Consider the following 57,671-nt stretch of genomic DNA (forward strand, 5'->3'; position numbering starts at 1 on the left):
CTACCGGGTCCTGCTGGACGACGCCCAGTTCTGGAACGCCGCCTACAACACCTTCGGCATGTTCGTGCTCAGCACCGTGCCGCAGCTCGTCGTGGCGCTGATGATCGCCAACCTGCTGAACCGGCAGATGCGGGCCCGCACGCTGTTCCGGATGGGAATCCTGATCCCCAACATCACCTCGGTGGCCGCGGTCGGCATCATCTTCGCGCTGATCTTCGCCGACCGGTACGGCCTGGTGAACTGGCTGCTCGGCACCGTCGGCATCGACCCGGTCGCCTGGCGGGACAACCGGTACGCCTCCTGGTTCGCGATCGCCTTCATGGTCGACTGGCGGTGGACCGGCTACAACGCGCTGATCTACCTGGGTGCGATGCAGGCGATTCCCCGGGACCTCTACGAGTCGGCGTCGCTGGACGGCGCCTCCACCTGGCGGCAGTTTTGGAAGATCACGGTTCCGCTGATCCGGCCGACCATCCTCTTCACGATCATCATCTCGACCATCGGTGGCCTACAGATCTTCACCGAGCCCCTGATGTACGGCTTCGGGCTGATCCGCGGCGGCGCCTCGAACGAGTTCCAGACGCTGGCGATGTACATCTACGAACGGACCTTCACCGGCAACTTCGAGTACGGGTCCGGCGCCGCGATGTCCTGGCTGCTCTTCCTGATGATCGTCGTCTTCGCCCTGATCAACTTCGCGATGGTCCGCCGCTCGGTCAAGGGGGAGCAGAAGTGACCACCATGCAGACCCTGCCCCGTACGGTGACCCCGGCGCCACAGCCGCCCCGCCGACGCCGCCGGGCCGCGCCCGGAGCCCGGCTCTGGGAGGCCAGCCCGCTGACCTACCTCGCGCTGGTGATCGGTTCCATCCTGTCGGTCTTCCCGATCGTCTGGTCGTTCATCATCGCCTCCCGGGACAACAGCGCGGTCTACGAGATGCCGCCCACCCCGGGTGGAAAGCTCTTCGAGAACATCGACCGGATGCTGGCCAACGAGGACGCCGCGTTCCTCTACGGCCTGGTCAACTCGGCCGTGGTCTCCTCCGTGGTGACCATCTCGGTGATCTTCTTCTCCACCCTGGCCGGCTTCGCCTTCGCCAAGCTCAGGTTCCGGGGCAGCAACGCCCTGCTGCTGGTGATCATCCTGACCATGATGGTCCCGACCCAGCTCGGCATCATCCCGCTCTACCTGATGATGGTGGAGCTGGGCTGGACCGGCACCCTCCAGGCGGTCATCGTGCCGTTCCTGGTGCAGGGCTTCGGGGTCTTCATGATGCGCCAGTACGCCATGTCCGCGGTCAGCGACGAGCTGATCGAGGCGGCCCGGCTCGACGGCTGCTCCACCTGGCGGGTCTACTGGAACGTGGTGCTGCCGGCACTGCGCCCGGCGGCGGCCGTACTCGGGCTGCTGACGTTCATGCAGACCTGGAACGAGTTCCTCTGGCCGTTCGTCGTGCTCACTCCCGACACGCCGACCGTGCAGTACTCGTTGAAGATCCTTTCGTCCGGCCTCTACCAGACGGATTATGTAGCTCTGTTCGCCGGCACCGCGCTGGCGACCCTGCCGCTGCTGATCGTGTTCATCATCTTCGGCCGCCAGATCATCGGCGGCATCATGGAAGGCGCCGTCAAGTCGTGAGCAACTCCACGAGCCCACAATCCATCCAACTGCTCGAGGAGGGTGAAGGCGCGACCTTTCCCCCCGGCTTCGTCTGGGGCGCGGCCACCGCGGCCTACCAGATCGAGGGGGCGGTGCACGAGGGCGGTCGAAGCGCATCGATCTGGGACACCTTCAGCCACACCCCGGGGCGGGTCCTGCACGGGCACACCGGGGACGTCGCCTGCGACCACTACCACCGGTACCGGGACGACGTGAAGCTGATGGCCGAGCTGGGGCTGAAGGCGTACCGGCTGTCGGTGGCCTGGCCCCGGATCCAGCCGGACGGGCACGGGCCGGGCAACCAGGCCGGGCTGGACTTCTACCGGCGGCTCGCCGACGAGCTGCTGGAACACGGCATCGAGCCGTGGGTCACCCTCTACCACTGGGACCTGCCGCAGGCGATCGAGGACGCCGGCGGCTGGCCCAACCGGGACACCGCCGCCCGGTTCGCCGAGTACGCCGAGCTCACCCACGCCGCCCTCGGCGACCGGGTACAACACTGGATCACCCTGAACGAGCCGTGGTGCTCGGCCTTCCTCGGCTACGGCTCCGGCGTGCACGCGCCGGGGCGTACCAATCCGGGCGAGGCGGTGCGGGCGGCGCACCACCTGATGCTCGGGCACGGCCTGGCGACCCGGGCCATCCGGGCGGCCCGGCCGGACGCCGAGGTCGGCATCACCCTCAACCTGTACGCGGTCTCCCCGCAGACCTCCTCGGACGGCGACGCCGACGCGGCCCGCCGGATCGACGGGCTGGCCAACCGGATCTTCCTGGACCCGGTGCTGCGCGGCAGCTACCCGTCGGACGTCGTCGCCGACCTGGCGGCGGTGACCGATCTCGGTCACGTCCGGGACGGCGACCTGGAGACCATCTCCACCCCGATGTCGTTCCTCGGCATCAACTACTACAGCCGGCACGTGGTCGCCGCCCCGGTCGAGGGTGTCGAGCCGGAGCCGTACTGGCGGGCCCAGTCCTGCTGGCCCGGCAGCGAGCAGGTCCGGTTCGTCACCCGGGGTGTCCCGGTGACCGACATGAACTGGGAGATCGACGCGCCCGGGCTCACCGAGACCCTCCAGCGGGTGCACCGGGACTACCCGGAACTGCCGCTCTACATCACCGAGAACGGTTCCGCCTTCGTCGACGAACTGGTGGACGGCCGGGTCGACGACGCCGACCGGCTGGGCTACTTCGAGGCGCACCTGCGGGCCTGCCACACGGCGATCGGCTCCGGAGTGCCGCTGCGGGGCTACTTCGCCTGGTCACTGCTTGACAACTACGAGTGGGCGTGGGGCTACACCAAGCGCTTCGGCATGGTCTACGTCGACTACGAAAGCCAGCGCCGGATTCCCAAGTCAAGCGCCAGGTGGTATGCCGACGTGATCCGACGTAACGGTTTGGCCGCACAATAGGCGTGGTCAGCCAGTATTGGGGGTGCCCGGCACCGACCCGCACGGGATCGGTGCCGGACACCCGACGTCGGAGGGACAGACGATGACAACCCAGCGCACCCGCTCGCTCGGGCGGCCCACCCTGGACGCGGTCGCCGCCCGCGCCGGAGTGGGGCGGGGCACCGTGTCCCGCGTCGTCAACGGTTCACCCCAGGTCAGCCCGGAAGCCCGGGCGGCGGTGCAGCGGGCCATCGCCGAGCTGGGCTACGTGCCCAACCGGGCGGCCCGGGCCCTGGTGACCCAGCGGACCGACTCGGTGGCTCTGGTGGTCTCCGAGTCGGAGGAGCGGGTCTTCGGCGAGCCGTTCTTCGCCGGCATCGTCCGGGGGATCAGCTCCGCACTGCTGGAGACGCCGATGCAGCTCTGGCTGGCGATGGCGCAGTCGCCGGCCGAGCGGGAGCGGGTCGAGCACCACCTGACGAACCAGCACGTGGACGGGGTACTCCTGCTCTCGCTGCACGACGCCGACCCGCTGCCCACCCTGCTGGAGCAGCGCGGGCTGCCGACCGTGCTCGGCGGCCGGCCGGCCCGGATGCTGGGCGACCCGGCCGGGGCGTACTTCGTCGACGTGGACAACGCCGGCGGTGCCCGGCAGGCGGTCGAACACCTGGTCGGCCAGGGGCGCAAGCGGGTGGCGACCATCGCCGGCCCGCAGGACATGGGCGTCGGCGTGGCCCGGCTCACCGGCTACCAGGACGCGGTACGCGAGAGCGGCGGACACGTCAACGACGCCATGATCGCGTACGGCGACTTCAGCGAGACCAGCGGCGCGGCGGCGATGCGCCGGCTGCTGGACAGTTGCCCCGATCTCGACGCGGTCTTCGTCGCCTCGGACCTGATGGCCTGCGGCGCGTTGCGGGCGCTGCGCGACGCCGGTCGGCGGGTGCCCGAGGACGTGGCGGTGGTGGGCTTCGAGGACGCCCCGATCGCCCGGCAGACCGAGCCCCCGCTGACCACGGTCTTCCAGCCGATGGAGGAGATGGGCCGGCAGATGGCCCGGCTGCTCGTCGCGCGGATCCGGCGGGAGGAGCGCGAGGTGCCGTACGTGCTGCTCGACACCCACCTGGTGCACCGCCACTCCGGCTGAGCCGGTGGGGCGGCCGGGCTGCGGGCCCGGCCCTCCCGCCCCGCAGCGCCGTCCGTCGTCGCGCGGCGGAGGACGGCCGGATTCGGAGTCCCGCCCGCAGTGCGGGCCGGCCCGGCCGCATCTCGTCGGCTGGTGTCTCAGTCGCCGGTCCAGCGTCGCGTCTCGTCCGGCCGCATCTCGTTCCGCTGCATCTCGTCCGGCTGGAGTCTCAGTCGGCGGTCCAGCGCCGTAGTTCGCGGCGGGCCAGCGCGGCCCGGTGCACCTCGTCCGGACCGTCGGCCAGCCGCAGGGTACGGGCACCGGCCCAGAGCGCGGCCAGTGGCGTGTCCTGGCTGACCCCGGCCCCGCCGTGTGCCTGGATCGCCTTGTCGATCACCCACTCCGCCATTGCCGGAGTTACGATCTTGATCGCCTGGATCTCGGTGTGCGCCCCCTTGTTGCCGACCGTGTCCATCAACCAGGCCGTCTTGAGCACCAGAAGCCGGGCCTGCTCGATCCGGACCCGGGACTCGGCGATCCAGTCCTGCACCACGCCCTGCTCGGCCAGCGGCCGGCCGAACGCGACCCGCCCGGCCGTACGCCGGCAGAGCAGTTCGAGGGCGCGTTCGGCCATCCCGACCAGGCGCATGCAGTGGTGGATCCGGCCCGGCCCGAGCCGCGCCTGGGCGATCGCGAACCCGTCCCCGGGCCCGCCGATCAGATGGTCCGCCGGCACCCGTACGCCGTCGAAGCTCACCTCGGCGTGGCCGCCGTGCGCGCCGTCGGAGTAGCCGAAGACGGTCAGGCCCCGGTGCACCGTGACCCCCGGGGTGTCCCGGGGCACCAGCACCATGCTCTGCTGCCGGTGCCGGGGCGCGTCCGGATCGGTCTTGCCCATCACGATGAAGATCCCGCAGCGCGGGTCCATCGCCCCGGTCGACCACCATTTCCGGCCGGTGACGACGTACTCGTCGCCGTCCCGTTCGATCCGGGTGGCGATGTTGGTGGCGTCGGAGGAGGCGACCTCCGGCTCGGTCATGCAGAACGCCGAACGCAGTTCGCCGTCGAGCAGCGGGCGCAGCCAGCGGTCCTGCTGCGCCGGGCTGCCGAAGTCGACGAGCAGCTCCATGTTGCCGGTGTCCGGGGCGGCGCAGTTGAGCGCCTCCGGGGCCAGGTGCGGGCTGCGGCCGGTCAGCTCGGCCAGCGGCGCGTACTGGAGGTTGGTCAGGCCGGCGCCGTACTCGGGATGCGGCAGGAAGAGGTTCCACAGGCCGCGTTGCCGGGCCTCGGCCTTCAACTTGCCCACGACCGGCGGACGGTGCCACGGACCGGTACCGGTCGCCGGGTCGGCCGCGGCGGCGACCTGCTCGGCGTACACGGCCTCGGCCGGCAGGATCCGGTCGGTCAGGAAGTCGTGCAGCGCCTCGTGCAGCTCGGCGGTGCGCGCGTCGAACCCGAAGTCCATCGATGCTCCTCGGCGGTTCAGCTCGGCGGTGTCAGCGGTGTCTGCGCTATCTGCGGTGTCAGCGATGTCGGCGGTGGGCACGTCCGGTCGGCGCCGGTGCGGGGGACGGGCCGGGGTCAGACCCGGCGGAACGCGGCCAGCCCGTACGCGACCAGCGGGTCGACCAGGGCGCCGATCCGGTCGAAACCCTCGCCGACGGTCTGCCCGAGGGTGTGCCGGTAGTGGATCCCCTCGCAGATCACGGCGAGCTTGAAGCAGCCCAGCGCCACGTGCCAGTCCAGCGGACCGACGTCGACGTCGCTGCGGGCCGCGTACCGGTCGAGCAGTTCGGCGCCGGTGGGGAAGCCGGCGCGCGGCCCGAGCCCGTCGGCGACCGGGTTGTCGTCGGCCGCGTCGGAGTCGCCGAGCACGTCCCAGTACGTCAGCAGCAGGCCGAGGTCCGCGAGCGGATCACCGAGGGTGGCCATCTCCCAGTCGAGTACCGCCCGGATCGCCACCGTGCCGGTTGCCGACCCGTCGGCCCCGGTCGGCAGCCGGTCGCCCTGGTTCGCCGGCCCGACGCCGCCCAGGCTCACCGCCACGGTGCCAATCTCCGGCCCGCCGTCCCGGGTCGGCGGCTCGCAGACGGCGATCAGGTTGTCCAGCCGGTAGTCGCCGTGCACGATCCGCCCGGCGTTGCGGCCGTCCGGCGCGGACGCGGCCAGCCGTTCGCGCAACTCGTCGATCCGGGGCAGCGGTCGGCTGCGGGACCGGTCGAGCTGGCCGCCCCAGCGGCGTACCTGCCGGGCCAGGAAGCCCTCCGGCCGGCCGAAGTCGGCCAGCCCGACGGCGGCCGGGTCGACGGTGTGCAGGGTGGCCAGCACGTCCATCATGACCAGCGCCAGCTCCCGGCGCTGGGCCGGCGTCAGCGGGTCCGTCTGGCTCCGGTTCCGGTAGACCACCCCGGGCACCCGTTCCATCAGATAGAACGGCGCTCCGAGTACCGTCTCGTCGGCGCAGTGCAGCAGGGTCGCCGGCACCGGCACCCCGGTCGGGGCCAGCGCGGAGATCACTTGGAACTCCCGGCCCATGTCGTGCGCGGTGGCCAGCACGTGCCCGAGCGGCGGCCGGCGGAGCACGAACTCCCGCTCTCCGGCCTGCACCAGATAGGTGAGGTTGGACCTGCCGCCGGCGATCAACTCCGCCCGGAGCGGGCCGGTCAGCAGGTCGGGCCGGTGCGCCGCGAGGTGTCCGGCCAGCCGGTCGAGGTCGAGCCCGGACGGCGATCCGGAGGGTGGCTCAGGCCGGACGGCGGTGGCCGGCGGATCGGTCATCCGGACAGTTGATGGCATCTGGGTCGTCCAGTCAACCCCGGTCCGCGCCGGGCCGGTCCGGCCCCGAGCGAGTCAGGCGCACCCGGGCACAGGTCGGATCGGCTGGCGTTCGTGGTCCTGGCCGGTGCCCACGTCGCCGGGCAGGAGCGGATCGGGACTGACCGATCCGGGCAGGTCGAGGTAACGGTCGAGCGGCTGTCCTGCGGACGGCAACCGGGACAGCACGGTACGTCTTCCGGGTGAACACGGGTTGTTGCTGTCGGGACATGCTGCGGCAACAGGGGCGAAATGGTCATGCGGCAGCCTGGTTGACAGCTCGCCGGCGGAACGCGCGCCGGTCCGCCGACGGAGGGGACGGACATGTTGCTGAGGGTTCGGGTGACCCTGCCGGATCGACCCGGAACGCTCGGTCAGGTCGCCCGCACACTGGGCGTCGCAGGTGCCGACATCGTTCAGGTGGTGGTGTTGGAGCGGCTCGGCGGCCGGGCCGTGGACGACTTCACGGTGGTCTGGCCCGGCGCGTCCCGGGTCGACCGGCTCTGTGCCGGGCTCGGCGCCATCCCCGGGGTACGGGTGAACGGCATGTGGCGGGCGATCGGCGCGCCGAACGGTGGGGGACAGGACGCCGAACTGCTCGCCCAGATCGCCGCGAACCCGGCCGACGGGCTGGCCACGCTTGTCGACGCGGTACCCGGGCTGCTGGCCGCCGACTGGGCCGCCGCTGCGGTCGTACCGGCGGACTGGGCGGCCCGTACCGGGATGGGCGCGGGAACGGTCCGGGGCAGCGGCGCACCGGCGGTGGCGTACGCGAGCTGGCGGGCACCGAGCCCGCTCCAGCTTCCCGAGGTGACCCCGTTGCGGGCCCGGTCGCTGAACGGGCCGGCGGGCACCCACTACGCGGTCGCCCCGTTCGGCCGGGCCGGACTGGTGCTGATGCTGGCCCGGGTGGACGGCGACGGGCTGAGTGCGGCCGGGTTCCACGTCACCGAGGTGGACCGGATCGCCCAACTGGTCCGGGCCGCCGCGACCATTCTCGGCGACCGGCTCGACCTGGTCAGTGCGCCTCCGGTGCCGCTCGATCCGGCGGCGGACGAACCGGCCCCGGTGACCTCACCGGTGGCGGTACCGGCCACCACCGCCGCCACGGCGTCGACGTCCGGTCCGACGGCGGCGGCCCCGGCAACCGGCCCGGCCGGCGCGCCGGGGATGACCGTGGCGATGACCTCCGGAGCCGCCGTGGCTCCGGTACGTCCGTCGGCGCTCGGCCCGACGGCCGGGCGGCTGCCGGCGATCATGACCCGTCACGGCTGAGCAACCGGCGGGTAACAGCGGACGGGCAGGCTGGACCAGGGAAGGAGTTCAGATGACACTGTGGCGGATCAGGGCGACGGTGGCCGACCGGCCGGGATTCCTCTCCGTGCTCACCGCGAGCCTGGCGCTGCGCGGGGTGAACATCCTCACCGTCCAGGTGCACACCACCGAGGCGGGGGCGGTCGACGACTTCCTGGTCGACGCGCCGGCCGAGTTGACCGCAACGGACCTGGTCGAGGCGGTGGAGCGCGGGCGTGGCCGGAACTGCTGGGTGGCCCGTAGCGAGGCGCAGGGGCTGGCCGACCAGCCGACCCGGGCGCTCGGCCTGGCCAGTCGGCTGGTGCGCGACCCGGACGCCCTCGGCGAGTCGCTGCGCAGCCTGCTCAACGCGGACGCGGTCACCTGGCGGCCGGTCGGCGCTCCGGACGGTGCCGGGCACGCCGAAAAGACGATGCGGCTGCCCGACCCGTCCGGCGGGTGCTTCGAGGTGTTCCGGACGGCCCCGACCTTCACCCCGGCCGAGTACGCCCGCGCCCAGGCGCTGGTCGACCTGGCCGGCGCGGTGGCCCGGCAGGCCGCCGACCGGGTGACCCTGGTGCTGCCGGACGGCGCCGAGCTGACCGTACGGCCGGCGGTGCCGCACGACCTGCCGCTGGTGGTGGCGATGCACGGGCGCTGTTCGGCGCGGAGCCTGCACCGGCGCTATCCGGCACGCGGCGGCGCCACGCCGGAGCGGCTCGGCCGGCTGCTCGCCCCGGCCCACGGGGTCACCCTGCTGGCGCTGGCCGCCGGCCCGGACGGTGAGCCCGAGCGGGTGGTGGCGATGGCGAACCTGGCCGCCGAGGGAGTGCTGGCCGAGTTCGCCCTGCTGGTCGAGGACGGCTGGCAGCGCCGTGGCCTGGGCAGCGCGCTGGTGCGCCGCCTGGTGGGGTACGCCACCCGGGCCGGCCACGCCGCGCTGCTCGCGCACACCGGAGCCGACAACGTGGGGATGCTGCGCATCCTGGACCGGCTGTACCGGCCGGGTGCGGTCGACCGGGACGGCAGCCTGCTGACCGTGACGGTGCCACTGGCCGATCGGCTGGCTGCCCCGGTTCCGCTGGCCGATCGGCAGGCCGCCCAGGCGTCCGGCCACGAGACTCCCGCCGCCGTCTTCGAGGCGTAGCGGCGCGGCACAGACCCGGCGGTCCGGTCCTGGTTCGGGACCGGGCCCCGGAACCCGCCTGACTGGGGCGAGATGGGAGGGGTCCCTCCGGTAGGACGGCCGGAGGGGCCCCTTTCCCGTGCCGGTGCCGCCCGGTCGCCGATCCGGCCAGCCATCTGGTGGTCGGTCACCGGCCCGGCCATCGACCAGCAGTCCGGCGCCCGCTCAGCGAACCGGTGGCCGGCCGGCGGTCAGCGAACCGGCGGCCGGCCGATCGGCGGTCAGGTGGTCGGGTAGCTGTTGTAGTCCGGGAAGTTGCCGTACAGCCGGGGGGCGGCGGAGTTGACGGTGACCGCCTGCACCAGCAGGTCGCCGCCGACGAAGGCACCCTTCCAGGAGGCGCCCCGGCCACCGAACGGCTCGTCCCGGTCGCCCCGGGAGCGGGGCTTGTTGATGCCCACCTTGAACGCCTGGAGGTCGACCGCGAGCTTGGCCGCCTCGTCCTCGTCGTCGCAGGCGAGGCTGGCCACCAGGGCGCCGTTGCTGGCGTTCATCGCGGCCAGCAGTTCGTCTTCGGTGTCCACCACCACGATGGTGTCGACCGGCCCGAACGGCTCGGTGTGCATCAGCCGGGACCGGCCGGGCGGGGCGAGCAGCACCGACGGGGCCACGTACGCCGAGGTGTCCTGCCCGTCGAGGAACGGTGCGCCGTCCAGCCGACCCCGGTAGAGCGGCACCGCGCCGCCCCGGACCGCCTCGTCCACCTTGCGGCGCAGTTCGTCGGCCTTGACGCCGCTGATCAGCGGGCCGAAGTCGAGTTCGGGCAGCGGGTCGCCCGAGGTCCAGCTCTCGTCCACGGCCAGCGGGTGCCCGAACCGGATCGAGCGGACCACCGGCAGGTACATGTCGAGGAACTGGTCGACCAGATCCCGCTGCACCACGAAGCGCGGGTACGCGGTACAGCGCTGCTTGCCGTACTCGAAGCCCTTCCTGAGGTGCTTGGCGAGGTTGTCCCAGCCGGAGAAGTTCCAGATGCCCCAGGCGTTCAGCCCCTCCTGCTCGATCATGTGCCGCTTGTCGGTGTCGAGCAGTGCGGCGGCCACCTTGCCGCCGTTGGAGCGCCCGCCGACGAAGGCCACCGCGCCGATCTCGGGCGCCCGGACCAGCACCTCGGAGAGTTCCTCGCCGCTGCCGCTGAGCAGGGTGGCCGGCAGTCCGGCCCGGCGCATCAGCGCGTGCGCGACGGTGAGGCAGACGGCTCCGCCCTGGGACGGGGTCTTGGCGATCACCGCGTTGCCGGCGAGCAACTGCACCAGTTCGGCGTGCACCAGCACGCTCATCGGGTAGTTCCAGCTCGCGATGTTGCTGACCGGGCCGGGGAGTGGTCCCCGGCCGTCGGCCAACATCCGGTCGATCTCCTCGACGTACCACCGGACGCCGTCCAGGGCCCGGTCGACGTCCGCGCAGGCCAGTCGCCACGGCTTGCCGATCTCCCAGACCAGCAGTAGGGCCAGCAGGTCGCGGTGCACGGTCAGTTCGTCGAGGGCGTCGACGACCCGGGCCTTGCGGTCGGCCAGCGGGGTGTCGGCCCAGTCCCGGTGCTCGGCGAGGGCGCTGGCGACCGCGGCGCGGGCCGCGTCCGCGTCCAGCCGGGGCAGGTTGACCAGTACGGTGTTGTCGACCGGGGTACGCACCGGAGTGGGCGTACCGGCCGACTGCCAGGCACCCTGCACCAGGTTGCGCAGTGTGACGGTGCTGTCGGGGCGGCTGGCGTCGAGGTCGAAGGCTTCGGGAACGGCGTCCACCGCGCGGGTCAGGATCTCCCGCCAGGCGGTGCCGTCGGCAAGGCGCAGTGCCATCGCTGTCTCCTCGTGGTCTGCTGCCGGGGTGAGGCGTCGGCGTCGACGGCTCTTTCCCGGTCGGAACGAACAGCGTGCGGCGGCGTCGATGGCACCGCTGATCAGGGCTTATGTCTTCCCGATCTGGGCGTACTGTCTCCCGGGCCGCGTGGCGGCGGCAACCGTATGCTCGTATCCCAGGACGTGTGTTCCGCCTGGTGGCCCCGGTTTGTCGGCTGCTGACTCGCGGCTCAGCTCTGTGAGCTGGGGAAACGCCAACACCTGATTGACGTGACTGGATGATGTGAGGCTCGTCAACCAAGCGGAAAGGGCTTTCCCAAGGACCTCCCGTCCGCCCCGGGTCGCCCCGACGGCGGCCGTTGCCGCCGGTTTGGGTCCTTCACAAACCGGCAATGGCGCGGTTACATTGTTGGCTATCCATGGGAGCGCTCCCGGTCCCGACAGAACGAGATCCACACCCTCGCACCAGCGCCACCGCAGCACAGGTTTCCCAGCCCCAGCACCCGCGTCGTGCACCGCGCAGGGAGAGGGGCGGATGCGCCCACATCCGCCCCTCGTGTCCTCCGCTACGCGTCGCCGCGCGCGGCTCCACGGACAGGAGCAATTCTAGTGCGCGACCGCATCGCCCCGGCCCGGCCGAACGGGCAACGTCCCCGGCCCGGTCCCCGGCCCAAGCCAGGCGCCCGGCAACGCCTCGACGGCCGGCAGCGACCCGACGGCCGGCAGCGGCCCGACCGCGGCCAGCGGCCGGGCCGCTGGTACCTCCGGGCGGTGGCGGCCGGCGCGAGCGCACTCGCCACCGCCGCCGCGCTGGTGCTGACCGGCGTCACACCGGCCACCGCCGGGCCGCGCGCAACGGCCGGCGCCGAATCGGCCCCGGCCGCCGCACCGGCCTTCAACTACGCCGAGGCGTTGCAGAAGTCGCTGTACTTCTACGAGGCGCAGCAGTCCGGCGCGCTGCCCGACTGGAACCGGGTCTCCTGGCGCGGCGACTCGGCGCTGACCGACGGCTCCGACGTCCGGCTCGACCTCACCGGCGGCTGGTACGACGCCGGTGACCACGTCAAGTTCGGCTTCCCGATGGCGTTCAGCACCACCATGCTGGCCTGGGGCGCCGTCGAGTACCGCAGCGGCTACCAGGCGTCCGGGCAGCTCCCGCACCTGCTGAACAACCTGCGCTTCGTCAACGACTACTTCATCAGGGCGCACCCGTCGGCCAACGTGCTCTACGGGCAGGTCGGCAAGGGCGACGACGACCACAAGTGGTGGGGTCCGGCCGAGGTGCTGCCGATGGCGCGACCGGCGTACAAGATCGATGCGAGCTGTGGCGGCTCGGACCTGGCCGGCGAGACGGCGGCGGCGATGGCGGCCTCCTCGATGGTGTTCCGCCCCACCGACCCGACCTACGCCGACCGGCTGCTCACGCACGCCCGGCAGCTCTACACCTTCGCCGACACGGTGCGTCGGGCATACCACGAGTGCATCACCGACGTGACGAACTTCTACCGCTCCTGGAGCGGCTACCAGGACGAACTCGTCTGGGGCGCGATCTGGCTGCACCGGGCCACCGGCGAGGCCAGCTACCTGGCCAAGGCGGAGAGCGAGTACGACCGGCTCGGCACCGAGCCGCAGCAGGCCAACCGGCTCTACAAGTGGACGGTCGCCTGGGACAACAAGCAGTTCGGCGCGTACGTGCTGCTGGCCAACCTGACCGGCAGGCAGAAGTACGTCGACGACGCCAACCGGTGGCTCGACTACTGGACCGTCGGAGTCAACGGCGAGAAGGTGCGTACCTCCCCGGGCGGGATGGCCGTGCTGGACACCTGGGGCGCGCTGCGGTACGCCGCCAACACCGCGTTCGCGGCGCTGGTCTACAGCGACAGGACCACCGACGCGACCCGGAAGACCCGCTACCACGACTTCGCCGTCCGGCAGATCAACTACGCCCTCGGCGACAATCCGCGCAACTCCAGTTACCTGATCGGGTTCGGTGCCAATTCGCCGAAGAACCCGCACCACCGCACGGCGCACGGCTCCTGGTGGGACAGCATGCAGGTGCCGGAGGCGACGCGGCACACCCTCTACGGCGCCCTGGTCGGCGGCCCGTCCGCGCCGAACGACGCGTACACCGACAACCGCAGCGACTACGTGATGAACGAGGTCGCCACCGACTACAACGCCGGGCTGACCTCCGCGCTGGCCCGGCTGCACACCGAGTACGGCGGTACGCCGCTGGCGAACTTCCCGCCGACCGAGGCGCCGGACATCGACGAGGTGACCGTGGAGACCACGGTGATGCAGGCCGAGCCCCGGGCCACCGGCATCAAGGCGATCGTCTACAACAAGTCGGCGTACCCGGCACGGGCGCTGACCGACTCCTCGTTCCGCTACTACTTCCGGCCGGAGGGGACCAGTGCGATCCAGGTGACCAGCGGCTACACCCAGGGCTGCCCGGCGCCGACCACCGCCCGGCAGCTCTCCGGGGACATCTGGTTCGTCGAGGTCGACTGCGGTGGCCACACCATCGCCCCGGCCGGGCAGTCGGCGCACCGGATGGAGGTGCAGTTCAAGATCGGCGTACCGGAGGGTGGCACCTGGGACCCGACCAACGACCCGTCGTACCAGGCCGCCGCCGGGCCGAACCCGAAGGTGACCCTCTACGAGGGAAGCACCCTGCTCTGGGGCGCCGAACCGGCACCGTCGGCACCGGACACCACCGCGCCGGGTGCGCCGGGCACTCCGACCGCCAGCGCGGTGACCGCGACCGGGGCCACCCTGAGTTGGACCGCCGCCACCGACAACGTCGGGGTCACCGGCTACGACGTGTACCGGGAGGACGGCACCACCGACGTACTGCTCGGCTCGGCGGCCACGCCGACGTTCGCGGTGACCGGGCTGACCGCCGAGACCGCGTACCAGTTCTACGTGGTGGCCCGGGACGCCGCAGGGAACCGGTCGGCGGCGTCCGCCCCGGTCTCGGTGACCACCCGGCCGGCGGGCAGCGGTGACACCACCCCACCGGGTACGCCCACCGGACTGACCGCGTCGGCGGTGACCGCGACCGGGGCCACGCTGACCTGGACCGCGTCGACCGACAACGTCGGCGTCACCGGTTACCGGGTCTACCGGGAGGCCGGTACCACGGACGCGCTGCTCGGCTCGCCGAACACGCCCACCTTCGCGGTCACCGGGTTGACGGCCGGCACGGCGTACCAGTTCTACGTGGTCGCGGTGGACGCGGCCGGCAACGTCTCGGCGGCGTCGACGCCGGTCTCGGTGACCACCCCGGCCGCCCCGGCCGCCAGCTGCCGGATCGGCTGGAGCAGCAACGACTGGGGCACCGGGTTCAGCGGCACCGTCACGATCACCAACACCGGAACGAGCACGGTGAACGGCTGGACGCTGGCCTTCGCCTTCACCGCCGGACAGCGGATCACCCAGGCATGGTCGGCCACGGTGAGCCAGTCCGGTACGGCGGTGACCGCCACCAACCTCTCCTACAACGGCACCCTCGCCCCGGGCGCCTCGACCAGCTTCGGATTCAACGGGACGCACACCGGCAGCAATCCCCGGCCAACGTCGTTCACGCTCAACGGCGCGGCCTGCGCGATCGGCTGATCCGTCCCTCGGCCGGTCCCGCCGGGGCCGTCGGGCAGTTCCAGCAGGCTGCCCGACGGCCCCGGTCCGCGCCCGGCCGTCATCCGTGCCCGGCCGCTACCACTGTCCGGCCGTCACCAGTGTCGGGCTGTCACCCGCGCCCGGCGGTCACCGGTGTCCGGCCGTCACCCGTGCAGTGGCTCCCGGGCCTTGGTGGTCGCCTCGTCGAGCCAGTCCAGATACCAGCGGGCGAAGCCGATCCGCTCGCCATGCCCACCGGCCAGCGGGCTGAAGCCGTCGTCGTCGACGGTGTCGTCGGCCCACATGGTGCCGCGCTCCGGGCCGCTGACCACCAGCAGGTGCCGGTACGCACAGCCGAGGTGGCTCAGGTAGACGGTGCCGACGCTGTGCTTCGGGTCGTACGCCACCTTGTCGTGCAGCTCCCAGTAGGCATCCTCGGCCGCGTTGAACTCCTCGACCGTGGCGAACTCCTCCTCGTCCGGCGGCTCCGGCAGCTCGGCGGCCGGGTTGAACGGGCCGGTGTGCGGGAACGGCTCGGCGAGGGTGTCCAGCCCGGTCAGGTCGGCGCCGTCACCCTCCCACCGCCAGCGGCCGTCCACCACGCGCAGCGGAAAGAGTCCGTAGAACGGCCCCGCCCCGCCCCGGCCCACCTCCAGCAGGAAGCCGCGGTAGTCCTCCGGCAGCCGTACGCCGAGCTGCTCCTCCACCTCGGTCAGCTCGGCCGGAGTCAGTGGTGGTTCGAGTTGCCACGCGTGGGCGTTGGCGCCGAAGACCTTGCCGTCGGGGGTGCGGGAGAGTGCGGCCACCCGGTCGCGTACCCCGGACCAGTCGATGTTCGTCACGGGCCGGACCCTATCGGGCCGGTCCGACGGTCCGTGCGCGGTGACCGGGCCGAGCGGGTCAGAGCCCGCGCTGCTCCGCGAGCCGGTCGACCGCCTGCTTCGCCGCCAGCAGGCCATCGCCGGTCGCCTGCCGGTACGCCTTGACGGCCGCGACCTTCCGACCCTGCTCCAGGTGCGCCAGTATCTGCGGCAACGCCGGCTCGGAATCCGTCAGGCCGAGATGATCCAGCACGAGATCGAGCTTGCGTTCGACCCGCCGGATCCGGGCGGTGGACTCCCGGTGGCGTTGGGTGGCCGAGGCCGACTCGACCGTCAGCAGCACGAGCAGCAGGAGAACGACGACAGGGGCGACCCAAATGTCCATAACGGGACATTCAACCAGGAGGTCAGGCCGGGTCCCGGCGGCTCGCCGCGAGGTTGGCGAGCGCGGCGACGGTGTGCGGATGCTCGTCGCCCAGGGCGTGCCGCAGCCCGTCGACCGCCTCCTCGTGCAGCCGCCGGGCCAGCGCGCGGTCACCTCGGGCGTCGGCGATCACGCCGAGGTTGTCCACCGCGACAAGCGTGTCGGGATCACCCGCACCGCGTACCTCCCTTGACAGCCGGACCGCCTCGTCGGCCAGCGCGTACGCGGCGTCGACCTCGCCGAGCCGGAACAGGCACTGCGCCAGGTTGTCCATCGAGGTGAGCGTCTCCGGATGAGTCGTGCCGCGCAGTCGCCGGGCGGCGGCCAGTTCCCGTTCGTGCAGCTCGCGGGCCCGGGCCAGCTCGCCGGTGGCCTGGAGCACCAGGGCGAGGTTGTTGACCGCGTACCAGGTCATCGGGTGGTCGTCGCCGAGCACCCGGCCGGAGAGTTCGACCACCCGTTCGCCCAGCTCGCGGGCTGCGGCCAGCTCGCCGAGCGCCCGGCGTAGGTCGACCAGGTTGCTGAGCAGCGCGATCGACTGCGGGTTCTCGTCGCCCCACTGCCGGCGGGCGAGCGCGACCGCGTCGTCCAGCGCCTCGGCGGCGGCGGTGAGCTGGCCCCGGGCCACGAGCGCACCGGCCCGCCGGCCGCGCCGGTGCACCCGGATCATGGTGGTCCAGTCCTGTAACCCCGCCACGGCCCACCTCCGGCCTCCGGGCAATCGACGCGGATAACTCTACGCGTATCCTCCGCCCCGATGGGGCGGACTCAGGTCCGATGTGGACGGCGTCGCCGCCGGTACCCGGGTTCCGGGCACCGGCGGCGACGCGTCGGTCAGCGTCTCAGCGGGTACGCAGCCCGTACCCGTACGGGAAGAGCGGGCGGTAGTTCCGGTCACCGACGTTGATCGGCACCTGCGCCTCGCTGGCCGGCCAGCTCACCGAGAGCTTGCCGGTGAACGGGCGCTTGCCGAACAGCACGTCGGCGACGCCGGCTCCCTCGCTGCCGGGCAGCCAGGAGGCGACCAGCGCGTCCATCTGACCGAGCTGGTCGGTGAGCACCTGCGGCCGGCCGGAGACGACGAGTACGACGCAGGTGTCGATCGCGCCGCAGACCTTGTCGACGACGGCCTTGTCGCCGGGCTGGAGGGAGAGCGACTTCTCCTCCTGCTGCGGCGTGGTGCACCAGCCGCACTCCGGCCCGCCGACGTCACCGAACCCCTCGGTGTACGGCGTCTCGCCGACCACCACAACGGCGACGTCCGAGCCGGCGGTCGGGGCGGACCCGTCCGCGCTGAAGGTGACCTGCGCGCGCGGCGCCACCTCGCGGATGCCTTCCAGGATGGTGGTGCCGGGGATGATGTCGCCGGAGGCGCCCTGCCAGGTGATGGTCCAGCCGCCGGCCTGGTTGCCGATGTCGTCGGCGTTACGGCCGGCGACGTAGATCTTGGCATCCTTGCGCAGCGGCAGTGCCCGGTCGCTGTTCTTCAGCAGTACCTGCGACTCGGCGACCGCACGCCGGGCCAGTGCCCGGTGCTCGGGGCTGCCGACCTCGTCGACGTCGTCGGCGGAGGCGTACGGGCGCTCGAAGAGGCCGATCTCGAACTTGGCCCGGAGGATCCGGCGTACCGCGTCGTCGATCCGGGCCTGGCTGACCCGGCCGGCCCGCACCTCGGCGAGCAGCAGGTCGATGAACTGCTTGGCGTTGTTCGGCACCATGAACATGTCGATGCCGGCGTTCACCGAGGTCCGTACCTTGTACGCGGTCAGCCCGGCCACGGTCGGCTCGTTCGGGTCGGGGATCTGGTGGATGCCCTCCCAGTCGGAGACGACGAAGCCCTTGAACCGCTGCGCGCCCTTGAGTACGTCGGTGAGCAGTTCCTTGTGCGCGTGCATCTTGAGCGGGTTGCCGACGCCGTCCTCGATCCAGTCCACGCTGGAGAACGACGGCATCACGCTGTCGACGTCGTGCCGGCGCAGCGCGGTCCAGAACGGTGCGAGGTTGGTCCGGGCGAAGTCCGCCCGGCTGGTCACCGTGACGCCCTGGTCGATGACGTACCGCTGGGAGCCGGGCGGCAGGCTCTCGTTGGCGTCGGCGGCGGCCTGGTCGTACTCGGTGTCGCCGTCACCGGCGTAGTGCTTGACGGTGGCGAGCACCCCGGCGTCGCGCAGTCCGTCGACGTAGCTGGTCATCTCGCTGACCAGCGCCGGCTCCTCGCTGAACGCCTCGTAGGCCCGACCCCAGCGCTCGTCGCGGGAGACGCAGAGGCAGGGGGCGAAGTTCCACGGTATGCCGGTGGCCTTCACCTCCTCGCCGGTGGCCTTGCCGATCTGCCGGACGAGTTCCGGGTTGCGGGTGGCGCCGAGGCCGATGTTGTGCGGAAAGACCGTGGCACCGTAGACGTTGGAGTGCCCGTGCACGGCGTCGACGCCGTAGATGATCGGGATGCCCAGCCGGGTGCTCAACGCCTGCCGCTGGAAGTTGTTGATCATCGACACCCAGGCTTCCGGGGTGTTCGGGGTCGGGATCGAGCCGCCGCCGGAGAGCAGCGAGCCGAGGCCCCACTGGGCGACCAGCGTCGGGTCGGCGTCCACCGCCAGCCGCTCGGCCTGGGCCATCTGGCCGACCTTCTCTTCCAGGGTCATCCGGCCGAGCAGGTCGGCGACCCGTCGGTCGATCGGCAGCCTGGCGTTGCGGTAGTCGGCGTTGCCGCCGTGCCGGGCGGTGCCGGAGTCGGCGGCGGTGGTGTCCGGGGCCGCCGCCGCGCTGCCGGCGGGCAGCAGCGAGACGACCAGTAGCCCGGTGAGCAGCGTTATCAGTGGTGTTCGGGATCGCGAGTGCGGACGCATGTCGTGCCTCCAGAACGAGTCGGGGTGCGCGCCACGCCCGATCCTTCCGGTGACCATAAGACGACGTCAATATTGGACGGTAAAGGTTCCTTCGTGAGAGCGCTCTTTCCGGTGCTTTACGCCCGAGTTTGTGTGCACTTGAGAGGTGGCTTGCCGCCTTGCTCGATCCGATCCGGAATGGACGTTCCGAAGATGTCGGAACTCGCCCGGCACTGCTCGTCGGGACGATCGTCCGGCCCTCGTCGGCGGGCTGGCGGCTCGGCCCTACCCCGGCCGGGGGGTGGGGCTGGCTCGTGGGAGGGAGGTGCCGGGTCGGCGGGCCGGGGATCGTGAACCTCCGGGACGCCCGGACGGGCGGCCATCGAGGAGGACGGTATGAAGACATCGGTGCATCGGGTCGGCGCGGCGGCGGCAGCGGTCGCCATCCTGGTGAGCGGATCGGCGGCCTCGGCCGCGCCCGTCGACCGCGCCGGACCGGCGGCCCGGGTGACGGGCTCGGCGGACGTGCGGTTGACGTACTGGCCCGACCGTGACGTGCGGACGTTCACCTTCGACGCGGTCAGCCGACCGTACAGCCGGCCGATGCCGGGAGCGCCGGACGGGCTGCCCACCGACGCGACCGGCACCGTACGGATCGCGCACCAGGTGGCCGGGGAAGGCGTCACGGTGCGGTTCGCCGCGACGGTCGACTGCCTGGCGACCGGACCCGGCGTGGCGACCCTGACGGCGGTGGTCACCGAGGCGGACGCCCCGGTGGAGGAATGGGTCGGCAAGCGGCTCGGGTTCAGCGTGTACGACGCGGGCCGGCACGGTACCGACCGGATGGGCTTCTCCTGGTCGGTGGTGAACGCCGAGCAGGACGAGAGTGGCGAGTGGGGCGAGGCCGGCGTGGGCACCTGCATGGGCCCCGGCCCGTTCGCTCCGGTCACCCGGGGCGACTACACCGTCCGGCACCAGGACCTCACGGTCCCGCCGGCCGGGAACTGACGCTGCTCTGGCCGGCGGCGGCTACCATCGGCCGGTGATCTTCCCGGCCCGGTACGTCCGGCTTGTGGCCTTCGGGGCGGCGGTCGTCTTCCTGGCCGCCGCCCTGCTCCTCCGGGCCCTGGCCGACGGTGCCCTGGAACAGCACTCGGGCACGCTGCTCTACGGCTCGATGGTCCACGCCGGAGTGCTGTTCCTGTGGCCACGGACCGCGCCGGTCACGGCCGGTGCCGTCGCGGTCGGCTTCTGCTGGCTGGTCGAGATCGCACAACTGACCGGCGTACCCGCCGAACTCTCGGCCCGTAGCCTGCTGGCCCGGCTGGTCCTGGGCGTGCAGTTCGACCCGACGGACCTCGCCTGGTATCCGGTCGGCATCGTGCCGCTGGTCGCCCTGCACCGGCTGCTCTGCGCCCGGGCACAGGCCCGCAGCCGGGCGACCGGCGCCCCGCCGCACCCGGCCTGACCGCCGGCCGTCCTGGCACCGGACCCGGAATCGAACGCCTCGCCGGCTGTCCCGGCCGGACCCGGGTCGAATACCCCGCCGCTTTCCTGCCCGGACCCGGGTCGACTACCCCGCCGGCCTTCCTGCCCGGACCCGGGGGCGGGCGCCTCGCCGGCTGTCCCGGCCGGACCTGGGTCGAGCGCCCTGCCGGCCGATCGCGTCGCACTAAGGGGACGGTGTTCCGTCGCACTTAGTGGATCGGCGGTTGACACCGCGTCGATGCTCGATCAAGATCTACTTTGTGCGAAGCGCCTTTCTGACCAAGCGGGGTCACATCGACCTCCTGCGCGTCGCCAGCGCCGCCTGTCGACCGTCCCTCTGACGCCGGGCTCCAGTTCCGTTCCGCCCTGCCGGCGACGTTTCCCGACCCGTGGGTCTCCGGCCCTGCGGTGGCGTACGCCCGCGCGGCAATTCCTCCTCTCCCGACAGGAGTACCCTTCTTCATGCTCAGACGTCCCTATCCCCGGCTCGCCGCCGTGGCGGTCGCCGCCGCGCTGCTCGGCACGGCGGTCTGGACCGGACCGGCGGTGGCGTCCGCGCTGCCGGCCGTACCGCCGCGCGCCGTCGACCTGCACGACATCTCGGGCTACCCCCGGCAGAACGTGCTGCCGGTCTGGCCGGACAACCCGAACGACGCCTCGATCCCGATCGGCGTCACGCCGTACGACGAGATCGCGCCGAAGCTGAACGCGTTGCAGAAGGCCAGCGACCGGGTCTCCGCCCGGGTGGCCGGGAAGTCCTCCGGCGGTCACGACCTCTACGCGGTGACGGTCACCGCACCGGAGAGCCGCGCCGAGGCGCGGCAGCAGGAGGAGTGGAAGCGCCTGATCGAGGAGGAGCCGGTCAAGGCCCGCACCGACCGCCGCCTGCTCCGCGACTACAAGACCCCGCTCTTCGTGAACGCCAACATCCACGGCAACGAGTGGGAGGGCACCGACGCCGCGCTGCGGGTCATCGAGGAGTACGCCACCAGCACCGACCCGGCGATCGCCACCCTGCTGAAGCGCAACCGGCTGGTCTTCAACATCACCTCGAACCCCGATGGCCGGATCGCCGGCACCCGGCAGAACGCCAACGGCTACGACCTCAACCGCGACCTGACGATCGTGTCGCAGCCGGAGACCAACCTGATCCGCGAACTGATCGTGGACAGCAAGCCGATCATCACGCTCGACCTGCACGGGTACGTCAACCCGACGCTGCTGCACCCCAGCACCCCACCGCACAACGTCAACAACGAGTACGACCTCTACATCAAGCACGGTCTGCCGAACGCGCTGGCGATCGAGGAGGGGCTGCGCGCCCTCGGCTACCCGGAGACCCAACGCGCCCGGATCCCGTTCCGGGACGACGAGCCGGGCGTCTGGGACGACTTCCCGCCGATCTACGTACCGTCGTTCGCGATGTTGCAGAGCAGCATCCCGTACACCATCGAGGCGCCGCTGAACCCGCGCGGCAACCTCACCCCCGAGGAGAAGGTCCGCCGCTCCGGCATCAACACCGACGTGCACGAGGTGGCGATCAAGACCTCGCTGACGTACATCCAGGAACACCGTGACCAGGTGATCCACGACCAGGCCGAGGTCTACCGCCGGGGCTGGGCCGGTGAGCCGCTGCGCCAGCTCCCGGACGGGTACGTGCCGGGCTGGGGTCCGGAGGACGACTACCGCACCACCTTCCCCCGGGCGTACGTCATCCCGACCGGCCCCGGCCAGCACTCCGAGCCCGCCGCCGCCCGCCTGGTCGACCTGCTGATCGGCAGCGGCGGTCGGGTCTGGCAGGCGAAGAAGGACTTCCGGGCGAACGGCAGGTCCTACCGGGCCGGCTCGTACGTGGTCGACCTGCACCAGCCCAAGCGTGGCCTGGTCAACTCGCTGCTCGAACCCGGCATCGACCTCACCGGGCGGGTGGACGACCTCTACGCCGGCCCGGCCGCCTGGAGCCAGGGGCTGACCTGGGGCGCCACCGTCGACACGCTGTGGGACCGGCTCCCCGACGTACGCCTGGAGCGGACCTACGACGGCCGGGCCGAGGGCGACCTGCCGGCCGGCAACGGCGACCTGCGACTGGACATCCAGGACGGTGCCGACCTGCTCGCGGTCAACTCGCTGCTGGACAAGGGCGTCAAGGTCTACCGGCTGACCGACGGTTCGGTCGTGCTGCCCGGCACTCCGGGCAACCGCCGGCTGGCCCGGGACGAGGCGCGGGAACACGCGGTCACCTTCACCCGCGCTCCGGCCCGCTGGCAGGGCACCCTGCTCGACGAAGTGGTCGTCGGCTACCTCGGTACCGTCGAGGAGCGGGACACCCTGCGGGAGATCGGCTTCGAGGCCCGTACGCTCACCGCGACGACCCTGGCCAGCACGCTGACCGCCGACGTCGACGTGGTGCTGGTGGCGAGCAACGTCAACCTGACGACCCTGACTGCGGAGAACCGTGCCGCGCTGGACGCGTTCCTCGCCCGGGGCGGCGGAGTGGTCGGGCTCGGCACCGCCGGGGCGGGCTTCGGCAACGCCACCGGACTGTTGACTGTCACCGCGACCGCCGGGGCGAGCCTGGCCAGCGGGGTCGCCAACATCGTCAACCGGGGCGGCCCGGTGACCGCCGGCGCCACCCCGTACGCGTTCATCAACGAGCCGGTCTGGTTCACCAACCTCGGCGCCGGGATCACGGTGGAGCAGTCGTACGCCGCCGATCCGCTGCTCTCCGGTTGGTGGGCGGCGAACGCGGCCGGCACCACCGGCCAGGCGGCGGCAGCCGGCCAGGCCAGCGTCGTCCGGGCGGTCAGCCCGGCCGGCAACGGTGTGGTGCTGTTCGGCACCGACCCGACGTTCCGGCTGCACCCGAAGGGCCTGCACCCGCAGTTGGGTCGGGCACTGCTCTGGGCGGCGCGACGCTGACCCGAGCCGTGCTCGGATCGACGAACAGATCGACCGCGCCGGGGTAGGCCGACGGAGGGACTGACCGGGCCGGCTCGACGGGGTGACGGTGGGGCTCGGGTGCGTGACCGCACCCGGGCCCCGTCCGCGTCCTCGGGGCGGAACGCGCCGGACCCGGTCGGCACCGGCGGGTCTGCCCCGCAGCTTCGCAGACCCGCCGGCCCCGGCCGGAGCCGGCAACGCCGTCCCGCCGTCCGACGTCCCGACGTCCCGCCGTCCGACGTCTCGCCGTCCGACGTCGTACCCTCGGCAAGGGCGGTCGTAGCCTCGGCAAGGGCGGTGGACTCCTCCGGCAAGTGAAGCGGACCGGGGCGCCGCCGGGACGGAAGCCGCGCCGCCGTGGCACGAAATCGGGAAAGGACGGCCGGGGCGTGAGGTCGAGACTGCGTCGGCTGTACGCCCACGACCGGCAGTTCACCTGGACGGCGAAGATCACTCAGGTACGGACCGGGCAGGGCCTGCGTCGATGCATCCGGGTACGCGTCTGGGGTGCCGGCAAGAACAGCCGCGCCCTCCAGGTGGACCTGCTCTCCACGGCGCTCCGCTCGGCCTGGGGCGACCCTGCGGTGACCGACGGCGCATACCCCGAGCCGAAGCACGTCCGGGCGGTGCTCGACCACGCCCTCGCGCACGGCTGGCAGCCGGACGAGGTCGGCGGCACCTTCCTGCTGACCGGCGCCGGACACGCCGAGGCGCTGCCGCTGCTCGGGTTCGTCGTCACCGACCTGCTGCTGCTCGCCGAGCGGGACACCTCCGGCGGATAACCGACCCGGCACACCCACCCGAACGGGCCGTACCGAGCGTGGTGATGGTCAGGAGGTGCGTGTGGATCCAGAGGAGTCGTTCCGGGAGTACGTCTCGGGTCGAGTCGCGGTGCTGTCCCGCGCCGCGTACCTGCTGACCGGCGACCGGCACCTGGCCGAGGATCTGGTGCAGGTCACCCTGATCCGGGTTGCCCGGCGGTGGGAGCGGCTGGTCTCCCGGGGCGACCCGGACGCGTACGTCCGGCGGACCCTCTACACCCAGCACGTCTCGATGTGGCGGCGCCGGTGGCGGGGGATCGAGTTGTACGCCGAACCGCCCGAGGTGTCAGCTCCGGACAGTACCGACGGGCTGGCCAGGGCACTGGTGGTGCGGGCCGCGCTGCGCCGCCTCGCGCCGAGGCAGCGTGCCGTGCTGGTGCTGCGGTACTTCGAGGACCTGACCGAGGCGGAGGCCGCCGACGCGCTCGGCTGCTCGATATCGACGGTCAAGAGCCAGACCCGGGACGCGCTGGCCCGGCTGCGGACGTTGGCTCCCGAACTGGCCGACCTGATCGGCTCCGGCGGCGACGACGGGCCGGGGCCGGCCGCCCGGGTGTCCGGTGCCCGGGACACCGCTGCCGGAACCCGCCCGACGCCGGCCGTGAACCTGTCGGCCGTGGACAGGGCAGCCGCGGACATGGCGGCCCCGAACCGGTCGGCTGTGGACACGTCGGGCGTGGAGTTGTCGACCGTGGAGTTGTCGACCGTGGAGTTGTCGATCGTGGACGTGGCGGCGGCGGACGGGTCGTCCCAGGACGGGGAGGCGAGAGGATGAGCGGTGGACTGCGGACGGTACTGACCGAACTCGCCGACCAGATGCCGCCGGCATCCCCCGGGAACGTGTGGCAGGCCGGGCGGCGGATGCGTCGGCGCGACCGGCTCCGGCTGGTCACCCGGCTGGCCGTGGCGCTGGTGGTGCTGGCCTGCCTGGTACCCCCGGTGCTGCACTACCGGCCGCTGGCCGAGCCGGCCGGCGGTGCGGCGGCGGTGCCGGGGCGGGTGTGGACCCCGTGGATGTGGCAGGGCACGGTGGCACAGGATCCGACCGGTCCGGCGGCGCTGCTGTTCAGTGGCGACGGGCTCGGCCTGCGCGGCACCGACCTCGTCGACCACGAGGGCAAGGTGGCGGTGGTCGGGCGGGACGGGTCGTACCGGATGCTGCTCTACGGCGGGGCGGAGACCGTCGCGGGGGAGGAGGTGCAGGTCTCCCCGGACGGCCGGTACGTAGTGCAGGGCCATCTCGCCGGGGCCGAGCAGGGCTGGCTGGTCCTCACCGACCTGGTCGACGGGCGCAGCCGTACGCTCGCCGGTCCGGACGGCCGGGCCTGCTGCGGCGTACCGGTGGCCTGGGCGCCCGACGGCGCGGCGGTGCTCGCGATGGACATGCCGGAGATGCCGGTCGGCTTCGACCCGATGACCGGGATGGGAATCCTGCCCACCCGGTTGGTGCTGCACGACCTGACCACCGGGCAGAGTCGGGTACTCGTCGACGAACTGGGCGACCACGAGAAGTTGCGTACCGCGTCACTGGCCGCCTTCTCGCCGGACGGCCGCTGGATCGCGGTCAGCCAGGGCAGCCGGGTGAGTCTGCTCGGCCGGACCGGCGGGGTGGCCTGGACCCGGGACCTGGGCCCCGGACGCCATCTGGCCGGGCCGGGTGCGTTCACTCCGGACGGCCGGCAGATCGCCACGCTGACCCTGCACGGCTGCCGGGACGAGTGCGACACCGCCGCCCTGGCCGCCCGGAGCTGGCAGTTCGGCTATCTCGACGCCGCCACCGGCACGGACGGCACCGGACCGGGATTCGGGCCGGTCACCGCGATGGCGGTCCGGGTGCTCGGCTGGCGGCTCGGCACCGACCCGGTCGCGTTGACCTACCGGCCGGAGGACGGCGTTCGGAAGAGCCCGGAGCAGAGCTTCGACGACACCGGATGGTGGGAGGTCGGCGACGCCACCCTGGTCGCCCTGCGTCCCGGCGGCGGGGCGGAGGTGCTGGTCGACTCGCCGGGCGAGGTGCTGGCCATGGACGTACCGCGTGACCTGCTCGAATCCGGTCGGTTCGGTGGCCCGGCCCGGCCACCGGCACCGTTCCCGGCCCGGCCGCTCGTCCTCGTCGCGGTGGTCCCGCTCGGCCTGCTGCTGATCGCCGTCGGCGTCCCGGTGGCCGTCGCGGTCGTACGTCGACGGCGGCACCGGATCGACGACCTTCGGCACATGTGATCGGCGACGACCGATTCGTTCCGGGGCCGTGCATGGCGCGGATCACAGTTGCCGTCGAACCGCTTCGCGGGCTTGCCGTCGCGTGCGAGCATCGACGGGAGTTCACGTGGCCGCAGGGGGGCGACCACGGCCGGGGACCGGGCAGTGGGGGGCGTCTCCTTGGACGAGGAACGGCGTGACCAGTTCGGAGTTCTGCTTCGGACACTTCGTCGGCGTGGCAGCCTGACCCAGGAGGAGTTGGCGGAGCGCTCCGGCTCCAGTGTCCGGAGCATCCGGGAGCTGGAGCGGGGCCGGGTCCGGTCGCCGCAGCGCAGGACCGCCGCACTGCTCGCCGACGCGCTCGGCCTCGACGGGGCGGACCGCGCCGAGTTCCTCGCCACGGCGCGAACCGTACGCCTCCCGCCGGTCCGGCCCGCCGCAGCCGAGCCGTCCGACGAGGCGACACCGCCGGCCAATGCGCAGCCGCCGCGCGGGGTGGTACCGGGTGAGCTGCCCGGCGCGGTGCGGGACCTGGCCGGCCGGTCCGGCGAACTGGCGCGGCTACGCCGGCTGGCCGACGAGGTCGCCGCAGGTCACGGCGACACCGCCGCGCTGGTGGTCCTGCACGGGCCACCAGGGACCGGCAAGACCAGCCTCACCGTGCTGGCCGGGCACCGGCTCAGCGGCAGCTTCCCCGATGGCCAGCTCTTCGTCGACCTGAGCGGTGCCCCGGCCAACGCCGATCCGATCTCGGGTGACTGGAACCGGGTGCCGGTCGATCCCGGTCCGATCTCGGCAGGTGACTCCGACCGGGTGCCGGCCGACCCCGGTCCGATCCCGGACGACTGCAACCGGGCTGCGGTCGAGCCCGGTCCGACCCCGGACGAATCCGACCGGCTGGCGGTCGGTGCTGGTCCGGCCGCTGGGGACCCCGACCGGGCAGTGGTCGGCTCCGAGCCGGCACCGCTCGACACGCGGGCCGCGCCGGTGGCGGTTTCCGGTGGGGTACCGGCGTCCGGGCGGGTGGAGCCGGCCGAGGCGCTCGCCGGACTGCTGCGCTCACTCGGCCTGCCGGATGCCCGGGTACCGGTGTCGGCGGCCGAGCGGGCTGGCCTGTTCCGCACCCTCACCCGGGACCGCCGCCTGCTGCTGGTGCTGGACAACGCCGCCGACGAGGCACAGGTACGTGCCCTGCTGCCGGCCGGGCGGCACTGCCTGGTCCTGGTCACCAGCCGGCGACCGCTGGCCGGGCTGGCCGGCGCCGTGCGGCTGCCGGTCGGGCTGCTGGACCCGGAGCCGGGGCGGGAACTGCTGGCCTCGATCGTCGGCGCCGAGCGGGTGGCCGCCGAGCCGGCCGCCGCCGAGCAACTCGTCCGGCTCTGCGGGCGGCTGCCGCTGGCGCTGCGGATCGCCGGCAACCGGCTGGCCAGCCGGCCACAGTGGAGTCTCGCCCGGCTGGTCGGCCAGTTGCGTGACCAGCGGCGCCGGCTGACCGTACTCACCGCCGGTGATCTCGGCGTCCGGGCCGCGTTCGAGGTCTCGTACCGGCAGCTCGACGCGGCGACGGCGACGGCGTTCCGGCGGGCGTCGCTGATTCCCGGCGCCGACTTCGACGCCTGCCTGGTGGCGGCCGCCGCCGGCTGCGACGAGGAGAGCGCCGCCCAGGCGGCCGAGGACCTGGTCGACGCCGGTCTGCTGCTCGCGCCCGGTGACCGCTACCGGTTCCATGATCTGGTACGTCTTTACGCGTACGAACGCCTGGTCGCGGACGAGCCGCCGGAGCAGCGGGCCGGGGCGCACGACCGGATGGTCGGCTGGCTGCTGCACCGGACCGAGCAGGCCGGCGAGATGTTCTCCCCGGGTGCCCGCCGGGCCGGGAACCCGTTCGACGACCACCGGGAGGCGGGCGCCTGGCTGGACCGGGAATCCGGAAACTGGCCGGCGGCGCTGCGGGACGCGGCCCGGCAGGGCTGGCACGCGGACGTCGTACGGGTCGCCCGCGCGATGCACTGGTATTCCGACGCGGCCAGCCACCGGCACTCCTGGGACGAGGTCTTCTCGCTCGGCGTGACCGCCGCCCGAGCGCTGGACAGCCCTCGGGACGAGGCGGTGCTGCTCAACTTCCTCGGCTGGGCGCGGTACTACTGCCGGGAGCGGAACTCCGACGGGCTGGAAGCGCTGGAGCAGGCGCTGGCGCTGGCCCGGCGCATCGGTGACCGTCGTGAGGAGGCGTGGGCGTTGACGTACTCGGCCTCGATCCTCATCCGGTCGGGCAACGCCGGGTACGCCGTCGACTCCGCCCGCCAGGCGGTCGCACTGTTCCGGCAGATCGGCTTCGGACTCGGCGAAGCCTGTGCCGCCAACGTGCAGGGATCGGCCCTGGCCGCGCTCGGCCGGTACGCCGAGGCCGCCGAACTGCACCGCGAAGGTCTCGGGTTCTACCGGCGGGAGAGCGGGCTGAGCAGCACGGGTGCGCTGATCGCCGAGGCCGCCACGACGATGGCGCTGGGTGCGGATCTGGCCGGTGCGGGGAACTGGTCGGCGGCCTGCGTCGAGTACGCCCGGGCGCGGGCACTGTGGCAGCGTTGCGCGGGGACGTTCGGCGAGGCCGGTGCGGCCTACCAGCACGGCATGGCGCTGCGTGAACTCGGCGACACCGGGGCGGCCTCCGAACAGTTGCGGCAGGCGCTGGCGCTGTTCGCCGACGTGCCCAGCCCGTGGGGGGAGGCGCGTACCCTGCACGCCCTCGCGGCGCTGGCCGGCAGGGACCCGGCCGGTACGGCGGACGCCCGGCTGCTGCGCCGACGTGCGCTCGACCGCTGCGGTGAGCTGGATGCCCCGGAGGCCCGCAGCCTGCGCGCCACCCTGCTACGCGAACTCGCCGAGTAGACCCGGGCCGGCGCCGCACCGGCCCGCGTCGCGGCGGCTCATCGACAGCGTCAGGGCACTGCCGGCGATCATCGGCAGTGCCAGGGCACGGCCGGCGGCTCATCGACAGTGCCAGAGCACCGCCTGCGGCTTATCGACAGTGCCAGAGCACGGCCGGCGGCTCACCGGCAGCGCCAGAGCACCGCCTGCGGCTCACCGGCGGCGTCCTCGCTCTGCCCGGCGGCGATCCGGCCGTCGTCGCTCAGTGTCCACACCGTGTTGCCCCCCGCCGCCTTACGTTCGTGCAGTTCGGGCAGGAGCAGTTGGCCCGCGTCGGTGGCGAGCGCGTTCCGGTCGCCCGCGAAGCCGCCCAGCCAGCCCTGGGCGTTGCCGACCTGCGGCCAGAACGCCCGGCCGGGCACCTCGACGAACCTGCCGGTCGGCAGGTGCAGCCGGACGGCGGCATGGACCTCCTTATGGCCGGCGGACGGGTCGGAGCCCGTCTCGGCGCGGGTGGCGACGCCGGCCACCCAGCCGTTGCGAATCGACTGCGGCCGGAACGACTCGGCGGGCTGGCCGGCCACCTGCGGGGTCGGCAGCTTCTGCGCCGTACCGTCCGGCCGCCACAGGTAGCCGTACTCGTGCTGGCCCGAGCGGTCGATCAGTACGCCGAGCACGGTGCCGTCCTCGTCGATGTCCACCGCCTCGCCCCGCGACCCGTCGTCGGGCAGCGGCAGGTCGGCCGGGGGCCCAGCGGCGTCGGACCAGATCACCGGCTGGTCGCGCCCGCTGTCCCGGTAGCCGACGATCTGCCCCGCCTGGTTGACCGCCAGCGCCTGGCCGACCGGTACGCCCGGCAGGCTGCTCACCTTCCCGTCCCGGTAGAGGTAGGGCCGGGGGCCGTCGTCTACGTAGCTGAAGCCGACGGCGAGGCCGGTGGAATTGACGTCCCGCAGGGTCTGGTCGCCGCCGGGCAGGTCGACCCGGCGTGGCTTGCCGTCCTCCCAGACCAGCACCGGGTAACCGCCCTGGCTTCCGGTCGGGTAGGACCGGCCCAGGATCCACCGTCCACTCGGGTCGGCGCCGGTGACCAGACTCTTCGGGTGTCCGTCCGGAACGGGTAGCCGGCTTACCGTGCACCGGGTCGGCGGGGTGACGGTGCCGGTCGTTCCCGTCACTATCGGCACCGGCGTGCCCGCCGGATCCCCCGGAGGCGTCGCCGTGCCGGTCGCCGTCGGCGCGCCGGTCGGCGCCGGGCCGCCGGTGGCGACGACGCCGTCCACCGCCGGGCCGGGGCGGAGCACCGGCAACGTCAGCGGTACGGCGGCCACCGCCGCGACCGCCAGCAGCGCCGTACCACCCACCCGGGCGGTACGGCGGATCCGCCGTCGGCGCCGCGCCTCGCTGATCGCGCCCGCCAGGTCGATCCGGCCGGGGCCGTCCGGCTCGTCGTCGAGCATGCGGAGTACCGCGATGAGGTGCTCGTCGTCGTCGCCCAGCAACTCGTTCATCGTCCTTCCCCCGCTCTCGCGTACTGCCGGTCGCCCAACAACCGCCGTAGCGCCTTCAGCCCGTGGGAGGTCTGGCTCTTCACCGTGCCGGTCGAGCAGCCGAGGATCTCGGCGACCTCGTCCACCGGCAGGTCGTGCAGGTAGCGCAGCACCAGGACGGCGCGCTGCCGGGCCGGTACCCCGGCCAGGGCCCTGCGCAGCTCCAGCCGGTCCTCGGCACCGTGGTCCTCGGTCTGCCGAGGGTCCGGCGCGGTGCCGGTGAGCAGTACCCGCCACCAGCCCTTGCGCTGGCCGTCCAGGAACGTCCGCACCACGATCGACCGTACGTAGGCGTCGAGGTGGGTCGCGCGGGCCGCCTTCGACCAGTGCAGGAAGAGCTTGGTGGCCGCCTCCTGCACCAGGTCGTCGGCCTGGTGGTCGTCGCCGCAGAGCGAGTACGCCAGCCGGCGCAGGCTCGGCAGCCGCGCCGTGACGTACTCCAGGTATTCCGCTTCCGACTCGTCCCGCATCCGCCGAACCTCCGTTGGGATCCCACCTACAGACGTGATCCCGCCCGGATCGGTTGTACGACGGACGGCGCCGGATCGGCGCGGTGCCGCCGGGGCCCTGCCGCTCGTGACGGCCAGGCCCCGGCGGGCGGGTGAGGTCGGGATCGACTCGTGGTCGTCGGCCTCGTCGGAAGAATCGGAGTACGGTCGCGTCGTCGGCATCGGCGGAAGAATCGGGATACGGGCCGTGTCGTCAGCCTCGGCGGAAGTATCGGAGGGCGGGTGTTCAGCTACAGGGCGCGCCGTTGAGGGTGAACGGCACCGGGGTGACCGGCGAACCGCTGGCGGTGAAGCCCAGGTTGACCGAGCCGCCGGCCGGGATGGTGGCGTTGTGCGCCTCGTTGGTCACCAGCACCGCCGGGCCGCTCTGCTGGAACTGCCCGTGCCAGCGGCCCTGTACCACCTGGTTGCCCGGGAACGACCAGCGCAGGCTCCAGCCGCTGATCGCCGGCCCGCTGTTGTGTACCGTCACGCTGGCCGCGAACCCGCCGCTCCACGAGTCGGTGACGGCGTACGAGATCCGGCAGGTGCTGCTGGCGGTGCCGGTCACCGGCACGAGGTCGCCGAAGTCGTCCCGGTAGGTGGCGAAGTCCTGGAAGCCGAGGCCCGGGCCGCCGGACCGGGTGAGCGTGCCGGCGGCCAGCACGGTGCCGTCGGGGTTGACCGCGTAGACCGGGCCGCCGCTGTCGCCGCCGCGGGCCGCCTCCTCGCCGGCGAGCTGGGTCGCCTCGACCAGGTCCTCCCGGTCGTCGTAGTGGAACTCGACCCGGAAGTTGCAGATCGGCCGGGAGAGTTCCCAGGCGCTGGTCGCGCCGGACTGGCAGAGCAGTTGGCCGGGGAAGACCTGGGTCCAGCCGACGACCCGGGCCCGGACCTCGTCGTTCGAGCCGCCGACGTAGATGTCACCGCCGGGTGTCGAGGTCGAGATCAGCATCGCGTCGTGGTCGGAGTTCTTCCACACCGCCGGTCCGACGGCGTTGCCGCTGCCGGTCGTCCACACCGCGCCGAGGTTGCCGCAGTGGCCGGCGGTGAGCAGGTAACCGGCGCCGGTACCGGCGTGCCGGGCACCGAAGGCCGAGCTGCACCCGATCCCGCCGTCCCAGATCCGGGCTCCGCCGGTCCACGGGGCGGTGTCGTCCTCCCGGGACCGGTCGACCATCGGGCGCCGCTGCACCACGGTGGTGCGTACGCCGGTGGCCGGCAGCTTCGGGAGCCGGGCGGCTGACGGCGTACCCGCAACGGCGAGCTCCAGGCCGGCGCCGTCGGTGCGCAGCCGGACCGTCGGCTTGGCGGCCGAGGCCCGGACGGCCGGTGCCAGCGTCGCGGCGGCGGCCCGCAGTTCGGTCCGGGAGTACGTCGCGGCGGCCAGCTCGACCGGCGCGGTCTTCCGGGCCCGGGTGACCGCGGTGGCGACGTCGGCCGGCAGTTGCCCCTTCCACCAGAGGGTGACGTGGTCGTCCACCAGACCGATCCCGGCGTATCCGGTGGCGTTCCCGCGGTCGATCGCGGTCCGGACCACGCTGGCCGCGTCGACCAGCGGGCGTTGCGCGGTCATCCGGTCGGCGACGTCGGCCGGCAGCAGGTCGAGGAGCGAGGTGTCGGCACCGGCCCGGGCCGGTGGCGCCGGTGCGGGTTGCGCGGCGGCACCGGGAGCCGGGCCGGCGAGTACGGCGGTGCCGACGAGCCCGCCGGCCAGCAGGATGCGAGCGATGGCTTGCCACTGTCGCGTCATGCCGGGAAGTCAACCGGCGTCGGTCGGCCCCGAACAGGAAGAAAGCCCGGCAGGAGGTCTCCTGCCGGGCTTCCTGCCGGGCCTCGTCGACCGGCCGATCTGGTTCCGGTCCGATCGGGTTGGGTTCCGGTCAGACCGATGGGTCTGGTTCCGGTCCGACCGGTGAATCCGATCGCCGGATCTGGTGCCGGTCCGACCGGCCCCCGCCGGTCAGGCCGGTACGGTCCACTTCTGGTTGGCGGCGCCGGTGCAGGTCCAGAGCTGGGTCGGGGTGCCGTTGGCCGGGTTGTTGTCCAGCACGTCGAGGCACTTGTTCGCGCTGGCGCTGGTCAGGTCGCGGCCGGCGGTGGCGGTCCAGCGCTGGTTGGCAGCACCGGTGCAGCTCCAGAGCTGTGCCCGGGCGCCGTTCGCGGTCGAGTTGTCCCGGACGTCGAGGCACTTGCCGAGCGCCCGGACGGTGCCGTCGGTGCCCAGCGTCCACTGCTGGGCCGCGCTGCCGTTGCAGTCGTAGACCTGCACGGCGGTGCCGTCCGCGCTGTTCGCCCCGGCGACGTCCAGGCACTTGCCGCCGAGCCCGACGATCTGACCGGTCCGGCCGCCACCGCCACCGCCGCCGGACTGGGTGCCGGACCAGGTGAAGGTCGCGGTGGTCCGGGCCGGCAGGGTGTACGTGAACGACTGTCCACCCCAGACCACCCGGACCGACTGGCTACCGGTGCCGCCGTTGTGCGCGATCAGCGCCTTGGAGCCGTTCGGGTTGATCCAGGCGACGTTCTGCACGGTGCCGTTGGCGGTCGAGTCGATCCGGTACGCCCCCGGCTGGACGAACTTGGTCAGGTGCCCGGTGGTGTAGTACTCGATGGTGTTGTCGACCTGACCGGCGCGGGAGCCGCCCTCCTGCACCGTGACCAGGCCGGTGCAGACGTCACAGCCGCCGTTGTGCGGGCCCATGCTCTGGTTGAGCGCCAGGCTCCACTTGACGACGCTGCCGCTCCAGTTGCGGGTGTAGTTGACGATGTCGGCCAGGTCCTCGTTGTGCTGGTTGCCGATCCAGGTGCCGCCGGAGTGCTCGGTGCTGAACTGGCGTACCGAGGGGTACTGGCTGTGCACCTGGGAGCCGACGCTCGGGCTGCCGCCGTAGCCGTGCCAGGCGATTCCGGCGAAGAGCGGGTCGTTGCGCAGGGCGGCGTCGGAGACGATGCCGGAGCCGATCTGACCCCAGTCGCCGTAGTTCCAGTCGTGGATCATCACCTTGGTGGTGATGCCGGCGGCCCGGAACGCGGGCAGCAGGTGGTTCTTGGTGAACTCCAGCAGCCCGGAGGAGTTCCAGCTCATCCCCGGGTAGTTCATCGCGGGCGGGTTGGCCGCCTGACAGCAGTTCGGCTCGTTCTGCACGGAGACGTAGTTCACCGGGATCCCGGCCGCCTGGTACGACTGCACGTACTTCACGAAGTACTGGGCGTAGAGCGGGTAGTACTCCCACTTCAGCCAGCCCATCTGGTCCATCCGGCCGTTGTCCTTCATCCAGCCCGGCGCGCTCCACGGCACGCCCTTCACCCGCAGCGCCGGGTTCAACTGCTTGGCCTGCGCGGTGAGCAGCCGCACGTTGGTGTCGTAGCCGTTGGCGCCGAAGTCGTTCAGGTCGCAGCAGGTGTCGTCCAGCGACACGTTGCCGGGCCGGGACAGGTCGGAGGCGCCGATCGGGTTCCGGACGAAGGAGAGTCCGATGCCGTCGGTGGGGTGGAACAGCCGGCGCATCACCGCGTCCCGGGTCGCCGCGCTGATCGGGCCGCCCCGGAACAGGTACGCGGTGGTGTCGGTGATGGAGGCGCCGCCGCCCTCGAACTGCTGGTAGCGGGTGTTCTCGTTGACGGTGATGGTGTGTGTCGCGCCGGGGCTGCTGGCGGCGAACGCGGTGGCCGCCTGCTGTTGCAGGCCACGGGTCACCACCCGGCCGCCGGAGTCGGAGGTGGTGGTGAGCCAGACGTTGACCGGCTCGTTGGCCGCGTACGCCGGTGGTGGTCCGGCGACCGCGCCGACGGCGGCGACGCAGAGTGCGAGCAGCCCGGCCGGAACCAGCCGGCGGCGGTACGGTGTGCGGCGGCTGGTGGCCGCCGTACCTGCGGAGGACATGCGGGGGTCTCCCTCCGTGGACGGAATCCAGGGGTCAGCGGCCGGCCGGCATTAATAGGTAACACTCTTTAATAAAGGGTGTCAATGCGAGCCATGCCGACCGGATCGGATTCCGGCGGAGGACGGCACGGTGCGGATCGGCGACGAGATCGGGATCAGCCGCACGGTGCGGATCTGTGGCGAGATGCCGATCAGCGGCGAGGTGCGGATCGGCGGCGAGGTGCGGGACTACCGGACTGTCAGCGCGGGGCGGCGTGCGTGCCGTGCTCGACGCAGACCGCCGACCAGCCCGACGGCAGCACCTGCACCTTCATCCGGCGCCGGCACTGCGGGCAGTAGCGGGGCGGCTCCAGCGCGCGGGCGGCCCGGCAGGCGTCGTGGTCACCGGTGGCGGCGGCCTCGCCGCATCGGTCACACCAGTTGGCCGTCTCCGTCGTCATCGTCACGCCGTCTCCGTCGCCATCATCACAGCGTCTCGGTGGCCATCAGCACAACGTCGCCGCCGTCGTCGTCACAGCGTCGCCGACAGCGCCTTGACCGGCATCTTCAGCTCGTCCAGCAGCGCCAGGTCCTCGTTCGCCGGGCGGCCGAGCGTGGTCAGGTAGTTGCCGACGATCACCGCGTTGATTCCGCCGAGCAGCCCGTCCCGGGTGCCGAGGTCGCCGAGAGTGATCTCGCGGCCACCCGCGTACCGGAGGATGGTCCGGGGCATCGCCAGCCGGAACGCGGCGATCGCCCGCAGCGCGTCGCGCGGCGCGACCACCGGCTGGTCGCCCAGCGGGGTGCCGGGCCGGGGGTTCAGGAAGTTCAGCGGCACCTCGTGCGGTTCCAGTTCGGCGAGCTGGGCGGCGAACTCGGCGCGCTGCTCGACGGTCTCGCCGAGGCCGAGGATGCCGCCGCAGCAGACCTCCATGCCGGAGGCGCGGACCATCCGCAGCGTCTCCCAGCGCTCCTCCCAGGAGTGCGTGCTGACCACGTTGGGGAAGTAGGACCGGCAGGTCTCCAGGTTGTGGTTGTAACGGTGCACACCCATCTCGACCAGCTCGTCGACCTGATCCTGGGTGAGCATGCCGAGCGAGGCGGCGACCTGGATGTCCACCTCGGCCCGGATCGCGGCGACGCCCTCGCGCATCTGCTTCATCAGCCGCTCGTCGGGACCGCGCACGGCGGCGACGATGCAGAACTCGGTGGCCCCGGTGGCGGCGGTCTGCTTCGCCGCCTCGACCAGGGACGGGATGTCCAGCCAGACGGACCGCACCGGCGAGGCGAACAGGCCGGACTGCGAGCAGAAGTGGCAGTCCTCCGGGCAGCCGCCGGTCTTCAGCGAGACGATCCCCTCGACCTCGACCTCCGGCCCGCACCAGCGCATCCGCACCTCGTGCGCGAGCTGGAGGGTCTCCGTCAGATGCTCGTCGGGCAGCCGCAGCACGGCGAGCACGCCGGCCTCGTCGAGTCCGACACCGCCGTCGAGCACCTGGGTACGAGCCCGGTCGAGGATTTCTGGCATGGGTCGTACCCTACAAGCGGATCGTCCGTCGATGTGGGCCACCCGGCCCGGCCGCTCGGACGCTCCGCATCCGGCCCGTCGGTCGCGGCCCGGCCGGCCCGGCGGGCGGCCGGCAGTCGCGGCGGATGGTATTTTCGCCGATCGGGGGCAGTCGCGCGGGCGGCACCGGAAGCCCGCCGAACCGGGCCCGGGACGAGTCGGGCCCGGGACGGGTCGGCCCCGGGCGACGCCGCAGCCGTACGAGACGGGACGGGACGGTCCGGCGATCGGGTTTCCGACAGCGTCCGAAGGCGGACGCGGACCAGTGTGGGGAGTGGCGGTGCCGAGCTGGCTGGAGGGTCTGGACCGGCGGGCGCGACTGCGCGCCAAGGCCGGGCTGACCCGGCGGCTCCGGCCCAGGGACGCCGGCGAGGACGTGGTCGACCTGGCCGGCAACGACTACCTCGGGCTCTCCCGGCATCCGGCGGTGGTCGCCGCCGCGACCGAGGCGCTGACCGGGTACGGGCTGGGCGCCACCGGCTCCCGACTGGTACGCGGCTCCACCGAGGCGCACCACGCGCTGGAGGAGACCCTCGCCGACTGGCTCGGCACCGGGCAGGCGCTGGTCTACTCCTCCGGCTACCTGGCCAACCTCGGCGCGGTACGCGCCCTGGTCCAGCCCCGCACCCTGCTGATCTCCGACGCGCACAACCACGCCTCGCTGATAGACGGCTGCAAGCTCTCCGGCGCCGAGACCCGGGTCACCCCGCACCTGGACGTCGCCGCCGTCGAGGAGGCCCTGGCCACCTCCCCGGGCCGGCCGGCGGTGCTGGTGACCGAGTCGGTCTTCTCGGTCGACGGCGACCTCGCCCCGCTCGCCGAACTGCACGCCCTGGCCCGCCGGTACGGCGCGCTGCTGCTGGTCGACGACGCGCACGCGCTCGGCGTACTCGGTCCGGCCGGTGCCGGCGCGGTGGCCGGCGCCGGGCTGGCCGGCGAGCCGGACGTGGTGCTGACCGCCACCCTCTCCAAGGCCCTCGGCGGGGCCGGCGGTGTGGTGGCCGGGCCGGCCGAGCTGGTCCGGCACCTGATCGACACCGGCCGCACCTTCATCTACGACACCGCGCCGCCACCGGCGGTCGTCGCCGGGGTGCTGGCCGCCGCCGGGCTGGCCCGGGCCGGCGACGGGCTGCGGGCCGAGCTGGCCGACCGGGCCGCGACGGTCGCCCGCCGGCTCGGCGCGGCCGGGCTGGAGGTCTCGCGGCCCGCCGCCGGGGTGGTCTCGGTGACCGCGCCCGGCCCGGAGACCGCAGTGGCCTGGGCGGCCGACTGCCGGGACCGGGGCGTCGCGGTCGGCTGTTTCCGGCCACCGTCGACCCCGGACAACCGGTCCCGGCTGAGGCTGACCATCAACGTCGGAATCGAGCGGGCCGACTTCGACCGGGCCCTCGACGTGATCGCGGAGTGTGCACCGTGACCAGGACCGGCCGCACCGGCGGTACCCGGGCACCTGAACCGTGCCCCGTGACCACCCGACCCGGCGGTGGCCGGGCACCCGGAGCGCGCGCCGTGACCGCACGATCCGACGGTGGCCGGGCATCCGCAGTGCGCGCCGTGACCGCTCGACCCGGCGGTGGCCGGGCTGGCGGAGCGTGCGCCGTGTCCCGCCGATCCGAGAATGGCGATGGCCAGCGGCAGCCGACCACACAACCGCAGCACGTCGGCGGTGGCCGGCGGTGAGCGGCGTGGCGTGGCGCGGGCCGATCCTGGTCACCGGCACCGACACCGACGTCGGCAAGACGGTGGTCACCGCGGCGATCACAGCCGCGGCCCAGGCCGCCGGGCTGCGGGTCGCGGTCCTCAAACCCGGCCAGACCGGTACGGCGACCGGCGCCGAGTCCGACGTCGACACGGTGAACCGGCTGGCCGCGCCGATGACCGCACGTACCCTGGTCAGCTACCCCGATCCACTGGCGCCGCTGGCGGCGGCCCGGGTCGCCGAGGCCGAGCCGCTGGAGCTGTACGCGGTCGCCGACGAGATCAGGGCCGACGCGGAGAAGCACGACCTCGTACTGGTCGAGGGGGCCGGCGGTCTGCTCGTCCCGATGGGGCTGCGGCCGTCCGGCGAGGCGTGGACGCTCGCCGACCTGGCGGTCTCGATCGGTGCCCCGGCGGTGGTGGTCACCCGGGCCGGGCTGGGCACGCTGAACCACACCGCGCTGACCCTGGAGGCGCTGGACCGGCGGGCGGTGCCCTGCGGGGTGGTGCTCGGCGCCTGGCCGGCCGAGCCGGAGCTGGTGCACTGGGCCAACCTGCGGGAACTGGTCCCCAACATGGTCGGCGCGCTGCCGGACGGCGCCGGCACGCTCGAACCGGGCGTGTTCCGCCGCTCCGCGCCGGGCTGGCTCACCCCGGCGCTCTACGGCGTGCTGGACGACTGGCGGGCCTGGGCCGAGGACGTCAGCTAGCTCACCGCCCGTCAGAGGTGGGCGGCGGAGACGTCGGAAGCAGGGACGTCAGCCAGGTCACCACCGTCAGAGGTGGGCGGCGGCGGAGACGTCAGGCTTTCTCTCGACCAGGCCGTACCTGACCATCCGGTCGGCGAAGAACTCCAGCGACCCGACGTCGACCCGGCTGCCCCAGACCGGGATGTTCACCTTCGGGGCGAGGTCCGGCCGGACGTTCGCGATGCTGGGCAGCGCCGCCCGGTACTCCTCCGGATTGCCGGTGACGTACTCGGCGGTCCGGGCGGCGGCCTGCTGGAACGCGCGTACCACCCCGGGGTTGGCCCGGATGTACGCCTCGGACGCCGAGTACGTCCCGACCGCCAGGTTCGGCCTCGCCTCGACGTACGGCCGGAACAGCACCCGTACGCCCTGTCCCAGCGCGATGGTGACGAACGGTTCGATGACCAGGGCCGCGTCCACCCGCCCCTGGGTGATCGCCGGGAGCATCTCGGGGAAGCCGAGTTCCAGGAACCTGATCGAGTTGGGGTCGGCGCCGACGTTCTCCAGCGACGCCTTCAGCACCACCTCGCTGACGTTGGTGAGGGTGTTCACCGCGACGGTCCGGCCGGCCAGGTCGGCGACGGTCCGGATCGGCGAGTTCGCCGCGACGATGACGGCGGAGAAGTCCCGGGCCGGGTCGGTGCCGACGGACGTACCGGGGGCGATGATCTGTACCGGTACTCCCCGGCTGCGGGCCAACAGCATGGAGACGGCGTTGGAGCCGCCGATCGCCAGGTCGCCGGAGACCAGTCCGGGCACGATCGCGGCGCCGCCCTGCTGCCGGACGAGTTCGACGTCGAGTCCGTGTTCGGTGAAGAAGCCCTTCTGGATGCCGAACGCCAGGAACGAGGCGGGCGCGCCCTCGATGTCGCCGACCTTGATCGAGACCGGTCTGTCCCGGCTCGGCTCGTCGGCGGCGGCCGGGGCGGTCGGCTCCGGGCCGCCGCAGGCCGCGATCGCCGCGAGCAGTGCCAGGACGCTGGCGTACCGGGTGATTCTGCTGGTCAGCCTGTTCATCGGATCCTCCGCGAGGACTGGAGGTCGGCGGACCGGCGGGCGTTCCGCTGCGCGGGGACGCGGCACCGGAGGAGGCGACCGTGCGGCGCGGGTACGCCGTCGGCGCGTCGACTGCTTGCGGGCATCGAGTGCTTGCGGACATCGAGTGGCGAAGCTGCGGCGCCAGCCGGAACGGAGCCGGTCCGAGCGGCAGTCCATCGGCGTTCCCGAATCTTAACAGCCCGGCGAGGCGGGACATACCGCTCGATGCGTACCCGCGATCCGGGGCCGGCGCTCCGGCGGTCCGGCTCCCGGTCGTGCCGCCCGGCCCGGCGACGTGCTGACTTTCGGCAGTAACCGGCCGGTGGCGCGGCTTGTAGCCTGGCCGGGTGAACGCCCGGCCCCGCGACCCACGGTGGTGGCGCCACCTGTCCCGGCGGGCGGCGACCGCCGGGCGGTGGCGGTCCGGCGGGCTCGACGCCGACACCGGAGAGGTCCGGGTTGGCGGTGCGGTCGACGGCACCGGCCCGGTGGCACCCCGGGTGGTGCCGACCCGCCGCCCGGCGCTGCGCGGTCGCGACCGGATTCTCGACCTGGTGCTCTGGGTCGTGCTGTCCGCGCCGATCGGGCTGGCGTTGGTCACCCCGCCGCACTCGTCCTGGTATCCGCTCCGGCTGGCCGGTTCGCTGCTGGTGACGGGGCTCGCAGTGCTGGCCAGCCGGCGGGCGCCGCTGCTCGGCCTGCTGCTGGTGGTGCTGCCGACCGCCGGGGACGGCAACTTCATGTTCGGCATCCCGGTGCTGAGCTACCTGGTCGGGCTGCGCGAGCGCCGGTCCGGCCCGGCCGCGCTCGTCTTCGCCGGCATCGGGCTCGGCGGCACGGTGCTCAACTTCGGCCTGCTCGGCACCGATGCCGAGGTGTGGTTCCTGCTCGCCGGCACGCTGCTGGCCGGTGGGGTCTTCCCGTGGCTGGTCGGTCGCTACCACCGGCAGCACCGCGCCCTGGTGCTGGCCGGCTGGGAGCAGGCCGACCTGCTGGAACGGGAGCAGCGCGGTGCCGCCGAACGGATCCGGATGCGGGAGCGGGCCCGGATCGCCCAGGACATGCACGACTCGCTCGGCCACGACCTGAGCCTGATCGCGCTGCGGGCGGGCGCCCTGGAGGTGGCGCCGGACCTGGCCGAGCCGCACCAGCGGGCCGCCGGTGAGCTGCGCGCCAGCGTGGCGCTGGCCACCGACCGGCTCCGCCAGGTCATCGGGGTGCTGCGGGACGACGCCGAACCGGCGCCGACCCGGCCGGCGGGGGAGCGGGTCGACGCCCTCGTCGGGCGGGCCCGGGCCGCCGGGATGGCCGTCCGGCTGGTGGTCGAGGGGGATACTTCGCCGGCTGCTCCCAGCGACGCCGTACCGCCGATGGTCGACCGGGCGGTCTACTCCGTGGTGCGGGAGGCGCTGACCAACGCCACCCGGCACGCGCCCGGGGCGGCGGTGACGGTGTCGGTGCGCCGCGCCGCCGACCGGACCTCGGTGCGGGTCAGCAACGACCGGCCGCCGGCCGGACCGCTGCCGGGGCTGCGCGGCGCGGGCTCCGGCCTGGTCGGGCTCCGCGAGCGGGTACGCCTGGCCGGCGGGACCCTGCGGGCCGGCCCGGACGGCGCCGGCTTCGAGGTGTACGCCGAGCTGCCCACAGTCGTGACCGGGCCGAACATCGCCACCGGCTCGGATCTCATCGCCGGCTCGGATGTCGTTGTCACCTCTGATCTCAACGTCAGCTCAGACCGCATCGTCGGCTCGGATCTCGCCGTCGGTTCGGATCTCGCGGCCGGATCCGATTCCCTGGCGGGGGTGGATCGGCTGGCCGACGCCTCCGACGCCTTCCACGCCTCCGAGGCCTCGGACGCCACCCGCCCCGACTCCGCCGAACGACTGCGTTCCGCCCGGCGGCGAGTCCGGCGCAGTCTGCTGGCGGCGGTCACCGTGCCGGTCGCGATCGGCGCCCTGCTGGTACTCGCCTACTACCCGATCGCTACCTTCGGCGCGGTGCTCGACTCCGACCGGTACGCGCGACTGCGGCTGGGACAGGAGCAGGCCCAGACGCGTGAACTGCTGCCGGACCGGCAGGTCGCCGCGCCGGAGGACGCCGCCGACCGGCCGGTGCCGGCGGGTGCCACCTGCGAGTTCTACTCCGACGGCGCGTTCCCGTTCGGGCAGGCCGTCTACCAGATCTGCTTCCTGCACGGGCGACTGGTGGTCAAGGACCGCCTCGGCGACTGAGCCACCGGCCCCGTCCCCGCCCCCGGTCCCGGCCCACCCGGCCGCCCGGCACCCGAGTTGAGGAGGAAGAGTGATCCCCGTCCTGCTGGCCGACGACGAGGCGATGATCCGGGCCGGGGTCCGGGCCATCCTGGCCACCGATCCGGAGATCGAGGTGGTCGCCGAGGCCGCCGACGGGCGGGACGCGGTCGAACTGGTCCGCGCCCACCGGCCCCGGGTGGCGCTGCTGGACATCCGGATGCCCCGGCTCGACGGTCTCGCCGCCGGGGCGGAGATCCGCCGGCTGGTGCCGGAGACCGCGGTGGTCATGCTGACCACGTTCGGCGAGGACGACTACATCGCGCGGGCCCTGGGTGAGGGGATGAGCGGGTTCCTGCTCAAGTCCGGCGACCCCCGGGAGCTGATCGCCGGGGTACGGGCGGTGGCGGACGGTGCGGCGTACCTGTCGCCGGAGGTGGCCCGGCGGGTGATCGAACTCGGCGGTGGGCTGCTGGCCCGGGCACCGGCCGCCCGGGAACGGATCGAGGCGCTGACCGAACGGGAACGGGAGGTACTGGCGCTGGTCGGTGCCGGCCTGTCCAACGCCGAGATCGGTCGGCGGCTCTTCCTGGTCGAGGGGACGGTGAAGAGCTATCTGAGCACCATCTTCACCCGGCTCGGCGTACGCAACCGGGTGCAGGCGGCGATCATCGCGTACGAGGCGGGCCTGACGGACTGAGCCGTGCGGCGGGGCGCTCCCGGCACGGGGAGCGCCCCGCCCGACTCAGGCGTCGCGGCGGCGCATAACGGCCAGCCCGGCCAGCAGGGCCGCGACCGCCCAGCCGGCGAGGATCAGCAGGCCGACGGCGGCCGGGTACGGGTCGTCGTCGCCGCGCAGGAAGTGCAGGCCGGCGCTGCCCGGCAGGGCGTCGGCGATCGTGTTCAGCGGCCCGAGGTCCGGCAGTCGCAGCGTCGCCGGGACGATCGCCAGTACCAGGAAGACCGTGACCAGGGTGCCGACCGCGCCCCGCAGCGCGGCGCCGAGGCCGAGGGTGAAGACGCCGATCAGCGCCAGGTATCCGGCCAGCCCGAAGGCGTCGCCGAGGGTCTCGCCCGGGTCGAACCGGCCCCAGTCGCCGAGTACCGGCGCGGCGACGGCGGCACCGAGCCCGCCGAGCAGCAGACCGGCGCCGAAGGTGACCCCGGCGACCACGGTGGTCTTGGCCAGCAGCAGCCGGCCCCGGGACGGAATCCACTGCAACGTGGTACGGATCGTGCCGGTGCCGTACTCGCTGGTGATGACGAGCAGGGCGAGCGCGATCACCGCGAACTGGGTCAGCTCGACGGCGTCCACGGCGATCCGGCCGACCGCGAACACACCCTGGTCGTTGGCCGGGTCGTCGTCGGTGTTGCTGTTCTGGACGTAGATGGCGAGTTGTCCGGCGGTGGCGGCCATCAGCAGCACGCTGGCGAGCAGCGACCACCAGACCGAGCGCACCGACCAGAGTTTGGTCCACTCGCTGGCGATCGCGCCCGGAAGTCCACCGCCGGACGGCGGTCCGGCGGCGGCCCGGTGGTCGGTACGGGACAACGTGCTCATCGTGCCTCTTTCCGCTCGGCTGCGCCGGGTGCGCTGCTGGGGGTCGGGGCGGCGTACTCCAGGTCGCCGCCGGTGAGTTCGAGGTACGCCTGTTCGAGGGATGCCTCCCGGGCGCTCAGCCCGTGCAGTCGTACGCCGAGGTGGTGGGCCAGGTCACCGACCTGACCGACGGTGCTGCCGGTGACCAGCAGCTCGTCGGCGCCGACCCGTTCGACGGTGGCGTGCCTGGCGACGAGTTCGTCGCGGAGCCGGTGCAGTGCGGCGGGCTCGGGGCTGACCACCCGAACGGCGGCCAGTGAACTGCCGGCGATCACCTCGGCGATCGGCGCGTCGGCGAGCAGCCGACCCCGGCCGATCACCACGAGCTGGTCGGCGGTGAGCTGTACCTCGCTCATCAGGTGGCTGGAGACGAAGACCGTACGCCCCTGTGCGGCCAGCGACCGCATCAGCTCGCGGATCCAGCGCACCCCGTCCGGGTCCAGCCCGTTCACCGGCTCGTCGAAGATCAGCACCCCCGGGTCGCCGAGCAGCGCTCCGGCGATGCCGAGCCGCTGGCCCATGCCGAGCGAGAGGGTGCCGGCCCGCTTTCCGGCCGCCTCGGTCATCCCCACCGTGTCGAGTACCTCGTCGACCCGGCGTACCGGAATGCCGTTGCTGCGGGCCATCGCGGTCAGGTGGGCCCGGGCGGTCCGGCCGGGGTGTACCGCCCGGGCGTCGAGCAGCGCGCCGACCTCCCGCAGCGGGTGCCGGTACGTCCGGTACGGCCGGCCGGCGACAAGTGCGGTGCCGGAGTCGGGCCGGTCCAGTCCGAGGATCATCCGGATGGTGGTGGACTTGCCGGCCCCGTTCGGGCCGAGGAAGCCGGTGACCCGACCCGGCGTGATCGCCAGGGAGAGCCGGTCGACCGCCGTGGTCGCGCCGAAGCGCTTGGTCAGTTCGGTTAACGTGATCATGAATCCTTCCGGTGTTCGCAGCTCGGCTGCGACGGTAGGAATCCGGAGGGTGCCGACACAGCGCCCGAACGGCGATCGGAGGGGCTGACTTTCGTCAGGAGCCCGCGAAAGGACGTCGGGGATCCGCGAAGGCTTCAGTAGCCCCCGAAGGCGTCAGCAGCCCGCGAACCGGACGGGGGTCCGTCGGGGGCGATCCGGTCGGCGGGCGACGTAGGCTGGGGGCCGTCCCGGGCAAGCCGTCGGTGCTGGAGGTCTTTCGTCATGCAGCAGGTCGAGGCGGATTCCTCGATGCCGGAGGCGGACCGGGCGGTCAGCACTGTCCGGTGGTACCCCCGGGTGCTCGCCCTGGCCCTGGTGATCGTGGTGGTGGACCAGCTCACCAAGTTCTGGGCGGTCGCCGAGCTCTCCGACGGCGGCGTCGTACCGGTCCTCGGCGACCTGCTCAGCCTGCGGCTGCTCTACAACCCGGGCGCGGCGTTCTCGATCGGTACCGGCGTCACCTGGATCTTCGCGATCATCGCCGCCGTCGCGGTGGCGGCGATCACCCGGGCCGCCTGGAAGGTCCGTAACCGGGCCTGGGCGATCGCCCTCGGTCTGGTGCTGGGCGGTGCCACCACCCACCTGCTGGACCGGTTGTTCCGGGAGCCCGGGTTCGCCCGGGGCCACGTCGTCGACTTCATCGACTACGCCGGCTTCTTCGTCGGCAACGTCGCCGACATCTGCCTGGTGCTGGGCGGTGCGCTGATCGTGCTGCTCTACCTGCGCGGAATCGACATCGACGGCCGACGCGACCAGGACTGACCGCCCCGCCGCCCCTCCCGGACCCGCAGTCGGGCGGACCGGAACGGGCTCAGCGGCGCGCGACGACGAACGCTCAGCGGCGGGCAATGGAAATCGCTCAGCGGCCAACGAGGACGAACCGTCGGCGGCGGGCGACGAAAAGCGCTCAGCGGTGGGCGACGACGAACGCGTCCGGCATCCGGAACGACAGGTTGTCCGGGCACCACGGTGCCCGGACGACTGTCACGTCGGCCAACAGCGGGGCGGTCTCCTCGACCACCACCGCCGCCTCCAGCCGGGAGAGCTGGGCGCCGACGCAGCGGTGCGCGCCGGCCCCGAACGCCAGGTGCCGGCGGGAGCCGCGCTGTCCGGGTACGAACGCCTCCGGCGCGGCGACCACCTCCGGGTCGCGGCCGGCGCGGGCCAGCCAGAGCACGACGCTGGTCCCCTCGGGTACGGGTGTGCCGGCCAGTTCGGTGTCCCGGGCGGCCACCCGGCGCCAGGTGACGATCGGCGGCTCCAGCCGCAGCCCCTCCTCGACCACGTCGTCGACCGCCACCGTGCCGGCGCCCAGCCCGACGATCACCTCCGGGGTGCCGGTGAGCCGGTGCAGCAGCAGGGTGAGGAACTGACTGGTGGTCTCCTGGCCGGCGACGAGCAGGAAGAACAGCGCCCCGACGACGACGTCCGGCGGCTGCCCGGCGGTACGCAGATCGGCGGCCAGCCCACCGCCGGTGGCGGCGAACTCCCGCAGTACGGCGTGGAACCGGCCGACGACGTCGGCGAGTACCCGTTGCCGCTGCGGGTCGACCGGGGCCCAGAACAGTTCCAGGGCGGCCCGGGTGAACTCCTTGACGACCTCGGTCGGCGCCTCCGGCAGGTCGACCAGCCGGGCGAGTACCAGCAGCGGCAGGTCGGCGGCGAGGTCCGCGTACAGGTCGACGGGGTGGCCGGTGTCGAGCGCGGCGCCGAGCCGGCCGACCCGCTCCCGCACGACGGCGGTCAGCCACGGCCGTTGCGCGGCGACCCGGTGCGGATGTAGTGCCTCGGCGACGATGCCCCGGATCGCCGGATGGCTGTGCCCGCCGTTGTTGGCCAGCGTCGGGGGGAGTCGGAAGCCGTGCCGGGCGAGTACCCGTAGCGCCCCGACCGGGATCGGGGTCATCGCGTCCAGCGCGTTGTCCGGGCGGAACGTCTCCGGGTCGGCGAGCACCTGGCGGACCAGCGCGTGCCGGGTCACCACCAGGTGGTCGACCCCGACGTGGTCCGGCACGGAGACCACGTCCGGCCATGGCCGTTCGACCGGGCCCTGCCAACTTCGGAACAGCACCCGACCACGCTAACCAGTACGGTCCCGGCCCTCGGTGCCGCCGGTCGTGGAGGTGACCTTCGTCAGTTCCCAGACCCGGCTGTGCTTCACCCGGACGCTTTCCAGGGCGACGGTGACCGGGATGTCGTAGCCGGCCACCGGGGTGAACCGCTCCCGGGGCAGGTACGCCCGTTCCGGGTCGCCGACCAGCACGTGCGCGCCGGCCCGGCTGGCCCGGAGCAGGAACCGGAGTACCCGGTTCGCCATCGCCTGGCTGTAGAAGACGTCGCCGGCCAGTACGACCTGGGCGTCGCGGGCGTCGCCGTCCAGGATGTCGCCGAGTTCGCCGGCCACCGTCACCCCGTTGGCCTCGGCGTTGACCTCGACGGCGGCCAGCGCCATCCGGTCGATGTCGACGGCCAGCACCTCTGTCGCGCCGGCCCGGGCGGCGGCGACCGCCACCAGGCCGGAGCCGCAGGCGAGGTCCAGCACCCGCCGGCCGGCGACGGTTTCCGGATGGTCGAGCAGGTAGCGGGCCAGCGCTTGGCCGCCGGCCCAGGCGAAGGCCCAGAACGGCGGGGGCTGTTCGCTGCGGAACTCGCCCTCGGTCAGCTCCCAGAGGCCGATCGGTTCGGCCGCCTGGTGCAGCCGGATCTCCGGTACCGCCGACACCGGGCTCAGTTGGGCGTACCTGCGGACGAACTCCGTGGGGCTCTCGGACACAAGCGCCGATTCTGCCGGTCGACCTGCCCGGCTCTCCGCCCGGTCCCGGTTCCCGCGTCCGGGCGTGTCGCGGAAGGTCGGTAACCGGTTCAGCACTCCGCGTCAAAAACACCCTCTTCATTCCTGAATGGTGCTGATACCCCAGTCTTCCGCGCACCCACCCGTACCCATAGCGTCGGTCGGGTAGGTATGTCGACTTGAATGGGGTGTGATGGCGGTGAGGCGGCTCGCGACCCGGCTCGGAGCCACGCTGGTGTGTGCGACGACGGGCTGGGCGGTGCTGCCGGCCGACCCGGCCGGGGCGGCTCCCGGCTTCGACACCGCGATCACCCAGCTTCCGGGCCGGTTCGTGGCCGGCGCGGGTGCCGAGACCGTCACCGCGGTGATCTCCACCAGCCTGGACGGCGAGTGCCGCAAGGTCCGCTGGTCGCTGGTGCTGCGGGTGGACGGTCTGCGGCTCGACCAGGTCGCCGTCGACCGGGTGGAGGAGACCGGCGGGTTTCCGGTGGACGTCCGGGGCGAGGGCGGCGGTGCCCGGCTCACCGACCGGCAACTCGACCCCGGTTCGTTGTGCCGCAACCGCACCGTCACCGCGCAGTACCGGCTGGCCGTCGACCGGGCGGTGACGGACGGCCGGATCGAGCTCACCGTCGAGGCGTTCGACGCGCAGTCCCGGCTGCTCGACCGGCAGAGCGCCACCCGTGACGTGGTCGGCGGGCGCGGCGGCGGGCAGGATCGGCGCCGCGCGCCGGAGCGGGCCCGACCGACGCCGACCGAGGCGGCGCCGACCCCGACCGAGGCGGTGGAGCCGGAGCCGACCGAGCCGGTCGACGAGGATTCTCCGGTACTCGCCGAGGGGCCGGACGGTGCCGCCGGGACCGGCGACGGCGGCTCGGGTGCCGGCGAGGCCAGCGCCACCGCCGGCCAGGGCGGCACCGGGCTGACCGAGATCGGTTTCGCGGCCGGTGCGCTGATGCTCTTCCTCGGTGCCGGCCTGCTGCTCCGGCTGCGGTCCCGTAACCGGCTCGCCGAGGCGACCCCGGCACCGGCACCCGCCCGGCGGCGCGGCTATCCGGAGGCCGCCCGGCGCGGCCCCGCGCCGCCCCGGCGCGGTGAGGGCGGCGGCCGGCACTACCCCGACTGGTGATCGAACCGCGCTGAGCGCCGGCAACGGAAAGGGCCCCTTCCGATCGTGACCACGATCGGAAGGGGCCCTTCGGCTATCGGAAACTAGCTGCCGAACGCCTGGAACTCGGCGATCCGGACGTGCGTCCGGGCCGGGCTGGCGGTCGTGCAGTCGGTGGTCGTCGCCGGATCGTTGTCCTGCTCACCGGCGTACTCCGGACCGCCGGTGCACTGGCTGTCCAGCACCTGGATCCGCAGGTGGGTGGCGACGGTACGCGGAATGTCGAACGACCGCAGGTTGATGTCCCGCGAGTACGCCCGGTACTTCCCACCCGGGAACGCGTCCGACCGGCTGGTGTAGACCTTCCGGTAGTTGGCGTCCACGGAGCAGTCGACCCGGCTGGCGTCGCAGGCCAGTACGGCGAACGAGCGCAGCGCCGACAGGGCGTTCTGGCTGGCCGGGTCGGCCGTGTTGGCGGGGTTCGGCGGGCGCAGGTAGGCGCTCACGTTCACCCGTCGTACGGTCTGCGGCCGGTCACCGGCGAGGTCGACGGTGACCTGCTTGCCGACCACCCCGTCCAGGGACGCCCAGTTGGTCGCCTCGGTGTCGTCGACCAGCGCGGTGGTGTTGACCCCGTCCCCGGCCACGGTCGCGCCGGAGGCGGCCGAGGCGAGGTTGCGGTCGAGCTTCAGTTCCAGGGTCACCGGCTTGTCGGCGTGCCGGCCCTTGCCGGCCTTGAACTCCTTGCTGAACCGGGTGTGCCCGAAGCCCGGGGCGACCGCCAGGAAGGAGAACTTGGTGCCTTCGATCACCTCGAAGCTGTCCGGCAGCGGGGTGGCCGGGTCGGTGTCCGCGACCGGGACGGCGCGGGCCTCGTAGTCGCCGAGGTAGAGCCGGACCGGCGCACCCTCGCTGGCACCGTCCGGCTTGAGCTGCACGGTGACGTTGCGGGCGTGCGGGGAGGCGAAGCTCGGCGTCGGGTCGGTGTCGGCGGCGCCGTTGGTGGCGGCGTCCCGGCCCATCCCGGAGACGGCGAAGGCGTTCCAGATGATGTCCTGGTTGGCCCCGCCGAACCGGAGCTGGTCGGCGGCGAGAAGGTTGTCCCGCATGTCCAGCATGCTGACCGAGCTGGCGGCCTGGAGCAGGTACGAGTCGAAGACGAGCTGCGTCCAGCGCCGGTTGCCCGGGCACTTCTCCACCGCCACCTTGCCGATGGCGCAGTCGAGCTGCTTCGACGGCGTGCCCTGTCCGTACCGCTTGACCAGTGCGGCGCGGACCCGGATGTTCGTCGCGCTCCAGATCTCGCCGTCGGCGTGCACCGCCGGGCCGGCGGTGTTGTAGCCGACGTCGGAGTAGTTCAGCGGGCTGCGGCTGAAGTCGTAGTTCCGGATGCCGCTGACGGTGTTGCCGGTGACGTAGCCGCCGGTGATGAAGGGGGTCTCACCGGGGGCCCGCAGGTTGTGCTGTACGAGGTATTCGGCGCCCATCAGGTCGCCCCAGGACTCGCCCATGGCGCCGCCCTGGTGGCCGCTGATGCCGCTGTTCGGGCCGCCGATCATCCGGTTGGTGACGGCGTGCATGTACTCGTGCCCGATCACCGTCATGTCGTAGTCGCCGTCCACGCAGGGCGGGTACGGGCCACCGGCGGCGGGCTGCCACAGGTACATGTTGGTGGTCGGCTGGAGGCCGTCGCGCGGGGTGCTCTGGTTGGCGTTGTTCCGGTTGCCGCTGAGCGCGCCCTGTTGGGCCCGGCCCTGCTCGGCGTCGCCGCCGAGGCCGTCGGCGGTCAGGTTGACCGCCTGGAGGTTCCAGGCCGCCTCGTCGAAGCCGAGCCGGTAGGTCCAGTCGTGCATCCGGTTGTGCATGGCGAACAGGTTCGCGATCGCCGCGTCCGCGTCGTTCTTGTGGTCGGCGGTGAAGACGGCCGGGTCACACTTGGAGGTCTTCCACGGGTCGGTGAACGGGTAGACGTAGTCCCGGGTCGGGCTCTCCGTCATCGGCAGGGCGGGGGTGCCGCCACCCCAGGACACCACGTTGTTCGCCGAGTTGCCCCGGGCGGTGAAGGTCGGCTGCCCGGTGGCCAGGTCGACGTCCCAGGCCTGGCCGCTGTTCGGGTCCTTGACCGGGCGCTCGCAGCCGCGCTCGATCGTCAGGCACCAGAGCACCCGGGAGTCCTTGCCCGGCTTGGTCCTGGCGGGCGGGGTGGCCGGGAAGACGGCCCACTTCGGGTTGTCCGAGTCGAAGTCGACCAGGTCCTCGCGGACCAGCACGCTGCTGCGCTCGCCGTCGACGAAGGTGGTGAACGCGGTCGGGTGGTCGGTGCGGTCGGAGATCAGGGTGACCTCCCAGGCGGCCCGGGGCGCGGCGTCCGGCACCGGTACGGCGACCTGTCGGATGTCCCGGCTGGCCACCTGGTCGGCGGTCAGTCCGGCGTCGGCGAGTGCGACCGCGTACGCCTGGTCGGCGGTGACGGTGACCGGCTGGGGGGTTCCGGTGTTGCGGGACAGCGAGGAGCTGACGTTGATGACGTTGCCGCCGGAGACGGCGATGCTGACCAGTCCGTCGTACCCGGCGGGCAGGTCGCCGAAGCGCTGCCGCAGGGTGACCACGGCACCGGTGCCGATCTGCCGGACCAGCAGCTTCTCCAGGCCCGCCACGGCGGCGGCGTCCAGGCCGAACAGTTCGCTGTTGTTCGCCAGGTACTGCCGGGCGGCCTTCTCCGGGTCGGCGTCCAGCCCGGTGGCGAGCGGGCCGTCGGTGGCGGTGAGCGCGTGCGGGGTGCCCAGCTCGTTCCACCGGACGTCACCGGCGACCTGGGTCGCCAGCCCCCGCTGCCGGGCGTTCGGCGCGGCCGAGCCGGCCCGGTTGTCCACGTCCCGGGGGGCGTGGCTGCCGCCGTACGACTCCGGGTGTTCTCCCGGCTGGACCTGGCCGCCGGGGTCACCGGCGGGTGCTGCGGTGGCGGTGGTGGCGCCGGGCAGCAGGGCGGCGGCCACCACGGCCGCCATCAGCGCGGGCAGGCCGCGCCGACCGGTCCGGATCGTTGATCTCCACCGGGTATGTGGCAAGGCGTCCTCCTTGGACGGGTACGACGAAGCCGACCGGTCAGGTCGGCTTGGGCGGGTGAGTTGGATCATGAGCGCGTGTAGATATGTGGATATCAGTCGGCCCAGGCGGAAGCAAGGATCCGTCGGGTACTGACACCGGGGCTAGGTTCCGTTCGTATAACGGTTCGTCCGGGCCGGTCGGATATCCGGTGTTCTCGCAGGTCCGACCGGTCTCCGGTACGGCGTCGTCTCTTGACAAGCGGCGCCCGTCACACCTAGCGTCCGAACCTGTTGGATCGTTTCATTGCCGTACCGCACTACCTGCCACCGTCATTTACCGCCCCCGCGACCTGGCTCACGTCGACGGGAATCCGCACCTGCCCACCCGGGCATTCCTGCGCCCGCTCAGGCAAGCGGTTTCCTGCCCGATCTTCCGCACCACCGGCCGCCAGGCGCCCTTGGGAAGGAGAACGTCCATGGTGCACACCCGACGGGTCCGCCGGGCCGCGAGGGCAGCAGCCCTCGCCGCGGCGGCCCTGCTCGTCCTGCCGCTGGCCGCGTGTGGTGGTGGTGACGAGGCCTCGGACGGCCCGGTCACCCTCGACTTCACCTGGTGGGGCAACGAGGACCGGGCCAAGGTGACCGAGGCGGCCATCGACCTGTTCGAGAAGAAGTACCCGAACATCAAGGTGAACACGTCGTTCGGCGCCTTCGACGCGTACTTCCAGAAGCTGTCCACCCAGATCGCCGGTGGGGACGCCCCGGACGTGGTGCAGATGGACCGCGCCTACCTGCGGGAGTACGCCGACCGCAACGCGCTGCGCGACCTCACCGAGTACGTCGAGGACGGCACCCTCAAGGTCGGCGACATCACCAAGACGCTGCTGCCGGCGGGCAAGGTCGGCGACGCGACCTTCGCGGTGCCGATCGCGCAGAACACCCAGGGCGTCGTCTACGACCCGGCGCTGTGGCAGAAGGCCGGCGTGGCCGCGCCGAGCCCCGAGTGGACCTGGGCCGACATGCAGGCCGCCGGACAGAAGCTGAGCCAGTCCAGCGGCGGCAAGGTGGCCGGCTTCGGCGACTTCGGCTTCGCCATCGACTGGTTCGACATCTGGCTGCGCCAGCGGGACAAGGCCATCTACACCGACGACGGCAAGCTCGGCTTCACCGAGGCGGAGCTGACCGAGTTCTGGACGATGACCGGCCAGATGCGCGCGGTCGGCGCGCTGGCACCCCCGGCGCTGACCACCCAGCTCGACGGCTCGGTGCAGAACTCCTCGCTGATCAAGAAGGGCGTCACCGCCGAGGTCAACTACGACTCCGGCTTCACCGGCATGGTCAGCGCGTACGGCGGCCCGCTGGCGATCGTGCCGATGCCCAGCGACACCCCGAAGCGGGGGATGATCGCGGCGATGTCGATGGCGTACAGCGTCGCCCAGCGCAGCGAGCACCCGAAGGAGGCGACCATGCTTGTCGACTTCCTGGTCAACGACGTCGAGGCGGGCAAGGTGCTGGCGGTGTCCCGGGGCATGCCGGCCAACGCGAAGGTGCGGGACGCGATCGCCCCGAGCCTGGCCCCGAACGACAAGCTGGTCTACGAGTTCGAGCAGTCGGTGGTCGACAAGCTGCTGCCCACCCCGCCGCCGCAGCCCAAGGGCGGTGGCGCGGTGAAGGCCGAGTTCCAGCGGATCTACGACGAGGTCATCTTCGGTCGGATCCCGGCCGCCGAGGGCGCCAAGCGGGTCATCGACGAGGCGAAGAGCCAACTCGGCTGACACCCCGACACCGGAAGGTGCCCCCGTCCCACGCCCGGGACGGGGGCACCTCCGTGTTCCGGTCCGACCGCCCTGGGATGCGGCGGACCGGGAACCCGGGCGGCCGACCCGGCCATCCGGCCGGCCGCCCGGGGGCTCTACCTACCCGGCCGGGGCGTCCGGCACGCACCCGGCCGGCGCGGGGTTCCCCGACCCCGGCCGCACCGCGAGGACGTACGCCGGTGCCGGCGGCAGCGCGCCGACGGTCAGCACCGGCCCGGCCGGCCCGAGGCGTACCCCGGGATCCGCGACGTCGTCCCGGCCGACCCACCGGAGCCGGGCGCCGGGCCGCAACGGCAGCCCGGGTACGCCGAACTCGGGCCCCGGATCGCCGAGCAGGATCAGGTAGTGCACGTCGTCCCGGCAGGTGAACCGGACCGGCACGCCGGTGCTGGTGACCGCTGCCGGGACGTGCCACGGGCGGGTGCCGAAGATTGCCTCGCCGTGTCCGGCCAGCCAGCGGCCCAGCTCGTGCAGCACCGTCCGCTGGCCGGCCGGCACCACGCCGTGGTCGTCCGGGGTGATCCCGAGCAGCAGGTTGCCGTTCTTGCTCACCACGTCGGCCAGCAGGTGCACCAGCTCGGTGCTGGAAAGAAACTGCGCCGTTGTCTCCTGCCGATTCCAGCCGAAGGAGAGCCCGAGCGCGCGGACCGTCTCCCAGGGTGCCGGATCGATCTCCGACCGGATTCCGTACTCCGGGGTGCGGACGTCGGCGTCGTCGAGGGAGAACCGGTCGTTGACGACTCCGTCCGGCACTGCCGCGTAGTAGTCCGCGACCAGCCCGGCGGCGTCGCCGGATCGGGGATAGCCGATGTCGTTCCAGAGCACGCTCGGCCGGTACCGGTCGACCAGCTCCCGCCAGTGCGCGTCGACGTAGCCGGCGTACCCGGGCGAGTCGGGGACGCTCGCCGCCACGTCGGCCATCCGTCGGATCGGCAGGTTGCCGAAGGTCCAGTCCAGCCCGCCGGAGTAGTAGAGGCCGTAGCGCAGGCCCCGGTCGCGCACCGCCGTGCCGAGTTCGCCGATCAGGTCCCGCCCGGTCTGCCAGTCCGGGACGTACGGGTTGGCGTGTGCGGACGGCCAGAGCAGGTAGCCGTCGTGGTGCTTGCAGGTCGGTACGACGTACCGGGCGCCGGCCGCCGCGCAGAGGTCGGCCCAGGGCGCGGGATCCCAGGCCCGGACCGCCGCGGTGAACTCGGTGCGGAAGTCCTCGTACGGACGGTTGCCGTACACCCGACGGTGGTACGCCCGGGTCGGGCCGTCCAGCAGGTGCGTGTTCTGGTACCACTCCGCGTACGAGTGCCGGGCCAGCGGGTCCGACGCCTCGGTCACGGCGGTGAGCTGCTCCGGGCCGGTACGGCCGGCGCCGAGCAGGCGTACCACCTCGTCGTCCAGGGGCGCCCAGGCCGGGACGGAGTACAGTCCCCAGTGGATCATGATGCCGAACTTGGCGTCCCGGTACCAGGCCGGGGTTTCCCGCTGCGGGCGCACGTCAGTCGATCTCCAGCCGGACCGCGACCCGGTGAAAGTCCCTGCGTGCGAGCACGTCTGTCCTCCCGATCAGCAGCATCGGCTGTCACTCCACGACGACCCGGGCGCCGTGGCCCTGCCGGGACGGTTCGTCGCCCGGTCACCTCGGCGAGGATCCACGCGAGGGCGCGAGCCGGCCGAGAGGTCGACGGTTGAAACGAATCAATCCGCGACCTGACGCTATTGCGGCGCGACGACGGCTGTCAAGAGATCGCGGCTCGGACGCCCGATGTCAGGCCGGAACTCCAACAGTTCTGGTGCGACGTCTCCCGCTGTCGAGAGATCGCGGCTCGGATGCCCGATGTCAGTACAGTTCGAACGAACGCCAGCGAGGTCCGGCCCGCTCCACCGCGCACCCGTACGTCTCGCCGCCCTGCGGCCCCGGTGGGTGCCGGCGGCGTCAGCACGCCAGCCGATTCGGGAAAAGCCCGAGGGCGGTGCCCCGACCAGCCGCTTTCTGGTCGGGACACCGCCCTCGTCGTACGGGTGCGGCTCAGAGCACGCCGTCGGACAGCAGGTCGGTGGTGCCACCCAGGTCGGCGCCGCCGACCAGGCCGGTCACGCTGCCCAGGGCGCCGTCCACGGTGCCGGTGACCCCGCCGACGGTCCCGCCGAGGTCGGTGACCCCACCCACGGTGTCGGTCACGCCACCCAGGTCGGTCACGCCACCCAGGTCGGTCACGCCACCCACCGTGTCGGTGACGCCGTCCAGGCCGACGCCGCCGAGCGTGCCGTCGACGGTCCCGGTGACGGAGCCGGTGACCCCACCGACGGTGCCGGTGACGCCGTCCAGGGTGCCGTCCAGGTCGGCGACGTTACCGAGGTCGGTCACGTTGCCCAGGTCGGTCACGTTGCCCAGGTCGGTGATGGTGCCGAGGTCCGCGACGCCAGCCAGGTCGGTCACGCCACCCAGGTCGGTGAGGCCACCGAGGTCGGTGATCCCGGCCAGGTCGGCGCCGCCGACCAGCCCGGTCGTGCCGGCGACGGTGGAGGTCACGGTGGTGGCGGCGAAGTCGGCGGTGCCCAGGACACCGTCGACGGTGTCGACGCCACCGGCCGTGCCGAGCACGGTCGAGTCGAGGCTGTCGGCGACGTCGTGCACGCCGGACAGGTCCACCGTCAGGCCGCTGTCCAGACCCAGCACCGGCAGGCCGGTGCTGAGCCCGACCGCCACGCCGTTCGGGTCCACGCTGACCGCGCCCAGGCCGGCCACGTCGACGTCCACGTCGGTGCTGTAGACCCCGGCGGTGAACTGGTTGGCGACGGTCTGCACCTGGCCGACGACGCTGGTCGGGCTGAGGCTGACCGAGCCGAGGCCCAGGCTCTCGACCACGCTGAGGTCGGTGAGGCCGTCCAGCGGTACGGAGTCGACGACCAGCGGGAGGACGTCCGCGACGTCACCCGGGACCACGTCGCAGAGCCCGACGCTCTCCAGCGTGCCGGTCGGGTCGAGCTCGTACGCGGTGCGCAGGTCCACGTCGGTGATCAGGTTGACCACGAAGTCGTGCAGGGTCGTTTCCGCAGCGGGAGTCGCCTCGGGGGCCGGGGCCGGGGCGGGGGCCGGGGCGGCCGGAGCCGGGGCGGGGGTCTCCACGGTCGGTGCCGATTCCACGTTGACGATCTCCTCAAAGGGGTTGGGCGGGATGATCTGGGCATGTCGTTCCAGACCTGGCGCCGACGGTACGGCGGTTGTCGCGTACCGGACATCGGGGACGATCCCCGGTTCTCGCCCCGACCGGTGGGGCCCGAGATCCCCACCCCGGTTAGGGGCATAGGGGGTACCGGCGGCCGGCCGTCCGGACCACCGGCCCGGCGCGGCCCGGCCGGGCCGGCCGGGATGACGGATCGGCCCAGTTCGCCCCGGCTGCCCCTGCGGAGTCCGGGCGCCGGCCCGGACACCCCGTAACCGATCCGCCCGCTCGGTGCCGGAACGCCCGGGGCGGGGGAGTGGCTCGGCCGGCCCGGACCGAAAAACCTCTTCGCGCGCGGGCTTGCGGATGCCCGGCGGACGCGCGGGGGCTTGTCGAAGGCGTCGGCCGGGGTCACTCCGGACGGTCCGGTCCGGACGCGAACCGGCCGCGCGCCCGGTCCAGCCGCCCGGCCAGCACGGCGAGTTCGTCGGCGAGTGCGGCGGGTTCGAGGACGGTGAACTCGGGACCGAGCAGGGCGAGGTGCAGTGCCAGGAAGCCGAGCGAGTCCGCCCCGGTGGTGAGCAGGCAACTGCTCCCGTCCACCGCCTCCACCAGCCCGGCCGTCGGTGGCACGCGTTCGGCGACCACCGGGGCCGGGGCGTGCACCAGCACCCGGGCCCGGAACCGGTACTGCGCCGCACCGACCGAGTCGGCCACGAAG

Annotated in this window: 42 protein-coding genes and 2 pseudogenes (2 of these 44 only partly in view); 22 read left to right on the plus strand and 22 right to left on the minus strand. The window is 72.8% G+C overall.

Translation table 11 applies throughout. From position 1 onward, the window contains the following. From Pen02_RS08970 to Pen02_RS08985, 4 genes are all read left to right on the plus strand, one after another. Nucleotides 1-736, plus strand: partial view of a carbohydrate ABC transporter permease gene (locus Pen02_RS08970; protein ID WP_203865437.1) — the 3' portion only. It extends 248 nt beyond the left edge of the window; 736 of the gene's 984 nt are visible here — the last part of the coding sequence; its start codon lies beyond the left edge, outside the window; its stop codon occupies nucleotides 734-736. Nucleotides 737-741: 5 nt separating this feature from the next. After that, nucleotides 742-1,638 carry a carbohydrate ABC transporter permease gene (locus Pen02_RS08975; RefSeq protein ID WP_203865520.1) on the plus strand — a complete coding sequence of 299 codons (897 nt, stop codon included), beginning with the start codon at nucleotides 742-744 and terminating at the stop codon, nucleotides 1,636-1,638. Next, a complete protein-coding gene (locus Pen02_RS08980) occupies nucleotides 1,635-3,068 on the plus strand; it encodes a GH1 family beta-glucosidase (RefSeq protein WP_203865438.1) in 1,434 nt (477 codons plus the stop codon). Before Pen02_RS08975 ends, Pen02_RS08980 begins: the two co-directional genes overlap by 4 nt. A gap of 82 nt (nucleotides 3,069-3,150) precedes the next feature. After that, entirely contained in the window at nucleotides 3,151-4,194 is a 1,044-nt protein-coding gene (locus tag Pen02_RS08985) for a LacI family DNA-binding transcriptional regulator (protein ID WP_203865439.1), read from the plus strand. Nucleotides 4,195-4,402: 208 nt separating this feature from the next. Here Pen02_RS08985 and Pen02_RS08990 read toward each other — a convergent pair whose 3' ends face one another. Next, on the minus strand, nucleotides 4,403-5,638 hold the full coding sequence (locus Pen02_RS08990; RefSeq protein WP_203865440.1) for an acyl-CoA dehydrogenase family protein: 1,236 nt from the start codon (nucleotides 5,636-5,638) through the stop codon (nucleotides 4,403-4,405). A gap of 116 nt (nucleotides 5,639-5,754) precedes the next feature. Next, nucleotides 5,755-6,969: a phosphotransferase family protein gene (locus Pen02_RS08995; protein WP_372445587.1), complete on the minus strand. Its 1,215-nt coding sequence runs from the start codon at nucleotides 6,967-6,969 to the stop codon at nucleotides 5,755-5,757. 342 nt (nucleotides 6,970-7,311) lie between these two features. On the opposite strand from Pen02_RS08995, the pseudogene Pen02_RS09000 reads away from it, so the two are divergent. Then, nucleotides 7,312-8,022: pseudogene (locus Pen02_RS09000) on the plus strand (ACT domain-containing protein); the annotation flags it as partial. A 292-nt stretch (nucleotides 8,023-8,314) separates the two neighbouring features. Continuing rightward, nucleotides 8,315-9,427: a GNAT family N-acetyltransferase gene (locus tag Pen02_RS09005; protein WP_203865442.1), complete on the plus strand. Its 1,113-nt coding sequence runs from the start codon at nucleotides 8,315-8,317 to the stop codon at nucleotides 9,425-9,427. A 260-nt stretch (nucleotides 9,428-9,687) separates the two neighbouring features. Here the strand turns inward: Pen02_RS09005 and Pen02_RS09010 are convergent, their stop codons facing one another. Next, nucleotides 9,688-11,265: an aldehyde dehydrogenase family protein gene (locus tag Pen02_RS09010; protein WP_203865443.1), complete on the minus strand. Its 1,578-nt coding sequence runs from the start codon at nucleotides 11,263-11,265 to the stop codon at nucleotides 9,688-9,690. 771 nt (nucleotides 11,266-12,036) lie between these two features. On the opposite strand from Pen02_RS09010, the gene Pen02_RS09015 reads away from it, so the two are divergent. Continuing rightward, the gene (locus Pen02_RS09015; protein ID WP_203865521.1) at nucleotides 12,037-14,883 is read left to right on the plus strand and encodes a glycoside hydrolase family 9 protein; all 2,847 of its coding nucleotides are present in this window, start codon (nucleotides 12,037-12,039) and stop codon (nucleotides 14,881-14,883) included. Between the two features lie 164 nt (nucleotides 14,884-15,047). Here the strand turns inward: Pen02_RS09015 and Pen02_RS09020 are convergent, their stop codons facing one another. The 4 genes and pseudogenes from Pen02_RS09020 to Pen02_RS09035 form a co-directional block, all read right to left on the minus strand. Further along, nucleotides 15,048-15,725, minus strand: coding sequence for an SMI1/KNR4 family protein (locus tag Pen02_RS09020; protein ID WP_239140304.1), 678 nt, complete (start codon nucleotides 15,723-15,725; stop codon nucleotides 15,048-15,050). A 58-nt stretch (nucleotides 15,726-15,783) separates the two neighbouring features. Beyond that, nucleotides 15,784-16,089, minus strand: a complete 306-nt coding sequence (locus Pen02_RS09025) for a hypothetical protein (RefSeq protein WP_203865445.1) — start codon at nucleotides 16,087-16,089, stop codon at nucleotides 15,784-15,786. Between the two features lie 22 nt (nucleotides 16,090-16,111). Then, complete coding sequence (locus Pen02_RS09030; protein ID WP_203865446.1) at nucleotides 16,112-16,825, minus strand: tetratricopeptide repeat protein; 714 nt, start codon at nucleotides 16,823-16,825, stop codon at nucleotides 16,112-16,114. 145 nt (nucleotides 16,826-16,970) lie between these two features. After that, nucleotides 16,971-18,827, minus strand: a pseudogene (locus Pen02_RS09035) (glycoside hydrolase family 3 protein); the annotation flags it as partial. Nucleotides 18,828-19,352: 525 nt separating this feature from the next. On the opposite strand from Pen02_RS09035, the gene Pen02_RS09040 reads away from it, so the two are divergent. The 8 genes from Pen02_RS09040 (at nucleotide 19,353) to Pen02_RS09070 (ending at nucleotide 29,293) form a co-directional block, all read left to right on the plus strand. Next, nucleotides 19,353-19,964 carry a hypothetical protein gene (locus tag Pen02_RS09040; RefSeq protein ID WP_203865448.1) on the plus strand — a complete coding sequence of 204 codons (612 nt, stop codon included), beginning with the start codon at nucleotides 19,353-19,355 and terminating at the stop codon, nucleotides 19,962-19,964. Between the two features lie 34 nt (nucleotides 19,965-19,998). Then, entirely contained in the window at nucleotides 19,999-20,424 is a 426-nt protein-coding gene (locus Pen02_RS09045) for a ribosomal maturation YjgA family protein (RefSeq protein WP_203865449.1), read from the plus strand. Nucleotides 20,425-20,704: 280 nt separating this feature from the next. Continuing rightward, complete coding sequence (locus tag Pen02_RS42955) at nucleotides 20,705-20,785, plus strand: putative leader peptide (protein WP_369938690.1); 81 nt, start codon at nucleotides 20,705-20,707, stop codon at nucleotides 20,783-20,785. 121 nt (nucleotides 20,786-20,906) lie between these two features. Then, nucleotides 20,907-23,363, plus strand: a complete 2,457-nt coding sequence (locus tag Pen02_RS09050; protein ID WP_203865450.1) for a M14 family zinc carboxypeptidase — start codon at nucleotides 20,907-20,909, stop codon at nucleotides 23,361-23,363. A gap of 410 nt (nucleotides 23,364-23,773) precedes the next feature. Beyond that, nucleotides 23,774-24,166, plus strand: coding sequence for an integrase (locus Pen02_RS09055; protein WP_203865451.1), 393 nt, complete (start codon nucleotides 23,774-23,776; stop codon nucleotides 24,164-24,166). A 55-nt stretch (nucleotides 24,167-24,221) separates the two neighbouring features. Next, nucleotides 24,222-24,980 carry a SigE family RNA polymerase sigma factor gene (locus Pen02_RS42790; RefSeq protein ID WP_307837703.1) on the plus strand — a complete coding sequence of 253 codons (759 nt, stop codon included), beginning with the start codon at nucleotides 24,222-24,224 and terminating at the stop codon, nucleotides 24,978-24,980. Continuing rightward, on the plus strand, nucleotides 24,977-26,425 hold the full coding sequence (locus tag Pen02_RS09065) for a WD40 repeat domain-containing protein (RefSeq protein WP_203865452.1): 1,449 nt from the start codon (nucleotides 24,977-24,979) through the stop codon (nucleotides 26,423-26,425). The genes Pen02_RS42790 and Pen02_RS09065 overlap by 4 nt, the downstream gene beginning before the upstream one ends. A gap of 144 nt (nucleotides 26,426-26,569) precedes the next feature. Beyond that, nucleotides 26,570-29,293, plus strand: a complete 2,724-nt coding sequence (locus Pen02_RS09070; protein WP_203865453.1) for a helix-turn-helix domain-containing protein — start codon at nucleotides 26,570-26,572, stop codon at nucleotides 29,291-29,293. 161 nt (nucleotides 29,294-29,454) lie between these two features. On the opposite strand, the gene Pen02_RS09075 is transcribed toward Pen02_RS09070, so the two are convergent. The 6 genes from Pen02_RS09075 to bioB all read right to left on the minus strand — a co-directional run bounded on the left by Pen02_RS09075 (nucleotide 29,455) and on the right by bioB (nucleotide 36,703). Beyond that, nucleotides 29,455-30,783: a hypothetical protein gene (locus Pen02_RS09075; RefSeq protein WP_203865454.1), complete on the minus strand. Its 1,329-nt coding sequence runs from the start codon at nucleotides 30,781-30,783 to the stop codon at nucleotides 29,455-29,457. After that, on the minus strand, nucleotides 30,780-31,292 hold the full coding sequence (locus Pen02_RS09080) for a SigE family RNA polymerase sigma factor (RefSeq protein WP_203865455.1): 513 nt from the start codon (nucleotides 31,290-31,292) through the stop codon (nucleotides 30,780-30,782). The genes Pen02_RS09075 and Pen02_RS09080 overlap by 4 nt, the downstream gene beginning before the upstream one ends. 265 nt (nucleotides 31,293-31,557) lie before the next feature. Then, nucleotides 31,558-33,063: a cellulose binding domain-containing protein gene (locus Pen02_RS09085; RefSeq protein ID WP_203865456.1), complete on the minus strand. Its 1,506-nt coding sequence runs from the start codon at nucleotides 33,061-33,063 to the stop codon at nucleotides 31,558-31,560. 210 nt (nucleotides 33,064-33,273) lie between these two features. Further along, nucleotides 33,274-35,196: a lectin gene (locus Pen02_RS09090; RefSeq protein WP_203865457.1), complete on the minus strand. Its 1,923-nt coding sequence runs from the start codon at nucleotides 35,194-35,196 to the stop codon at nucleotides 33,274-33,276. 239 nt (nucleotides 35,197-35,435) lie between these two features. Continuing rightward, complete coding sequence (bsaP, locus tag Pen02_RS09095) at nucleotides 35,436-35,636, minus strand: biotin synthase auxiliary protein BsaP (protein ID WP_203865523.1); 201 nt, start codon at nucleotides 35,634-35,636, stop codon at nucleotides 35,436-35,438. Between the two features lie 71 nt (nucleotides 35,637-35,707). Beyond that, nucleotides 35,708-36,703: a biotin synthase BioB gene (gene bioB / locus Pen02_RS09100; RefSeq protein ID WP_203865458.1), complete on the minus strand. Its 996-nt coding sequence runs from the start codon at nucleotides 36,701-36,703 to the stop codon at nucleotides 35,708-35,710. A 319-nt stretch (nucleotides 36,704-37,022) separates the two neighbouring features. On the opposite strand from bioB, the gene Pen02_RS09105 reads away from it, so the two are divergent. Then, complete coding sequence (locus tag Pen02_RS09105; RefSeq protein ID WP_203865459.1) at nucleotides 37,023-38,159, plus strand: 8-amino-7-oxononanoate synthase; 1,137 nt, start codon at nucleotides 37,023-37,025, stop codon at nucleotides 38,157-38,159. Nucleotides 38,160-38,445: 286 nt separating this feature from the next. Next, entirely contained in the window at nucleotides 38,446-39,150 is a 705-nt protein-coding gene (gene bioD / locus Pen02_RS09110) for a dethiobiotin synthase (protein ID WP_203865524.1), read from the plus strand. Nucleotides 39,151-39,216: 66 nt separating this feature from the next. Here the strand turns inward: bioD and Pen02_RS09115 are convergent, their stop codons facing one another. Continuing rightward, complete coding sequence (locus Pen02_RS09115) at nucleotides 39,217-40,206, minus strand: ABC transporter substrate-binding protein (RefSeq protein WP_203865460.1); 990 nt, start codon at nucleotides 40,204-40,206, stop codon at nucleotides 39,217-39,219. 368 nt (nucleotides 40,207-40,574) lie between these two features. On the opposite strand from Pen02_RS09115, the gene Pen02_RS09120 reads away from it, so the two are divergent. Next, on the plus strand, nucleotides 40,575-42,458 hold the full coding sequence (locus Pen02_RS09120; RefSeq protein ID WP_239140306.1) for a sensor histidine kinase: 1,884 nt from the start codon (nucleotides 40,575-40,577) through the stop codon (nucleotides 42,456-42,458). Between the two features lie 103 nt (nucleotides 42,459-42,561). Beyond that, the gene (locus Pen02_RS09125; protein WP_443678474.1) at nucleotides 42,562-43,176 is read left to right on the plus strand and encodes a response regulator; all 615 of its coding nucleotides are present in this window, start codon (nucleotides 42,562-42,564) and stop codon (nucleotides 43,174-43,176) included. 45 nt (nucleotides 43,177-43,221) lie between these two features. Here the strand turns inward: Pen02_RS09125 and Pen02_RS09130 are convergent, their stop codons facing one another. Then, nucleotides 43,222-44,037 carry an ABC transporter permease gene (locus Pen02_RS09130; RefSeq protein ID WP_203865462.1) on the minus strand — a complete coding sequence of 272 codons (816 nt, stop codon included), beginning with the start codon at nucleotides 44,035-44,037 and terminating at the stop codon, nucleotides 43,222-43,224. After that, a complete protein-coding gene (locus Pen02_RS09135; protein ID WP_203865463.1) occupies nucleotides 44,034-44,990 on the minus strand; it encodes an ABC transporter ATP-binding protein in 957 nt (318 codons plus the stop codon). Before Pen02_RS09135 ends, Pen02_RS09130 begins: the two co-directional genes overlap by 4 nt. Nucleotides 44,991-45,251: 261 nt before the next feature. On the opposite strand from Pen02_RS09135, the gene Pen02_RS09140 reads away from it, so the two are divergent. Continuing rightward, nucleotides 45,252-45,791 carry a signal peptidase II gene (locus Pen02_RS09140; RefSeq protein ID WP_203865464.1) on the plus strand — a complete coding sequence of 180 codons (540 nt, stop codon included), beginning with the start codon at nucleotides 45,252-45,254 and terminating at the stop codon, nucleotides 45,789-45,791. A gap of 145 nt (nucleotides 45,792-45,936) precedes the next feature. On the opposite strand, the gene Pen02_RS09145 is transcribed toward Pen02_RS09140, so the two are convergent. After that, the gene (locus Pen02_RS09145) at nucleotides 45,937-47,100 is read right to left on the minus strand and encodes a cytochrome P450 (protein ID WP_203865465.1); all 1,164 of its coding nucleotides are present in this window, start codon (nucleotides 47,098-47,100) and stop codon (nucleotides 45,937-45,939) included. Nucleotides 47,101-47,109: 9 nt separating this feature from the next. Then, nucleotides 47,110-47,802: a class I SAM-dependent methyltransferase gene (locus tag Pen02_RS09150; RefSeq protein WP_203865466.1), complete on the minus strand. Its 693-nt coding sequence runs from the start codon at nucleotides 47,800-47,802 to the stop codon at nucleotides 47,110-47,112. A gap of 217 nt (nucleotides 47,803-48,019) precedes the next feature. Here Pen02_RS09150 and Pen02_RS09155 point away from each other — a divergent pair, with 217 nt between their 5' ends. Then, nucleotides 48,020-48,949 (plus strand): hypothetical protein, encoded by a 930-nt coding sequence (locus Pen02_RS09155; protein WP_203865467.1) that lies wholly within the window; start codon nucleotides 48,020-48,022, stop codon nucleotides 48,947-48,949. Nucleotides 48,950-49,032: 83 nt separating this feature from the next. Here Pen02_RS09155 and Pen02_RS09160 read toward each other — a convergent pair whose 3' ends face one another. Continuing rightward, nucleotides 49,033-51,996 carry a M36 family metallopeptidase gene (locus tag Pen02_RS09160; protein WP_239140308.1) on the minus strand — a complete coding sequence of 988 codons (2,964 nt, stop codon included), beginning with the start codon at nucleotides 51,994-51,996 and terminating at the stop codon, nucleotides 49,033-49,035. A 455-nt stretch (nucleotides 51,997-52,451) separates the two neighbouring features. Here Pen02_RS09160 and Pen02_RS09165 point away from each other — a divergent pair, with 455 nt between their 5' ends. After that, entirely contained in the window at nucleotides 52,452-53,750 is a 1,299-nt protein-coding gene (locus Pen02_RS09165) for an ABC transporter substrate-binding protein (protein ID WP_203865468.1), read from the plus strand. A 141-nt stretch (nucleotides 53,751-53,891) separates the two neighbouring features. Here Pen02_RS09165 and Pen02_RS09170 read toward each other — a convergent pair whose 3' ends face one another. From Pen02_RS09170 to Pen02_RS09180, 3 genes are all read right to left on the minus strand, one after another. Then, on the minus strand, nucleotides 53,892-55,280 hold the full coding sequence (locus Pen02_RS09170; RefSeq protein ID WP_203865469.1) for an alpha-L-fucosidase: 1,389 nt from the start codon (nucleotides 55,278-55,280) through the stop codon (nucleotides 53,892-53,894). 532 nt (nucleotides 55,281-55,812) lie between these two features. Beyond that, the gene (locus Pen02_RS09175; protein ID WP_203865470.1) at nucleotides 55,813-56,931 is read right to left on the minus strand and encodes an IniB N-terminal domain-containing protein; all 1,119 of its coding nucleotides are present in this window, start codon (nucleotides 56,929-56,931) and stop codon (nucleotides 55,813-55,815) included. A 430-nt stretch (nucleotides 56,932-57,361) separates the two neighbouring features. Beyond that, nucleotides 57,362-57,671 carry the 3' portion of a helix-turn-helix transcriptional regulator gene (locus tag Pen02_RS09180; protein ID WP_203865471.1) on the minus strand. The gene runs 668 nt beyond the window's last position, so the window shows 310 of its 978 coding nt (coding positions 669-978); its start codon lies off the right edge, out of view; the stop codon is at nucleotides 57,362-57,364.

The organism is Plantactinospora endophytica (assembly GCF_016862915.1).
Lineage (GTDB): Bacteria > Actinomycetota > Actinomycetes > Mycobacteriales > Micromonosporaceae > Plantactinospora > Plantactinospora endophytica.

What these genes read in the sequence shown, in the direction of transcription:
- Pen02_RS09130 (WP_203865462.1), bottom strand. Translation starts at nt 44,037, where the DNA reads ATGAGCACGTTGTCCCGTACCGACCACCGGGCCGCCGCCGGACCGCCG.
- Pen02_RS08995 (WP_372445587.1), bottom strand. Translation starts at nt 6,969, where the DNA reads ATGCCATCAACTGTCCGGATGACCGATCCGCCGGCCACCGCCGTCCGG.
- Pen02_RS09040 (WP_203865448.1), top strand. Translation starts at nt 19,353, where the DNA reads ATGAAGACATCGGTGCATCGGGTCGGCGCGGCGGCGGCAGCGGTCGCC.
- bioB (WP_203865458.1), bottom strand. Translation starts at nt 36,703, where the DNA reads ATGCCAGAAATCCTCGACCGGGCTCGTACCCAGGTGCTCGACGGCGGT.
- Pen02_RS08985 (WP_203865439.1), top strand. Translation starts at nt 3,151, where the DNA reads ATGACAACCCAGCGCACCCGCTCGCTCGGGCGGCCCACCCTGGACGCG.
- Pen02_RS09050 (WP_203865450.1), top strand. Translation starts at nt 20,907, where the DNA reads ATGCTCAGACGTCCCTATCCCCGGCTCGCCGCCGTGGCGGTCGCCGCC.
- bsaP (WP_203865523.1), bottom strand. Translation starts at nt 35,636, where the DNA reads ATGACGACGGAGACGGCCAACTGGTGTGACCGATGCGGCGAGGCCGCC.
- Pen02_RS09165 (WP_203865468.1), top strand. Translation starts at nt 52,452, where the DNA reads ATGGTGCACACCCGACGGGTCCGCCGGGCCGCGAGGGCAGCAGCCCTC.
- Pen02_RS09090 (WP_203865457.1), bottom strand. Translation starts at nt 35,196, where the DNA reads ATGTCCTCCGCAGGTACGGCGGCCACCAGCCGCCGCACACCGTACCGC.
- Pen02_RS09010 (WP_203865443.1), bottom strand. Translation starts at nt 11,265, where the DNA reads ATGGCACTGCGCCTTGCCGACGGCACCGCCTGGCGGGAGATCCTGACC.
- Pen02_RS09005 (WP_203865442.1), top strand. Translation starts at nt 8,315, where the DNA reads ATGACACTGTGGCGGATCAGGGCGACGGTGGCCGACCGGCCGGGATTC.
- Pen02_RS09135 (WP_203865463.1), bottom strand. Translation starts at nt 44,990, where the DNA reads ATGATCACGTTAACCGAACTGACCAAGCGCTTCGGCGCGACCACGGCG.
- Pen02_RS09080 (WP_203865455.1), bottom strand. Translation starts at nt 31,292, where the DNA reads ATGCGGGACGAGTCGGAAGCGGAATACCTGGAGTACGTCACGGCGCGG.
- Pen02_RS09085 (WP_203865456.1), bottom strand. Translation starts at nt 33,063, where the DNA reads ATGACGCGACAGTGGCAAGCCATCGCTCGCATCCTGCTGGCCGGCGGG.
- Pen02_RS09115 (WP_203865460.1), bottom strand. Translation starts at nt 40,206, where the DNA reads ATGAACAGGCTGACCAGCAGAATCACCCGGTACGCCAGCGTCCTGGCA.
- Pen02_RS09075 (WP_203865454.1), bottom strand. Translation starts at nt 30,783, where the DNA reads ATGAACGAGTTGCTGGGCGACGACGACGAGCACCTCATCGCGGTACTC.
- Pen02_RS08990 (WP_203865440.1), bottom strand. Translation starts at nt 5,638, where the DNA reads ATGGACTTCGGGTTCGACGCGCGCACCGCCGAGCTGCACGAGGCGCTG.
- Pen02_RS08975 (WP_203865520.1), top strand. Translation starts at nt 742, where the DNA reads ATGCAGACCCTGCCCCGTACGGTGACCCCGGCGCCACAGCCGCCCCGC.
- Pen02_RS09140 (WP_203865464.1), top strand. Translation starts at nt 45,252, where the DNA reads ATGCAGCAGGTCGAGGCGGATTCCTCGATGCCGGAGGCGGACCGGGCG.
- Pen02_RS09065 (WP_203865452.1), top strand. Translation starts at nt 24,977, where the DNA reads ATGAGCGGTGGACTGCGGACGGTACTGACCGAACTCGCCGACCAGATG.
- Pen02_RS09025 (WP_203865445.1), bottom strand. Translation starts at nt 16,089, where the DNA reads ATGGACATTTGGGTCGCCCCTGTCGTCGTTCTCCTGCTGCTCGTGCTG.
- Pen02_RS09125 (WP_443678474.1), top strand. Translation starts at nt 42,562, where the DNA reads ATGATCCGGGCCGGGGTCCGGGCCATCCTGGCCACCGATCCGGAGATC.